Below are 55,444 nucleotides of genomic sequence, written 5' to 3' on the forward strand. Positions count from 1 at the left end.
CGTTCGGCGGTGTCGGGGCCTCCGGCAACCACCGTCCAAGTGCCTACTACGCAGCGGATTATTGTGCCTGGCCAATGGCGTCGCTGGAAAGCGAAAGCCTGACGTTGCCGGCGAGCCTGTCGCCAGGACTCTCATTTAACTAAGCACTCAGCGTTTTGTTGCGCAGGGCCGAGCCTGCTCGGCCCCAGGAGAACAGCATGTCAGGATATGAAGTCAATTTCGATGGTCTGGTGGGCCTGACGCATCACTATGCCGGATTGTCATTTGGTAATGAGGCATCGACACAGCATCAAAACAGCGTGTCGAACCCAAAGCTGGCGGCCAAGCAGGGGCTGTTGAAGATGAAAGCACTGGCAGATCTTGGCTTTCAGCAGGGCGTTTTGCCGCCACAGGAAAGACCTCACGTGCCAATGCTGCGCAAGTTAGGCTTCAGCGGTAGCGATGAGGCGGTGTTGGCACAGGCTATGCGACAGTCTCCACGTCTGTTGTCCGCATTAAGTTCGGCCTCTTGCATGTGGACCGCCAATGCGGCCACGGTATCACCGTCGGCTGACAGTGCCGATGGCAAGGTGCATTTCACTGCCGCCAACTTGAACAATAAATTCCACCGCGCGATTGAGGCTGAGACGACCTCTGGCGTGCTACGGGCGATTTTTAACGATCCACGCCATTTTGCGCACCACGAGGCTTTGCCGCAGGTGGCATTGTTTGGTGACGAAGGTGCAGCCAACCATAACCGATTGGGCGGCGACTACGGTAAACGTAGTGTGCAAATGTTTGTCTACGGCCGCCAGGAGTTTGGCGGTGAAACGGCTCCGACGCGTTATCCGGCACGCCAAACGCGTGAAGCAGGCGAGGCAATTGCGCGTCTCCATCAGTTGGATGAGCAGCATACGGTATTCGTACAACAGAACCCGGCCGTGATCGATCAGGGTGTGTTCCATAACGATGTCATTGCCGTCAGTAACCAGAATGTGTTGTTCCACCATCAACAGGCATTTTATCAACAGCAGCAAGCGCTGGATGACGTGCGGCGTAAGATGGCGACGTTGGACAGCGAGTTGGTGGCAATTGAAGTACCGACAGCACGCGTGTCTGTTGCCGATGCGGTCGCGACTTATCTGTTTAACAGCCAAATCCTGACTAAGCCCAATGGCAAAATGATGATCGTGGTGCCGGAAGAATCGCGTCAACATCGTGGTGTTTGGGGCTATTTGACGGAGATGGTTGCCGCCGGTGGGCCGATCGATGAAATCAAGGTGTTTGATCTGCGTGAAAGCATGCGTAACGGTGGTGGACCCGCCTGCTTACGGCTGCGTGTGGCGCTGAATGAGCAAGAGTTACGGGCGGTAAATCCGCGTGCAATGATGAACGATACGCTGTTCGTTACCTTGAATGAGTGGGTTGATCGCTACTACCGCGATCGCCTGACGCAAAATGATTTGGCCGATCCGCAACTGCTGCGTGAAGGGCGTGATGCACTGGATGCCCTGACGTCGATTCTCGGGTTGGGCTCGGTTTATCCATTCCAACAATAGGCGAAGCCACCATGTTTGATCTGTTGGCCCTGACGCTGGCGGGGCAGGTTCCCGCCGAGCAGCAGGGTGAGAACGAAAATTTGCACTGGCGTTGGCTGGGAGAAGGCCTGCTGGAAATCACGCCGCGGCAGGATTATCAGCACGCGGTGGTCGTTTCCGCGGGTATCCACGGCAATGAAACGGCGCCGATTGAATTGCTGAATCAGTTGGTCAAGGATGTGCTTTCCGGAGCCCGCCCGTTAGCCGTTCGCCTGCTGGTCGTGCTGGGTAATCCTGCGGCGATGCGGGCTGGCCAGCGCTACTTGCACAGTGACATGAACCGGATGTTCGGTGGCCGTTATCGCGATTTTGACCACAGTGGCGAAACCGCGCGGGCACAACAACTCGAGCAGGTTATCGCGACATTTTTCGATGCTGAGAAAGCGGCACGATTCCATTATGACCTGCATACGGCGATCCGCGACTCGCGGTTGCCACGATTCGGCATTCTACCTTTCCAGACAAGGCCTTACAGTGCGGACATGTTGGCATTGTTGGATGCTGCCGACCTGGATGCGTTAGTGATCCACAGTGCGCCCGGTGGCACCTTCAGCCATTTCACCAGTGAGCACGTGGGGGCTGCCAGTTGTACGCTGGAACTGGGTAAGGCACGGCCGTTTGGCAGTAACGACTTGCAGCAATTTGCCGCTATCAACCGCGCCTTGCAGGCTGCGGTGAGCAATGAGCCTTTACCGCAACGCCCTGGCGACGCACTGCGGGTATTCCGTGTGGAGCGATCGCTTATCAAGCGCAGTGAGGAGTTTAGGCTGCATCTCAGTGACGACACCGCCAACTTTACCGAACTGAAGCAGGGGACCCTGTTGTGTGAGCAACCCGGTGAAGAGTATCGGGTTCAGCATGCCCGCGAGTGGATCTTGTTCCCTAACCCTAAGGTCGCATTGGGGTTGCGTGCCGGCATGGTGTTGATTGAAGCACCGCGTAGCACGCTGTATTGAAGCGTTAGTACCGAATACCTTTTTATACTTATGAAATTTAAGGTTGTAGCGATGTTAGCTGCAACCTTAAATAACAACACTATATCATGCTGCAAATTCCTCTTATTTATCCCTCTTTATATCCCCTGGTTCATCATTGCCATTTTTTTCTTTAATCATTCCCTGCTGTCATTTTTGATGCGTTGGATCTAATTAATTATCCTAAGCGGTAAAAGATTCGATTAAAACGTGATTGAACGCCTTAAATTCACGTGGTGACTTTACTCAGATAAAAATGTGAAATAAGTAACGTTATTAATAACCATGCTAACTTTCATGATATTTACCGATCGAATGGAAAGCATACAAAAAGAAACCAATTTGCACCTAAATGGTGCACTGCACCAATATGGTTATAAGATATGTAGCAAATATCATTATTAATCAATGATTTGTTTTTTGCTTTAATGTAATATTTGGTTACAAATAAACATGCTTTATCCACGGTGTTTTATGAACTTTTTTATTTTAAGTTTGCATTCATGATGCTAATGTCACATGGCTCCTTAATTAGGGGCGCTCATAAAACACTAAATGATAAAGATCACAGCCCAAACCATAAATTGGGCGTGATGGGCAGGATTTTAAAAATTATAATATCTAGGAAAATAAATGATGAAACGCAGTGTATTAGCCTTAGCTATTGCCCTTGGGGCAATCACCTCATTTGCCAACGCGGCTGAAATTTATAATAAAGATGGCAATAAACTCGATCTGTACGGTCGCGTTGCTGCCAAACATGTTTTCAGCAAAGATAAAGGTGAAGATGGTGATATGACTTACGTTCGTCTGGGTTTTAAAGGCGAAACGCAAATCAATGACCAACTGACCGGTTACGGTCAATGGGAATACCAAGTCGCAGCCAACCACGATGAAGCGCAAGGCAGCAAAGGCACCAAAACCCGTCTGGGCTTTGCGGGCTTGAAATTTGCCGACTACGGTTCATTCGATTACGGCCGTAACTACGGTGTCGTATACGACGCAGAAGCTTACACCGACATGCTGCCGGAATTCGGCGGCGACTCCTACAGCTACACCGACAACTACATGACCGCGCGTTCTAACGGCCTGGCAACCTACCGTAACCGTGATTTCTTCGGTTTGGTAGAAGGCCTGAACCTGGCGTTGCAGTACCAGGGTAAAAACGACAGCGACAGCCGTGCAGTGAGCAAGCAAAACGGTGATGGCTACGGTATGTCCCTGGATTATCAGGACATCGGTGGCTCGGGTATCGGCGTGGCTGCGGCATTCTCTGACTCTAACCGTACTAGCGATCAGAAAAAATTGGCTTACGGTAAAGGCGACAGCGCAACGGCCTGGACCACGGCGATTAAATATGATGCCAACCAGGTTTATCTGGCAGCGATGTATGCCGATACGCGCAACATGACGCCAATCAGCGGTAACGGCGTCTCTGGTTTTGCCAACAAAACACAGAACTTTGAAGTTGTGGCCCAGTACCAATTTGAAAACGGTCTGCGTCCTTCTCTGGCCTACGTGCAATCTAAAGGCAAGGATATCGAAGGGATTGGTGACGTCGATCTGGTGAAATACGTGGAAGTGGGTGCGACTTACTACTTCAACAAAAATATGTACACCTACGTTGACTACAAAATCAACCAGTTGAACGACGATAACAAGCTGAAACTGAGCACCGACGATATTGTCGCAGTTAACCTGACCTATCGTTTCTAAGTTTCAACGCTATTACCTTCTTCTTCCTGTGTCGGGAAAAATTGGTAACCAGGCAGAGCGCAAGCTCTGCCTTATTTATTGGGGCTTTATCGTCCTTTCGGGGCCTGGCCCATGACTTCGATGGCGGAGCGCAAGGTAGCAAAGCGCTGCTGATTGGTTTCATGCTCAATTTCATTCACCAAATGCGCCAAAATATTATTGCCGGATACTTTTTTATTGAGATTGATCAGTTGAATAACGGCGCCACCAACAGCCAGGCTGACGTCGCGCAATAGGGCTTCATAATGTTCGTTTGAAAGGGTAGATACGGGCATGGTGCCGTCTCCATATCGTTCGGGTGAAGCAATTTATCAAAATCGTGGCATAAAGCATCGTTGGTATGCCGGCTTTCCAGTGAATTCAGAAATTCCTCAGAAGAAACTAGCAGAAAAGTCGACGGGTATTTTACATTGGCGCATATTCGTTGGCGGGGAGCCAGAAGCCGTCGATGAAGTCCTCAAACGGGAAACAGCCGGCGTGACGCAGATTTTGTTCTTTCATACTGATCAGGCACTGGCGCTCATCGCGCAGGACGTCCACCACGATATCAGCGCAGCCACCATCCAGATAACAGACAAACATCACCAGAGCGTACATTGCGTCTCATGTCCTTCGTCAAGCTTTCCATTCCCTTATTGTAGGTAAGATTGGCGATTGTTTCATGCCTGGCTCGGCCCGACGAGGCGGATTGGCAGCGAAAGGTGGCACTTTCGGATTACTCTAACCGCTTAATACCTCAGGGCCAATTGAATATCCCTCTTGCAGTGCTAAGCTTAACAAGCCTTAAGTCAACGCAACATTGTAACCATCGAAAGGAGTGAATATGGGTTTGTTTAACTTCGTCAAAGAAGCGGGCGAAAAACTGTGGGACACAGTGACCGGCAATGCAACTGCCGAAGACCAAAGCGCCAAACTGAAGGACCATCTCAATAAAACGGGTTTGCCTGGCACCGATAAGGTCGATGTACAGGTGGTGGACGGTAAAGCTGTGGTGACGGGCGATGCAGCCAGCCAAGAGCTGAAAGAGAAAATTCTGGTGGCACTCGGCAACGTGGCCGGCATCAGTGGTGTAGAAGACAAGGTGACGGTAGAGCAATCTGCCGCAGAGAGCCGTTTCTACACGGTGAAGAAGGGCGATACCCTGAGCGCTGTTTCGAAAGAAGTGTATGGTAACGCGAACCTCTACAACAAAATCTTCGAAGCGAATAAGCCAATGTTGTCTAGCCCAGATAAGATCTATCCGGGTCAAGTACTGCGTATTCCGCAATAATTCAGACGCGTTTGCTATAGCCCGATCGTTGGTCGGGCTTTTTAATCTCAATCGGTATAAGTTGGTCTAATTATTCTTTGTTTTCCATAAAACTTATGAATGTCCCACGCCGTTCATCCTTGTCATCTGGGGGGAGTGTTGACCCTGATGAGGAAAATTGATAGCGTCTCAGCCCAACTGAGGTCTGAGCGGTATCGAGCGCGGAATCTGACAAACCCGCCATGGCGGGCTTTTTATTTATCAGCCACCCCTCACAATAACGTTAACGCGTGATGAGTTAAGATAGATTCTGTGAAACAACAGCGTACTACCTCACAAGATAAAAAATACCGTGAAACTTTGGGAGATGCGCAATTTGCTATCATTGTGCTGGCAATAGCGTCTTGCTCCCTGATCATTTTTACGCTGTCAGTCACGTTGTGGCTGACATGACGTCGTTCATTACAGGGGATAAAATGGAGCACAATCTCCACGATGAAACCAAGCTGCTGGCCATTATTGGCCTTTTGGTTTCCGTGCTGCTGGTCGTATCAATACTTTTCGGTGTCACTTATTTTTCTGATCTAAAGCATGCGCGCGATGAAGTCGATATAAAAGGTTGCTATATAAGGGCGCCTTAGCGTTCTGCCTCCCAGGTTGCGTTCTGGTCGCTTGCTCATGCTAAGCTGGCGTCCAGCAACTTACTCAATCTGTGTGCCGTTCTGGAGGTGTTTTACGATGAGCAATTCCCGCCCAACTTACTCTTCATCTTCCCGTGATTGTCCCGTCGTCGACGGTGTGCGCCAGATCCAACGCATTGCCGTGCGCAATGCTGAAGTCGGCGGTATTGCGATTAATCGTGCATTACCCACACGTGAACGTCGCACCGTTGGCGCATGGTGTTTTCTTGACCACGCCGGCCCGTCGGTATTTAGCGGTTCGTCACAGGGTATGGACGTCGGGCCACATCCCCATATTGGGCTGCAAACCTTTACCTGGATGATTGAAGGCGAAGTGTTGCACCGTGACAGCCTGGGCAGTGAGCAGGTCATACGCCCTGGTCAGGTAAACCTGATGACCGCAGGCCGCGGTATTGCACATACGGAGCAATCTACAGGGGAGGACCGACGTTTACATGCCGCACAACTGTGGATTGCGTTGCCCGCCGAATATGCTGACATGTCGCCGCGCTTTGATCATTATTCAGACTTGCCGTCTTGGCTGAGCGCTGGGGTTAAGCAGACGTTGCTGGTGGGAGAATTTCAACAATACCGTTCTCCCGTTATAACGTTTTCACCGTTAATCGCCATTGATTTGGAATGGCAGGAAGACGGATATTTGCAGCTTCCTGTGCGAGAAGATTTTGAAATAGGCTTTTTGCCCCTTATTGGTGCATTTGAGGTTAATGATGAAAAATTTTCACCTGATGAATTTGCCTATTTAGGTAAGAATCTTAACCGTATCGAGTTACATGGCACGAAGGGTAGTCGTGCATTATTCATCGGTGGGTTGCCATTAAACGAGGAGATTCTCATTTGGTGGAATTTTGTTGGGCACAGCAAGGCAGAGATTACGCGTGCACAGCGTGACTGGGAGCAGGGGAATATACGTTTCCCCGATGTTGTTGGCTATTCAGGCCCTCGGATGGCCGCGCCACACCTGCCCTGGAGCGATGTTTGATATCTTCGAGCTATAACAGCGGGAGTGTTTTATTCATTTGGCTCTATTAACGTTAAATTAATGTGATCACAACTCCATGTTTTCGTACCGATATAGTTTATCTGGGAAATAGTGATCTGGCGCAAATAAATGGTCGGAGCAGTGGATTAAGATAACTTCCAAGAAGTGATGTTATCTACCGCTAGTCAGAAGTCTGTGAGGTTATTATGAGCCAAGTACTCTATCGTGCAAGATTGTCCCATGTTGTTATTGCAACGGCGGTGTTTTGGATCTCAATAGCAGCCATGCTGGTTGTTGCTCTGAACTAACTCTGAATGATTATGCAATAAACCCGCTGCGGCGGGTTTTTTTATGACTGGATATTCTCAATATTCTAAAAACGGTTAATACTTATTAAACCAATAGCTGATTAACCTTGTGAAGTGCAATGATAATTCTTTCTAACGTAGTCGTGTTGTTAATTGCCGCGATTCATCTGTATATCCTGATCCTGGAAATGTTTCTTTGGCAGAAGCCGACGGGCAGGCGCGTGTTCGCGACCACCGCAGAGTTTGCGGCGGCAACGCGGATATTGGCCGCCAATCAGGGGCTGTACAACGGATTTTTGGCGGCAGGCCTGGTATGGGGCGTCTGGCGTGCCGATCCCGCTGTGCAGGTGTTCTTCCTGGGCTGTGTGTTGGTGGCAGGGGTCTTCGGTGGGTTAACGGCAAGCCGTAAGATTCTCAGAGTACAAGCGCTGCCTGCATTGGTTGCCTTGTTGATAGTGATATGGGTGCATTAACCCGCCGTGAGGGGCGGCGGGAAAGCGAGTCAGGCGGTTTTCTGATGAATAACGTGCAGCGGCGGAGCGATGTGCAGATCCACGCTCAGATCCTGCCTAAAATCATAAGGCGTGATATTGAACCGTTTTCTGAACATATACGTGAAATGTGATTGTGAGCCAAAACCAAAATCGAGCGCGATGTCAAAAATAGAGGCGTCACTGCTGCGCAATTGGTAAACCGCACCGGCAAGCCTACGCTCACGGATGTACTTACCCAGCGAGGTCCCTGTCGCTTCTTTAAACAGCTTCTGCATGTGCCACAGAGAGTAACCGGAGTATTCGGCCAGCTCTTCGAGATGGATCACTCGTCCAAGGTGAGTTTCGACCCATTTACTGAGGGCGCAGACTAATGAGAGGTGATGTTCTTGTATCATCAGTGCGTCTGTGTGAGATCTACATAGCGCTGAAGTATACACAACTTGCCGCCACGGACAAAAAGCCGCCCGCACCAAGGTGAAATTATTCGGAAAAACCATCGTTAAGTGGCTTGTCAGTGAGAAGGGAAAACGGCTAATCTGAAGTTGCCCGCTACCGCTGATAAAGTGGTTCAGGTCGCAATAAATAATAGCCTAAGCAGAGTCAGCCGTGACAATTCAGCGTTGATGGGGTGATCGCATGTTAATGACAGTGATTATTACTCTGGTTGTAATTGTGGGTGTTGCCGCTTTCATGGTGACACCGGTGATGAGAATGAATAATGCGGAAGGTGTGGGAGGTGAAGAGCCGTGATATCAGGGAACAGCCTAACCCCAAATGGGGGTTGATAGACTTTCGAAAAAGCCTGGGCGCGTAAGTGACCCGGGCTTTTTATTGGTAAGTGCAATCCAATCAGACGTTCTTCCGCTCTACGGTTTCTTCTCCCCAGTACAGTTGGTCGGCACTGGTTTTGGCAAATGCGATTTGCAGCGCTTCATCACTGCCTTCTTCCCAGATTTTTTGTGCCAGAACTTCATCATTTTTTGCCAGTTCAAAAATAGCTTCGGCAATCTCAACCGAGGTTTCACGCACGGTAGCCCAGGATTTCACATTGTGGTTTGCCATAACTTTCTCCTGTTGGGTTGTGGCTGAGGGTTACGTCGATAGACGCAGCGTTCAAACCTTGAGTATAGGTCAATTTAGTCGCGTGTTTTGACGTGCAATGCGCAAGAACGTTGAAAATTCAGTGGCAAACGGACAGGAGGCGGCAAAGCGCCAGGCGGCATGCTATTCTGTGCGGCGTCTGAATTAAGAAGGAAAGTAATTATGTCTGACATGCTGAGCAACGATCAGGAATTGGCCTCCGACCTGGTTGCCTGTCAACTGGTGATCAAGCAGATTTTGGATGTTATCGACGTTATTGCACCAACCGAGGTGCGTGACAAGATGGCAAGCCAACTAAAAAGCATCGATTTTTCCACGCACCCTGCCGGTGCTGATCCCGTGACCCGGCGGGCGATCGAAAAAGCGATTGCTCTGATTGAAATGAAGTTTACCCGCAACTAAGTGCGGGAACCGCCGCGCAGCGGCGGTTCTGGACGGTGGTGATTAATCCACCACCGTTTCGATTTTCTTAAACAGTGGGCAGTCCGACACGCCAATCAGCCCGTTATCACCGTGCAGATATTGCGCTATCACCAGATTGCGCGCTGTCATGTACTTGCATTGTAATCCTAAGCCACCCACGTTTTTATTGCTGCCGACCAGCACGCCATACCCCGAAAATAAAAATACGCCGTACAGCACCGCCAGCGTTACCACCCACTTCATCAGTTTGCCCATTGGGACTCCTTGTTATGTTTTGTCGCTGCGATGATATAGCCATGCGCAGACATCGGGGGCAACGGTAACAATCTGAAAAATCGCCTTCAAGCGGGTTTCTAAACGACAGGTTAAACTTCGTTTAAGTTGTCTGTGATAGCATGTTCAATAGATTATCAAGATAACAATGAGGCTGCTAAATTTGTTGCGAAAAAAAATCTTCGTGATAATCGCCTTCCTCGCGGCCTGCGTATTTTTTTATCTGCTGGCGCTGGATAGCTATTGCGATGAAGGAGGCACTTTTGCGTTGGGGATTTGCTCCGTCACCCGCTTTGTTCCATGGTGAACTGCGCAGCGGTGCGTAACAATTTTCAATCACGATGTTCGCGCCCATATCCAGAGTGCTAAGATGTCCGCCTGTTTTTAGCAGTAGGTAGGGTTTCCATGTACGATTTAGGTTTTGGTCTTAATGGCCTGGTATCGCTGGCCATCGCCGGGTTGGCGCTGGTGGTGGGATTATGGGTCTGGTTCCTGGTGAATCGCGCCAGTGTGCGTGCCAATGAACAAATTCGTCTGCTGCAGGACATTGCCGAGCAGCAGCGTCAGCAAACGGCATTATTGAAAAGCCTGGCGCAGAGCGCGCGTGGCGATAGCGTAACTGACGATGATGATCTCAGTCCTGCGCTGGATTTCAAAGGTTTTATCCCTGAGCGTTAATCAATGAGTGGGCCGGGTGGTGGGGCGAGCCTTACGCCACCCGCCGTGCTCAGAAAAACTCCATCCCCTGATAGGGCTGTGCGCGGCATGCCGCAAGGCGGCTCGCCAAATCACCACTGTGTATTTCTAATTGATGCCCATCGGGGTCGAGAAAGTACAGCGATTCCCCCTCGCTGCGGTTGGTTTTCCACTCTTTAACGCCTGCCTGACGCAGCCGCAATGCAACCGCGGCGAAATCTGCCGCAGCAACGCTAAATGCATAATGGGTATAGTCGCTTGCTGCGTTTACTGCCCGTGCGGGGTCCAATGACAAACACATCCATAGCTCCCCAAGAGACAAATAGGCTCCGTTTTGCCAGCGAGCATGCGGCACAAAGCCCAACAGGTTGCTATAGAAATCGAAGCTACGATTGACGTCGCAAACCGCGAGTGTCAGGTGGTTAAGGCCGTTCAGCATGAGGGTCATTCCAGAGCAAGATAAACCAGGAAAAGTGTAATCAGCCGCGGTGAAAAGTTAAAGCCTGAAAAACATTAGTATGGATAATGTGAAAAGCCATCCTGTTGTCATAAATCTGTCGTATTGGCATCGTAATGTAGCGCCAACTCTACGAAAGATGGATAAAGCCGATGATTAAATGGTATGAAGAAAGCGACGCCGAGGTGAACCGCAGCATTGCGTTGATCACCGGAGAAAATCCGGATAAATGGTATCCCTATGGCGGCGTTAAAGGTAAAGATTATTGCAAGAATCCCTCCGATGCCTGGCCGATTATCTGCGCCAACAAAATCAGTCTGAATGCCGATAGCCAAAGTGATAACCCGCAGTGGCAGGCCCGTATGATTACCCAGCGTGGCGAGTGGCAGGCAGACAGCAACAGCCCACTGCGCGCCGCGATGATCTGCTTCCTGCTGAGTCAGCAAAACAGCGAAATGGTACGTTGAAACACCAGAATTACTGATGATTTTTCCCTTTTTATGACAACAGAACTGTCTCTGGCGGAGCCTGTTTATGAAGCGCATTATTAAAGGTGATAAAAACTTGTCTCATCTGGTGATTGCCCATGCGGCAATCGATCGTCATGCCGAAAGCTTCGGTCAGCGCCGACAGGGCTGGCCTTCAACCTACCTGATAAAATATCAAAACGATCGTGTGGCCGTAGAGGTGGTAACTCGCCGCCAATCCTACGTCGCAACGCTGATGATCGGCGCCCGGAATCTCACTAAACTGTGCGGTTTGTCGGGTTAAAAACGCCCCAACTTTGCCGTTATTCCCCGTATAAAATAGCGCCCTGGCCACCCTTGCCGGGGCGCTACTCCTTGATGCTCACGGGGTTAAGTGTTAAAAAGCCGCCCGCAGATACATTTATTAATTGGCGAAATCTTGCGCAGAAGCGACAGGATCCCACGCCAAATGAGGATAAGATGGGCGGTCAGCAGCAGGATACCCCGCTAAAACGCGGCTTGAAAAATAGACACATACAACTTATCGCCCTAGGGGGCGCCATTGGCACCGGGCTGTTTCTTGGCATCGCGCAAACCATTAAAATGGCGGGCCCTTCGGTGCTATTGGGCTATGCGATCGGCGGTTTTATCGCTTTTTTGATTATGCGCCAATTGGGTGAAATGGTGGTTGAGGAGCCGGTAGCCGGGTCATTTAGCCATTTTGCTTATAAATACTGGGGCGATTTCGCCGGCTTTCTGTCGGGTTGGAACTACTGGGCGATGTTCATTTTGGTCGGTATGGCCGAACTGACGGCCGTCGGCATTTATATTCAATATTGGTGGCCAGACATCCCGACCTGGGTTTCCGCCGCCGTGTTTTTTGTACTGATTAATGCGATCAATCTGGTGAATGTCCGGTTGTATGGTGAAACCGAATTTTGGTTTGCCATCATCAAAGTGGTGGCAATCGTCGGCATGATCGTTTTTGGCGCCTGGCTGTTAGCCAGTGGCAATGGCGGTCCGCAAGCCAGCATCAATAACCTGTGGGAACAGGGCGGTTTTATGCCGCATGGCGTCCAAGGGCTGGTGATGGCGATGGCCGTGATCATGTTCTCATTCGGTGGGCTGGAGATGGTCGGTATCACTGCCGCCGAAGCGGCAGACCCTCGTCGCAGCATTCCAAAGGCCACTAACCAGGTGGTGTATCGCATCCTGATTTTTTATATTGGTTCGTTGACGGTACTGCTTTCGCTCTATCCGTGGGACAAAGTCGTGGAAGGCGGTAGCCCGTTCGTCATGATTTTCCATGCGCTGGACAGCACCCTGGTGGCGACGCTCCTTAACGTGGTGGTACTGACGGCCGCGCTGTCGGTATACAACAGCGGGGTCTATGCCAACAGCCGCATGCTGTTTGGCTTGGCGACGCAGGGGAATGCCCCCAAGGCACTCACACGTGTAAACAAGCGCGGTGTGCCGATGCTGTCAATTGCGCTGTCGGCCCTGGTGACGTCGGTGGGTGTGCTGATCAACTATGTGATGCCCGGTAAGGCGTTTGAGTTGCTGATGGCGTTGGTGGTGTCCACCCTGGTGATTAACTGGGTGATGATTTGCCTGGCACACCTGCGGTTCCGTGCGGCGAAAAATCGCCAAGGCGTCATCCCGGTGTTCAAGGCGTTGTGGTACCCGTTTGGCAACTATCTGTGCCTGGTGTTCCTCAGCCTGATTCTGGTGATCATGTATTTCAGCGAAGGGATCCGTATATCGGTCTTGTTGATGCCGGTGTGGATCTTGCTGTTGTGGATAGGATTTATGCTGACGCGCCGTAAAAACGCGAAAGTACGTCGGTAGTCGTTAACGGAGGCGCTTGATGCGCCTCCGGTTCACGCTTTAGCTGCGTGGCATAAAGGCATTGCCTGGATCCGTGCGGCCCAACCCCAAGAGTTTCCTGCACAGCAGGAACAGGGTGGTGATGATATCGATAGCGACCACGCTAAGCATCAGCACGCCCAGCATGAAGAAACTGACCAGCGCACCCAATAACACCATCAGCGGTGCCGGCACACGTACCCGACGTAGCTTCATTGCGGCATACATTTTCCAATACTGCATCTGCGCCAGCATCGCGCTGCGGATACGGCCCATACGAACACGTGATTTGCGTGATGTAGAACGGCTCATAACTTCTCCTTTTCTGAATGTCCTATAAGTAAATCACAAGGATCTTAAGAGATGCTTAACAGGCTCTAGGCGGCCCTGGCATTCTCGCAAGGACTGTGACAACACAATACGCGAAAAGGTCCCCACGGTGAGCACGGTTCACAACACGTGATGTTCGCGAATCTTGTTATGCTGGCGAAGCTGCCCGTGCAGGGGTGTCCGCAGTGGTCAGGAGAGCAACTGGATGAAGATAACCAATCGTTACTATGATGCCGCCAAGTCGCACCATACCCCGCAGGGCTTTCGTAACCCGGAGCCTTCACTGCGTCGGGAGGGGGATTTAAAGCGCTGGCAGGATGAACGTAAGCAGCAGGGGTTACCCAAACCGCCGCAAATGGGGTATCAGCAGTTTACCGAGCGCTGGTGGCAGCGAGCCGACCTTAGCGGCAGCGATAATAGCATCTGGTGGCTGGGACATGCTTCAATGCTGCTGCGTCTTGATGGCCGCTATATCCTGATCGACCCGGTATTGTCGGAACGCGCATCGCCGCTGAGTTTCTATGGCCCGAAGCGTAAAACGCCACCGCCGTTGACGGTGAAGCAGTTACCCACCGTGGATGTGGTCTTAATCTCACACAATCATTATGACCATCTTGATCGACGTACGGTTCGGCAGTTGGCACGGCGTTTTCCACACGCGACCTTTGTTGTCCCGTTGGGGCTGAAAAATTGGTTCAGGCGTTATCGTCTGCAGCGTGTTGAAGAGCTCGATTGGTGGGATAGCCTGCAATTGGGCGATCTGACGTTCTACGCCACGCCTGCGCGCCACTGGAGTATGCGCACGCTCTGGGACCGTAACCGTTCCTTGTGGTGTGGTTGGGTGATACATCATCCGTCGCTGCGTTTTTATTTCTCGGGCGACAGCGGGTATTCGGAGCGCTTGGCGGATATTGGCACCCGTTTAGGGCCGTTTGACGTTGCGGCTTTGCCGATTGGCGCTTATGCACCACGCTGGTTCATGCAGGAACAGCATATGGATCCGCAGCAGTCGGTGACGCTGTATCAACAATTAAATGCGCCACGGGTCATTCCGATCCACTGGGGGGTTTTTGAGTTAGCTGACGAGTCTTTGGATGAACCGCCTCAGCAATTAAATCTGGCGTTGAGTGCGGCGGGAATCGAGCAGCATCAGTTCCGGCCAATCAAAATTGGTGAGCGCATCGCGTTTGAATCTAACTCTTAAGCGTTAACCCTTTGGTCTGCATGGCCGGTATGCTCAATGTGATTGCCCGCAGGCCAGCCTGGTTGCGGGTTGTAGCCGTAGGGGGCTGTTACGGGCGTTAATCCAGTACCGAGGGCGCGGTATCGTTATCAATAGAGACAATGCGTGCGAAAAGGTAAAATTAATACACCAAATGGACATTGTTATTGGCCGAGCAAATACCCATTCTGTTTTTAAGATTTAATTCCGCGGTACATTCCCACAAACCTCAATGTTATTGTCGTTATTTAATCTCCGTTATGAGTCCGCTATTTATCGCTGCTGCACGGTCATAGTGCGTAAATTCTGATTTTGCATGCTTATGCACCCTAAAGTGGCACGTTATTTGATTTTTTGGGCGATAACGTCGCTGCACAAATTATGTTCATGCTCCCTTGTGGCAATAATGAGCCTCTGTATTATTTCACTGCTGCGGGTAGGCGGAGTAGTGGACGGGCGGCGGTATTCGCGTTGGGCCATCCAGATGGCGGCCTAATGGTCGGATCATCCGATATCCAATGCGCCCGTTCATCGATATTCAAATGTTGTATAAGAAATTCCATAAAGATTCAAAATTTTTAACGTTCTAAGCGTTAAGCAGGGTTTATATGTTGCAACATGCGTGGGTCAATTGGATGAAAGAATTGTTAAAATTCAGTCAGGATGCGGAGTGTAGCGCGGCGTAAGTGTTAAGCAGAAAATAGCTATGGCTTCAACATCTTTTAGTCTATTTAAGCTTATGTTGCTCTCGACCGTTTCAAATATGTGCGACAGCTCCATCAGTGATTAAAAATGGCTTGCCATCGAATACAGAGTATGTGATAACGCATCTGGGTAAAACGAGGTACAGTTCTGTATATGTGTGGCATTTTCAGTAAAGAAGTTCTGAGTAAAAACGTTAGCGTTGAATACCGCTTCTCTGCCGATCCTTATCTTAGTGCCTCAAGCAGTAACGACTCTAGTTTGTCTATGTAACGCCTACGGGCGGTTTAAACAATCCAAAGGAAATACTCAAGATGGCAAAGATCAAAGGTCAAGTTAAGTGGTTCAACGAGTCTAAAGGTTTCGGTTTCATCACTCCAGCTGACGGCAGCAAAGACGTGTTCGTACACTTCTCTGCAATCCAGGGTAACGGCTTCAAAACCCTGGCTGAAGGCCAGAACGTTGAGTTCGAAATCCAAGATGGCCAGAAAGGCCCATCTGCAGTAAACGTTACTGCAATCTAATCAGCGTCAGCTGTACAAAAAACCCGCCTTGGTGCGGGTTTTTTCGTTTCTATTATCCGCCGGTAATAATAATACCTGCGTATTGATTACGTCCGGTAATACCCGGATGGCTCGGATCTTGCTCACGTCGGTGGCTGTTCCGCCGGTAGCTGGTGTATTTGAAGCGCTGCGGCTGCAGAGGATCCGTGTTTGGCGTGCAGATGGTACAGCTCCCGGCAAGGTCAACGCCGGCAAACCCTAACTCGCGGAGTTTGGATTCGGCAATGGCCGCCAAGTCCAAATGGCGATAGTGGGGGCTGATTAACGCCATGGGCAGTGGTAACTGTTGCTTGAAGCGCGCAACCAGCTCTTCGTTCACCTCGTAGCAGCATGGACCGGCAGCAGGGCCGATGGAAGCCACCCAGTTGGCCGTTGAGTCATCACGGCGGATACGTGCAGCCAGTTGCTCCAGAATACCGTCCAGCAGCCCACGCCAGCCAGCGTGCACGGCTGCAATCGCTGAACCATCATGACGACTGAAAATAACGGGCAGACAGTCCGCTGTTAACACGCTAAGCAAAATGCCAGGTTGGGTGGTATAGAACCCATCAGCTTCACCACAAGGTTGCGCTGCCTGTGTGACGTCAACGATGCGCGTGCCGTGAACCTGCTTTTTTTCCGGCAAGGTGGTGCAGTAGGGCTGTAAATGCCCAGGAAGCAGTGCGCTCTTGTTCCCGAAACCGTGTTGAATGGACGGAATGGTGTTGAGCAGTGGAGAGTAATCAGTCATATAACGTTTTTGCCTGCGTCAGAAAACTTAACGTCAGTGTAGCCATTTTTTTTCCTCCTTGGCTAGGCCCATACGGGATGTGCCTTGCATCGCATAGACGCCTTCTTTAGACTAGCCGCGCGTATCTCTCTGGAACCCAAACCATGTCTTATCAGTGCCCGTTGTGTCATCAGCCGCTTCATTTTTCTCATCAGCAATGGCGTTGTGACGCTAACCACCAGTTTGACTGTGCCAAAGAGGGCTACGTTAACCTGATGCCGGTGCAGCATAAGCGTTCGAAGCAGCCGGGTGACAGTGCAGAGATGATGCAGGCACGGCGTGCATTCCTTGATGCGGGTTTCTATCAACCTTTGCAGCAACGCGTGGCAGAGCTGTTGGATCACGCGTTGTCTTCTGACGCACAGGCTCTGCTGGATATCGGTTGTGGTGAAGGGTATTACACGGCGGAGGTCGCCGCGCGGTTGGCGCAACTGCGTGGTGTCAGGGTTTATGGGTTGGACGTCGCGAAGGTGGCAATCCGCTATGCGGCCAAGCGTTACCCGGCGGTGTCATTCTGTGTCGCATCAAGCCACCGTCTGCCGTTTGCCGACGGTTCTTTAGACGCCATACTGCGTATTTATGCCCCCTGCAAGGCGGAAGAACTGGCGCGGGTAGTCAAACCCGGCGGGGCAGTGGTGACGGTATCGCCTGGCCCACGCCATTTGTATCAGTTGAAAGAACAGGTCTATCAGCAGGTGCAACTGCATGACGAACAGGATGAGCAATTCGCGGGTTTTGACTGTGAACGGGTTGAGTCGCTGTCGTATCTGATGACGCTTCCGGGAGAACAGGCAGCCAACCTGTTGCAAATGACGCCGTTTGCCTGGCGGGCCTCCCCGGAGGTCCAGCAACGCCTGAGCGCCTGTGAGCGCTTTGCGTGCGAAACGGATTTCGTCATTGCGCTCTATCGCCGACGTGCTGATTAAGCCGGCGTGTAGGTTGTCGGTTTGCTGAATGCGTCCTTGCGTTTACCGTTGCCAGCCTCCCGCAGGCGCCGGATGGCAAGATGGATTGATCGGGGACAGAAACAAAAAAACCTGCCGTTGGCAGGTTTTCTCGCGTTTAGCGGTATCAGGCGAGGTAGCCCAAATGCTCCAGCAGGATATTGACGCCGATACCGATCAAGACCACACCGCCGAGGATCTCCGCACGTTTGCCGAGGAGTGGACCGATGAAGCGACCAATCATCATGCCTATTGTCGCCATAATCATGGTGGCCATGCCAATGGCCATGGCGGTATGCACAATGTTCACTTGCAAGAAGGCCAGGCCGACACCGATAGCCATGGCGTCAAGACTGGTGGCTATCGCGGTAGCGACCAATAACCAGAACCCGTGGCGCTTCACTTTTTCCACTTCATCTGGGCGGTTTCTGACGCCTTCTACAATCATGCGCGTGCCGAGAATAAACAGCAGCGAGAAAGCGACCCAGTGATCCCATTCCATAATGTATTGGCTTGCAAACAGGCCGATACCCCAACCAATGATTGGCGTAATAGCTTCGACCACACCGAAGATCAGTCCGGTGCGCAGTGCTTCACGGAAACGGGGTTGATGTAGGCTGGCACCTTTGCCGATCGATGCGGCAAACGCATCCATAGACATACCAAAAGCGAGAATGAGTGTAGCTGACAAGTTCATGTTAAATAGCCTCGGCCGGGCGGCTCCATATACACGTAACCCACCCCCAACCATACGACGGAGTTACGTGTCTATGGTCTCGCCAACCTTACCTGGCTGCCCGCACCACGTTTTAATGAAAAAACGAGTATGTTGATACGGGCGTTTCTGGCGTTTTATTGTCCAGAAACCGGCTACTCCCCAATGACGGCGCAACCATACCATATTATTTCCGCCGGCAACAACCTTTATTCCCAACGGATATTGGTTTGGAATTGATAATTGTTTTCATTAATGGAGTGTGCAAGAAGGAATATAATGTAGGCTAGTGCAACAATGTTGCGTAAATAATAATCAGGTAGCCTTGTGCGCTGGTGATTAATTATCCACATTCAGCGCGGGGTGGGCTGCTCGACGGGGTGAGGTTATTTTTTATTCACTGATTTTCAACAAAAAAGTGATAAATCTTCTCCAGGTCATCTAATTGAGTCACCTGAATCAGTAATCGGCGCTGCTCCAAATCTATGACCAGAATGCCATCTTCAGATAAATTCATGGCTTTAATACGGTTATATTCAATAAAGGCATTTGCATAAAAAAAGCCCTGCGCTTTAAACAACAATTTAGGCCAGCGGATATAAGAAATATAAATAGCGATCAGTGCTAAAGAAATAAGCAGATAGGTGGTTAATGCCGCACCTTGGGTGGTGACATTACGGTAAATAAGTATGGCGATGAGGCCAACAAAGATCAGACAATCAACCCGATTACGACGCTTCAACTGTACTTTCAGTAACGTTTTGCCTTTCAGCAAGTTCATGCCGAATTCATCGTAAATCGCATACACCAGCATCAGTGCGGTGAAAATCAGTAATACGCCATCGGTCAGCGACATCTTTCAACTCCACAAATAAAAAAAGCCGGGGGTTTCCCCCCGGCTGTTAACACCTTTACAGACCCAACAGACCAACCCAGTAACCGAAGATACCGATGGCAAAGAAGCCGATGATGATCCACAACGCATTCACTTTTTTGCGCAGTAGCCACATACACCCGAAGGTCAGCAGCAGAGGTACCAACCCCGGCATCAGCTGATCGAGGATGGTTTGCACGGTGGTGACCGTGGTATGCCCGGTCTGGTCTGTGATTTTCGAGACGACCAGCGGGATATTCACGTGCGTCCACTTGTTGACTAACGCCCCCATGACAAAGAGGCCGAGAATGGACGCTCCTTCCGTCAGTTTTTGCAGGAAGCCGCCACCCATATCATTGACGATATCCACCCCTTTGCGATAACCGTAAGCCACGCCGTAATAGCGGGTCAACAGGCGCACCAGGTTGAACAGGACAAAGAACAATATCGGGCCAAGCAGGCTGCCACTCATGGCAATACCGGCACCGAGCGCGGCAAATACCGGGCGTACGGTCCCCCAGAAGATCGGGTCACCCACACCGGCCAGTGGCCCCATCAAACCGACTTTGATACCGTTAATGGCCGCATCGTCGATAGGCGCACCGTTAGCGCGTTGTTCTTCCATTGCCATGGTTACGCCAAGCACCGGCGCTGCCACGTAAGGGTGGGTGTTAAAGAACTCCAGGTGGCGTTTGATCGCCTGTTTGCGGTCGTCGTTATTTTCCGGATACAGGCGACGGATCACCGGTACCATTGAGAAGCAAAAACCCAGCGCTTGCATACGTTCGAAGTTCCATGAACCCTGGAACAGATTCGAGCGCATAAACACACCGCGAATATCGGCTGGCATGAGTTTCTTTTGAGCTGTTGTATCAACCATGTCTCTCACCTATTCCTAGTCCAGTTCGTTATCGAGGTCATTATTCGCCGGGCCGGCTTGTACAACCTGAGACTTGTTGTATTTCGGGCTGAGCTGGATATAAAGCACGGCCATCACCACGCCGATGACGCCCAGCGCGACCAGGTTAAAGTTGGTGAAGGCAGCGGTCACGAAGCCGAGGTAGAAGAATGGCATCAAATAACCGGCACGCATCATGTTGATCACCATCGCGTAACCGACGACTACGATCATCCCACCGGCGATGTTCAGGCCGCTGGTGACAACTTCTGGGATCGAGTTAAGCAGTGCGTGAACGCCTGAAGTACCCACTGAAATAGCGACGATAACCGCCGGAATAGCGATACGCATCGCCTGCAGCAGCAGGGCAGAGATATGCAACCAGGTAATGGCGCGCAAACTGCCGCGTTCCGCCGCGCTGTCCGCGGCGTGCTGGAAGGCGACGGTCAGCGTACGTACGATGATGGTCAGAACTTGTCCGGCCGCCGCCAAGGGGATGGCCAGGGCGATACCGGCACCGACGCTTTGCCCGCCGGCAATAACCAGAATGGTAGAAATGATTGACGCTAACGCAGCATCTGGCGCAACTGCCGCACCGATGTTCATCCAGCCCAGGGCGATCATCTCCAGCGTACCGCCGATGATGATGCCGGTCTTCATATCACCGAGAATAAAACCGATCAGGGTACAAGCGACCAGCGGACGGTGGAACTGAAACTCGTCGAGGACGGAACCCATCCCGGCGATACAGGCAACGATAAATATCAGTACAATCTGAAGAGTGGTAATCTCCATTGCACTTCTCCTATGACCAAAGATCTCTGAGTAAAATAATTATTGGCTATACCCTTCCTACTTGAAGCCGCATCTTTGTTGGCTGAATCCGCTTACCCTCGTCACATCGTTCGCTATGCTTCGGGTGATTCGCAGACGTGCCTTTGCGATGCCACTCCAATTATCTTGGGGGATGTCGCCATTAATTGAGCTTGTTAATCAGGTCCATCATTTTTAACCGGCTGTCGGACGAGACTTTACGCACTTCCAATTCAATACCGCGCTCGTTTAATTTCTTAAACGCCTCGATATCTTTTTCGTCGACAGAAACGGCGTTATTTACCTGGGTTTTACCCTGGCGGAATGCCATACCACCGATATTCACCGATTTGATGTCCACACCGCCTTCCACCAAACGCCACACGTCAGTTGGGTTGGTAAATAGCAACATCACGCGTTCGCCCGCATACTTCGGGTTATTCCATACGCGGATGGCTTTCGCTACGTCAACCACGTGTGCGGTGACGCCGGGCGGGGCCACCTGAGTCAGTAAGGTTTTGCGAACGTGGTCGGCGGCGACTTCGTCACTGACAACGATAATGCGAGTGACGTCAGTTTCCTTGGTCCAACGGGTAGCGACCTGACCGTGGATCAAACGGTCATCGATGCGGGCCAGGCCGATCTTCATGTGGTCATTGGGGCCCAGAGGTGCCTGTGGTGCTGCGGGTTTTGCGACGGGAGAACTCTGTTGTGCCGCGGGCTTAACACTCTCTTCTGCTGGTTTCTTCAGGGCTTTCACACCCTCACGGCCAGTTTCCAACGCCAGCGCGACCAATTCGTCAAAGCCAGGGTTGTCGTCTCTTGCCATGAATGTTTCCACCAGCATGGGAATGTTAACCCCGGTGACGACCTCATAGTTTTCTTTATCGACGGCGATACGGCTCGCCGCATTGAAAGGGCTGCCGCCCCAGGTATCCACCAGGAACAGGACGCCACCGCTGGTGTCGAGTCCGCTGATTTTTCCGTTATATTTCTCGATTAACGTTTCGGCATTTTCACCGGGGACGAAATCTATAAAAGCGACGTTGTCCTGTTCGCCTAATAGCATTTCCGTCGTCTTCAGCAATTGTTCCGCTGCGGTCCCGTGTGTGCCGATGATAATAGCTATTGCCACTCGCTACCTCCTCATTGAACTTCATGCACGGATTGTGTCGTTCTTTAGTTCATTTGCTTCCTGGCAGTCACTTCCGCGGTTCAGATACATTATGGTAGATATTTGGAAACCCGCTCTTAACATTTCTCGCGCAGTTTCAAAAGCCTGTGCGCGCTGAACCACGTTAGCGTCATTTATTTTAGTGAGTGAAAAAATAAATTTTGTGACATTGCTCTGTTATTGAACGCTCGGATAAGTCTTAACGCGGTGTTTGCGGAATTAAACAACAGAGCTGTTACAAGACGATGCAGAACGTAAAAAAGCTTCTTTGCCGGCAAAAAAATTCCTGCTAGAGTATTTCTTCTTTCATATTTAGGAGTGAAGGGCCTCAGCCCACCCTATGGACTGTCACCGAAGTTACTGTTTTTCAAGGTTCCACCCGCCACCTGCTGGCGTAGCACAAATCACACGGCCGTTCGGCCATCTCCCGGTACTGCAATCCCGTTATCTTGCTGTTGTTTGCGCAAATCCTGCGTCGGCATCGTCACGCCTGAGCATCGCTCGGCCATCCTGTCTTTTTTTCGGAGTCTGATATGGAATTTTTAATGGACCCCTCAATTTGGGCTGGGTTACTGACACTGGTGGTGTTGGAAATTGTACTGGGTATCGACAACCTGGTGTTTATCGCCATTTTGGCCGACAAGCTACCACCGAAGCAGCGTGATAAAGCCCGTATACTCGGTCTGTCGCTGGCGCTGTTTATGCGTCTGGGCCTGTTGTCGGTCATTTCCTGGATGGTAACGCTCACCACGCCGCTGTTTAGCGTGGCGGACTTTAGCTTCTCTGGCCGTGATTTGATCCTGCTGTTCGGTGGTGTCTTCCTGTTGTTCAAGGCCACCATGGAGCTGCACGAACGGCTGGAAGGACAAACACATCAAGATGGCGCTAACCGGGGCTACGCCAAGTTCTGGGCTGTTGTGGTGCAGATTGTGATCCTTGATGCGGTGTTCTCGCTCGACGCGGTCATTACCGCGGTGGGGATGGTGAACGACCTGGCGGTAATGATGACGGCCGTGGTTATCGCGATGGTGGTGATGTTGGTGGCTTCCAAACCGCTGACTAACTTCGTGAATGCGCATCCGACTATCGTGGTGCTGTGTCTGAGCTTCCTGTTGATGATCGGCTTGAGCCTGATCGCCGAAGGCTTTGGCATGCATATTCCGAAAGGGTATCTGTACGCTGCGATTGGCTTCTCGATCCTGATTGAGCTGTTTAACCAAATCGCGCGCCGTAACTTTATCAAGCATCAGGCGCATCGTCCTATGCGTGAGCGTACCGCCGAAGCGATTATGCGTTTGATGGGGCAACAGCGAGCACAGCAGACAGATGAAGCAGTGCCGATGCCGGTAAACGAAACCTTCGCAGAAGAAGAACGCTATATGATCAGCGGTGTTTTGACGCTGGCCTCCCGTTCCCTGCGTAGCGTCATGACGCCGCGCACCGAAATTTCATGGGTGGATTGCGATCGTTCACGGGAAGAAGTCCGTGAACAATTGCTGGACACGCCACACAGCCTGTTCCCGGTGTGCCGTGACTCCCTGGATGAGATTATCGGTGTGGTTCGTGCCAAGGATCTGCTGGTGGCAGTAGAGCGGGGCGAAGATATCGCAGAATTCGCTGCGCGCACACCGCCGATCGTCGTGCCGGAGACCATGGACGTGATTAACCTGCTGGCAGTCTTGCGACGTGCCAAAGGGCGTTTGGTCGTCGTCACCAACGAATTTGGCGTAGTGCAGGGACTGGTTACGCCACTGGATGTGTTGGAGGCGATCGCAGGTGAATTCCCTGATGAGGATGAAACGCCGGATATCGTGGTGGAATCCAACAGTTGGCTGGTGAAAGGCGGTGCTGACATGCACTCGCTGGAGCAGGCGCTAAACTGTGAAGACTTGGTTAGCCCAACGGCGGATTACGCCACCTTGGCGGGGTTCCTGCTGGCACACTACGGCCAAATGCCGGTCGTGGGTGATGTGGTAGAACTTAATCGACTGCGTTTTGAAATCGTCGAGGTGTCTGAGTACCGTATCGAGCTGGTGCGTATCACAAAAGTGGAACCTCACGACGAGGAGCACCAGTAATATCACGGGCCGGGGGCATTATGCCTCCGGCTTGATTTCCTCTTCTCTTTGACGTTCTTCCCGCTTGTTCATTGCCCGTAACCGCGATTCATATTGCTGTAGCCACAACGGAAATACATTGATCGGCATGGGTTTGGCAAAATAGAAACCTTGCAAGGCGTTCACATCACGTGAGCGTAGATAATCCGCTTGTTCGGCCGTTTCTACTCCTTCAGCCACCAGTTTCAGCTTCAAACGCTGTGCCAGGGTAATAATGGTATCGGTGACCGTCGCGTTAATCGCATCGGTGCCGATTGCCGCAGTAAAACCGCGATCGATCTTCAATACGTCAGGGCTGAGTTTTTTCAGATAACTCAGAGAGCTATGCCCGGTTCCAAAATCGTCAATGGCCAGCATGACACCCATTTCTTTCAGCGTTTTAATCTGCTCATACTGAATTTCCGACAATGCGGTACGCTCGGTCAGTTCCAGCATCAGTGACGGCATCGGATGGGCTGGCAGCCACAGACGGCGGATGTCGTCGATGATAGTAACCCCGTTGAAATGCTCGGCGGCGACATTGATGCTGATATAAAACGAAGGGCGTGGCGGGAACAAATGCAGGTTCTCTACCACAGTGGTTATCAGGTAGCGTGTTAGGGAGATGATTAAGCCATGCTGTTCTGCCAGCGGGATAAATACATCAGGTGAAATCCAGCCCTGACGTTTGTTTTTCCAACGTAACAAGGTTTCAACACCAACACATCTGCCGGTTTCGGCATTGATGATAGGTTGACAGTAAACACGGAACTCGCGATGGGTAATGGCATGGCCAATATGGTATGACAAACTCATGCGGTTAGCCGTCAGCAGATACACCACATAGGCTGCCAGCAGACTGATCAACAGCGACAATGGGATATGACGCGGCAGTGCCGTCAGCGCCAGCACGTTAGCCTGTGGGCCAAATAATGAGATAGAGAAGGGATACTGCGCAGATTTTGCCGTATACCGTAGGTCTGCCGTCAGCGTATCGCTGCGCAAGATCTCTCGACGACCGTATTCCAGGCTGTAATTGCCGACGTTTAACACCACGCGCTGTGCAAAGGGTTCCTGAGGCTCCAGCAAAAAGTTTGCCAGCAATTCTATATTGAAAACGTGTAACACACCGTTGCGGTTATCACCTGGCGCAACGGGTGTCCACATGATCAGCGTAGGTACCCCTTTGGCGACGGTTAACGAGGGGCGCAGCACCAGTGTCGCGCCATCGTTTGCTACGGTGGGTAAAATAGCGCTGAAATCATACTTACGTGCGCCGAACAGACTGGAACAGTAAATAACACCATCTTTGACCAATAACATGGCACGTAAGGCCTGGTTTTGTGCGGCGCGGAAACGCAATGCTGACATTGCGGTTTCACAAGATTGGTCCAACATCGGCATGGATCGTTCGGCTTGTTGTCGGGCGGGCGTCAGTAAATCATTAATTTTGGCAACGGTGCGGGTAGCGAGAAACTGTCGGTTTTGTTCGATGGTACCAAGTTCTTGGTAATAACGGGTATAGAGTGAGAGTAGCAGAATAGCCAACCCAACCGCCCCGGCCAGTAGCCAACGGTAATAACGGTATTTGGTCACGGTAAGTTGGGTCATCAACATCACTAAATCCTTGTTCGGTAAGCCAGCCCAAAAATCACCGCCAGGCCAAACTGCCCTAAATGATACTTGGCTAATTCTAGCCTGTCGTTATACAAGAGTGATGGTAACCCAGTAAATTATTTAAATTTGGCGAAACAGAGGGCTAAATTGCGGGTTAACCGCAGGATCGGCGTGACAGTGTCGACATATTTTATCGTGACATTGTCACTTGGTGTGTGTTAGTGGTTTGATTATTCAGCGTTCATACCAAGAAAAACCCCGCCGTGAAGGCGGGGTGAGGACGTTAGTCGCACTGCACTTTGATCGCCAGACCACCGCGAGAGGTTTCGCGGTATTTAGCGTTCATATCTTTACCGGTTTCGTACATGGTCTCGATCACCTTATCCAGCGATACGCGAGGTTCACTGGTACGGCGCAAGGCCATGCGTGCGGAGTTGATCGCCTTCACGGAAGCAATGGCGTTACGTTCGATGCACGGCACCTGAACCTGGCCGGCAACCGGGTCACAGGTCAGCCCCAGGTTGTGTTCCATACCGATTTCTGCCGCGATGCACACCTGCTCCGGGCTACCGCCCAAGAGTTCAGCCAGACCGGCCGCAGCCATTGAACAGGCCACGCCCACTTCACCCTGACAGCCGACTTCGGCACCGGAGATAGAGGCGTTCATCTTGTACAGCGCACCGACGGCACCCGCAGCCATAAAGTAGCGGATGTAAATGTCTGGGCTAACGGACTCAATAAAGTGGTCATAGTACGCCAGCACGGCCGGTACGATGCCGCAAGCCCCGTTGGTCGGCGCCGTGACAACACGGCCGCCTGCCGCGTTCTCTTCGTTCACTGCCAGTGCAAACATATTGACCCAGTCAATCACGTTCATTGGGTCACTGGACAGTTTATCTGAGGAAACCAGCAGACGGCGCAAGGCGGATGCACGGCGTGGAACACGCAGCGGCCCCGGCAACACGCCTTCGGTATTCAGGCCACGATCAATACAGGCGCGCATGGTCTGCCAGATGTTGCCGAAATAGGTTTCGATGTCCTGTTTGCTGTGCAATGCCAGTTCGTTTTGCATCACCATGCCTGACAGGGACAACCCGGTTTCACGGCAGTGATCGAGCATTTCGCGAGCAAAACTGAACGGATATGGGACACTCAGTTCGTGCTCGTCGGCCTTGCCGAAGTTTTCTTCATCGACGATAAAACCACCGCCGATAGAATAGTAAGTCTTGCTGTAAACTTGTTTATCCCCGGCGAAGGCGTGGATTTGCATGCCGTTTTCATGCAGTGACAGGTTGTCGCTGCGGAAAACCATGCCGCCATCACGCGGGAAATCGACTTCATGCTGGCCATTGGCCAGCATCAGGCGTTGACGTTGTTCTACATCGCGAATAAAACCCGGGATGCTATCGATATCAACGGTATCCGGCATATTACCTGCCAGGCCGAGGATGATAGCGATATCGGTATGGTGACCTTTACCGGTCAATGAGAGTGAGCCGTAAACATCTACAGCAACACGCGTGATAGAAGGCATCAGGCCTTTATTTACCAGATCGTCGACAAACTGTTTGCCGGCTTTCATCGGTCCAACCGTATGAGAGCTGGACGGGCCGATGCCGATCTTAAACATGTCGAAAACGCTAATCACGCTAAAACTCCTTAGAGGCATATTGTTATGGCTGCAGCGGTTAAAAACCGCGCAGGGAACAGCGATATTGTAAAAGGACCGTACGGGTTCGGTTGTCTTTTTCGCATGAAATAAAATAATCCGTGGTGTTACTTCTGTTAGTGATTGCCTCAGACATTCGGCCGGCCCTGGAACCTTCCGTTGCCTAAACTCCGTTAATGGCAATCGCGCCTGCTTCCCGTGCTGAACGCGGCCAGTTTAAACCTTGCTAAAATAGTGGTTTATCCCGGATGGCAGTATTTTACAGGTATTTCGTAAGGTTGAAGAGAGGGTTTACAGTTTTTTTAAAACTCTGATAGCCAGAACGGTAGTTGAAAAAGCAAACAAATGAAGTGATGCCGATCGCTTTACCCGCGCCAACTGCGCAGGTAACCGTTTGGCTTGTGATCGCGGTCACGGAATTGACGCTAAATACTGACCTGCTGCGCCAGGCGCCGGATGATGGCGGCGGTTAATCCCCAGACAAATTGGCTCTGATACCAGGAAAGATAAATGCGGTGGGAATGACCGGCACGCTGAATATCGAGTGGGTAATAGCGCGATAGCGTCAGCGCTTCGTGTAATGGCATTTCAAAAACATCGGCAACTTCGTCTGCGTTGGCGACGAATCGTACATCTGGAGAAATAAGCCCCACAACAGGGGTGACCTGGAAGCCGGTACTGCTGTCGAGGGGTGCCAGTTGCCCCAGGATGGTCACCGCCTCCGGTGGGATCGCCACTTCTTCATAAGCTTCCCGCAGGGCGGTGATCACCGATGAACCGTCGTCGGCGTCGGTTTTGCCGCCAGGGAAGGCGACCTGTCCAGGATGTTTGCGCAGCGAGTCGGCGCGGCGGGTGAGCAACAACGTCGGCTTAGGGCGGCAGATGATAGGTATCAACACTGCCGCCGGGCGAACGTTATGTGAGATTTGCGACGCCTGTGGCAGCTGCAACTGAAAACGGCTGATAAAGGCTGCCAATGAGGTTGGATAAGTCGGCTGGTTCACGACGCGGTAAACTCCCCCAGTTGTGGCAAGATGCGGCCAACTTTATCAAAGGTTTCCTGATACTCCGCCTGTTCCTGGCTGTCGGCAACGATACCGCCACCGGCGGAACAGTAAATACGGTTGTTTTCGGTGATGAGTGTGCGAATGGTGATATTGGTGTCCATGGTACCGCAGACGCTGATGTACCCAATACTGCCGCAATACGCGTTGCGCCGTTGTGGCTCCAACTCTTCAATGATCTCCATCGCACGCACTTTGGGGGCACCGGTAATGGAACCGCCGGGGAAACACGCGCGCAGCAATTCCGTCGCAGGGGTGTGTTCCGGCAGGGTCGCCGTGATAGTGCTAACCAGATGATGCACCGCTGGGAAGGGCTCTACCACAAATAACTCGGGAACCTTCACGCTGCCAGGCTCGGCGACACGGCCAATATCATTACGCAGCAGATCGACAATCATCAGGTTTTCCGCGCGGTCTTTGGCGGAATTCGCCAACCGTTGCGCTTGCTGAGCATCCTGCTCAGGATCGGCAAGGCGCGGCAGGGTGCCTTTAATGGGACGCGTCTGGATATGGTGATCTTCCAGCCATAGAAAACGCTCGGGTGAAACGCTCATGACGGTGTTGTGTGGCAAGCGCAAGAAGGCAGAAAAGGGCGCACGATTACTGGCGCTTAATTGCTGAAATGCTTGCCATTCATCGCCCTGATACTCAGCAGAGAATCGCTGTGCCAGATTGATTTGATAACAGTCACCACTGCGCAGATAACGCTGAATGCGCTGAAATTTTTCACCGTACTGTTGCCGCGTCATATTGGCTTGCCAGCAACGGGTCAACGTGAATGCGCGTCGGGTTTCAGGTTGCTGGCCCTTGAGCCATTGCCAGCGCTGCTCTACATCGTCATAACTCAGCAGTGTCAGCGTTTGTCGGTGATGATCGGCAATCAAAGCCCAGTTATAAATGCCGATCGCCATATCCGGCAGTGTGATATCTGCCTGAGACAATTGCGGCAGTTTTTCCACGCGGCGGCCCAAATCATAACCGAACAACCCCAGTGCGCCGCCCTGAAAGGGCAGGCAGGTATCCATCGCCGGGTGCAGGTTCAGTTGATCCAGTTGCTGTTGCAACAGACTGAAAGGGTCTTCCGAAGATTGCCAATGCGCTTCACCGCAGTGGATCTCGGTGAGGGAACCCCGTGTGGTTAAGGTAGCGCAGGGGGCGGAGACCAGGATATCGAAACGGTTGTGTGGGTGTTCGGCAAAACCGGAATGCAACAGCATCGCCCAAGGCTGCTGTGCAAGCGGTGCAAACAGCTCTAACAGTGCAGTGCGGGTATAAGGTAAAGACTTAAGATTCGGTGCAGTTATGCTCATGGGCCTCAATAAACCTGACTAACAGACGGCTGTTTCTGTTGGCTATTCTGCCATATTCAACCGGCGGGTGCATGTCTTGGTCTCAGTGGCTGAAGCACACTTTACATAAACGGTGAGTAAACAATTTTGCAAATGAAGCATTTTTTGCGACTTTAGCTAAAGTTTACTATGTTAAAAATAATTACATCAGTCAATGCTCGATATATTTTTTTATCTAAAATCACAAACGGAAAATTAAATCATTAGTTTCACGCGGTTATTGTTTTTGGTTGTTATCATTGGCTGATGGTACAGGCGATTATTTTATTAACAATGCCAAGGTGTTCTGTAATTTGGGTAATGAATTACTGCCTGTGAGAGCGTACGTATAAAAATATAAATGGTAACAAGACGCATGTATGCCTTCGAGTAAATCGACTGGCAAGTGCTTCATTTTATTTAAATGCACCCTGATATTTTAAGAATATTCATTCGTTACTTTTTACGAAGAGCTGCCTATGCCCCTAATGCTGAGTGTTATTGTCCCGTTGCACAACGTGGGCGAGCTGTTTGAGCCTTTTCTGGCTTCATTGCTGGCCCAAAATGAACAGCGATTGGAAGTGATCATCGTCAATGACGGTTCCAGCGATGGCTCTGGCGATATCGCCCATCGTTATGCCCGACAGCACCCACACATTACTGTCATTGATCAGCGTAACGCGGGTGTGTCCTGCGCACGCAATGCCGGGTTGGCCGTTGCCAAAGGGAAATATGTCGCGTTTCCTGACGCGGATGATTTACTGGCGCCTGAGATGTATTCAACCTTGATTGAACTGGCCGAAAAAAATCAGCTGGATGTTATGCAGTGCAATGGTGAACGTTATTTTTCCCATGAGGGTGAGCTTCAACCGATTATTCCACTCAAACGATTGGGCGATACACAGGTTATAAGCGGTGTTCAATGGTTGGAGCGCGCGCTGAAATCAAGAAAATTTATTCATGTGGTGTGGTTAGCCGTTTATCGCCTTGATTTTATTAAACAGCATCAGTTGTATTTCGAGCCGGGTTTACATCACCAAGACATTCCCTGGACCACCGAAGTGATGTTTAATGCCAAGCGGGTGAAATATATCAGCAAAGCGCTGTATCGCCAGCGTGTTCATGACCAATCGATTAGCAATCGCCGCCGTATTGGTAAAGCCAACGTGGAATATCAGCGCCATTATATGAAAATCGTGGAGATGCTGAGGGTACTTAACCAGCGTTACGCGAGAAAAATCGACATCAGGCCGGCTTTCCATTGGCAAATCACGCGCGAAGCATTGGGTATTTGCCACAGTATCCGCCGTGAACCTGAACTGGCTGCACAGTGCCAAATCACCGATGAATTCTACCAACGCGGTATTGATCGCGCCATGTTCGCCAATGCGCGTGGTCTAAAACAAGGCTGGCACGTCATACTCTGGCTCCATCGTCTGAAACAGTGGCGGCACGGTGAGCATGTTTCGCAACCGGCTGCTGAATAACAAGCGTTGGGATCCGTCGGTTTAGGGGGTATACTCGCTCTCCATTTTGCCGGAGAGAATCACATGCTTGCAGGTATGCCGTCCCTGAGCCATCTAGAGCAGCAGGAAGCTGCTGATCGTATCCATTCGTTGATGGAACAAGGCATGAGCAGTGGTGAAGCCATTGCGCGCGTTGCACAGGAAATCCGCGAAAAACACCAGGGTGACCAGGTCAGCGTGCTGTTTGATGACGAAGACGATGAAGAGCATCAGGAACGGCCGGACGATCTGGCTGATGATGACTCGGAAGAAGACGAAAACTATTGATATTTCAGGGGCCGGCAAGCCGGCCCCGAAGAATTACCCTTCAACCACGACCGCAGCCGCAGCCTGTTTGGCTGATTCTACCGCCAGCGCTATGTTTTCTGCCGTAGCCAACGCGACACCCATCCGACGTTGACCGTCAATGTCCGGTTTACCGAATAAACGCAGTTGGTTGTGACCGACCAGCGCGTGGTCCAGACCGCTGAAACGCAGGTCACGGCTGGTCAACTGTGGCAGAATGACTGCGGATGCCGAAGGCCCGAACTGGCGGATCGCACCAATGGGCAGACCCAGGAAAGCGCGAACGTGCAGGGCGAACTCGGACAGATCTTGCGAAATCAAGGTCACCATGCCGGTATCATGCGGCCGTGGGGACACTTCGCTGAAAATAACCGCGTCCCCACACACAAACAGTTCTACACCGAACAGACCAAAACCCCCCAATGCTTTCACCACGTTTTCCGCAATCGCCTGCGCACGGCTCAACGCCAGATCGCTCATCTGTTGAGGTTGCCATGATTCGCGGTAATCCCCATCTTCCTGGCGATGGCCGATTGGCGCACAGAAATGCACGCCATCAATTGCACTGATGGTGAGCAGGGTGATTTCAAAGTCGAACTCCACCAGACCTTCGACAATCACTTTACCGCCCCCGGCACGGCCACCCTGTTGGGCATACTCCCAGGCTGCGTTTAGCTGTTCCGGACGGCGGATCAGGCTTTGGCCTTTGCCGGATGAACTCATGACCGGCTTGATGATGCAGGGATAGCCGATGTCATCGACAGCCTGCTGGAATGTCACTTTGTCATCAGCAAACCGATAAGGCGAGGTGGGCAGACCGAGCGTTTCTGCGGCCAAGCGGCGGATGCCTTCGCGGTTCATGGTCAGTCGCGTTGCCTCGGCGCAGGGCACCACATGGTGTCCTTGCTGTTCCAGCTCAACCAGCATGCTGGTGGCAATGGCTTCGATCTCTGGCACGATATAGTCAGGACGTTCCTGTTCAATCACGGCTTTCAGTGCGTTGCCGTCCAGCATGTTAATAACGTGGCTGCGGTGTGCCACGTGCATGGCGGGAGCATCGGCGTAGCGATCAACAGCGATCACTTCCAGTCCCAAACGCTGGCATTCGATGGCAACTTCTTTACCCAGCTCGCCGGAGCCGAGCAGCATAACGCGGGTGGCGGAGGGGCGCAGGGCGGTTCCAATAGTTAACATAGTCTCGTACCTGGATCTGTGGAGTGTAAAGCGGTCTGATAATGGGCGTGCAGTATATACGAAAACGTTTGCGTGTGCAGCCGAAGGCCAACCTATTGCTGCCACCGCCGTCAAAACCCGCAAGTGGCGGCTTTTTTTATGTGTGAAATCCGTAATCCCCCCTATCTCTGTTATCATCTGCGGTTAATTCGGTGCTGCCCATGGGCGCGCCGCCATTCCATTTGCCATATAAGAGTTATCGCCGTGAGCACAGTTTCTTTTTCTTCCCTGCCGCTGCCAGCCGAACAGTTGGCCAACCTCAACGAATTGGGGTATGCCGAAATGACACCGGTGCAGGCTGCTGCATTGCCCGCCATCCTGAAAGGGCAGGACGTACGTGCCAAAGCAAAAACCGGCAGCGGTAAAACGGCGGCATTCGGCATCGGCCTGCTGGATAAAATTAACGTTGCCCAAGTGGCTGCGCAGGCGCTAATCCTGTGCCCGACACGTGAACTGGCGGACCAGGTGAGCAAAGAGCTGCGCCGTCTTGCCCGCTTCACTCAAAACATCAAAATTTTGACCCTGTGTGGTGGCCAGCCTATGGGGCCACAGCTCGACTCCCTGGTGCATGCACCGCATATTGTCGTGGGGACTCCGGGGCGTATTCAGGAACACCTGCGTAAGAAAACGCTGGTGTTGGACGAACTGAAAGTGCTGGTCTTGGACGAAGCCGACCGCATGCTGGACATGGGTTTTGCCGATGACATCGACGATGTGATCAGCTATACGCCGCCGCAACGTCAGACGCTACTGTTCTCGGCAACCTATCCGAGCGGTATTGAACGCATCAGTGCCCGCGTACAGCGCAATCCGTTAAATGTGGAAGTGGACGACGGTGAAGAACAAACCACCATCGAACAACGTTTCTATGAAACCACCCGCGATCAGCGCCCAGCGGTGTTGGTGTCGGCCATTCGTCATTATCAACCGTCTTCCTGCGTGGTGTTCTGTAACACTAAACGTGATTGCCAGAGCGTATATGAAGCGCTGGAAGCGCGAGGCATAAGCGTATTGGCGCTGCATGGCGATCTGGAACAGCGCGATCGCGATCAGGTTCTGGTGCGCTTTGCCAACCGTAGCTGCCGTGTACTGGTGGCGACCGACGTTGCTGCACGCGGTCTGGACATTAAAGAGCTGGAACTGGTTGTCAATTATGAACTGGCATTTGATCCCGAAGTGCATGTACACCGTATAGGTCGTACCGGCCGCGCTGGTCTGAGCGGCCTGGCAATTAGCCTGTGCACACCGCAGGAAATGGCGCGTGCGCATGCGATTGAAGAGTATTTGCAGATACGAGTTAACTGGGCACCGGTGTCTGAACTGAGTGGCGCGAGCCATACGACACTTGAAGCCGAGATGGTCACCTTGTGTATCGACGGTGGGCGTAAGGCCAAAATCCGTCCTGGTGACATTCTTGGTGCCTTGACCGGCGACGCCGGGTTAACGGCAGCAGAAGTGGGCAAGATAGACATGTTCCCCGTGCATGCTTATGTGGCGATCCGCAAGGCGAGCGCCCGTAAGGCACTGCAACAGCTCACACAGGGTAAAATCAAGGGTAAGAACTGCAAGGTGCGGTTGTTGAAATAAATCACGTCAGGGGTGCACTTGCATCCCTGCGTAAAATCACCTTATACTGTATAAAATTACAGTATTCTAACCTTTGAGGAATGCGCATATGGCAGTTGAAGTTCACTATGTGGTGGTGAGAAACGGTGAGGAAAAGATGACTTTCGCAACCAAGAAAGAAGCCGATGCTTACGACAAAATGCTGGATCTGGCCGACAGCCTTGGTGAATGGTTGCAACAGGCGCCATTGAGCCTGGATGACGAGCAACGTGAAGGGCTGAGTTTCTTCCTGGCGGAGAATAAAGACGTGCTGGGGCAAATCCTGCGCGGCGCCGCGCCGGTGGAAACACCGAAGAAACCGGCCAAAGTTAAAGCGGAAAAACCTGTCGCTACCACAAAAGAGGGATCTGCGTCAGAAAAGCAGGCAGCATAATGACTTATGTTGCGGCAATGTGATGAAAAAGGATCTAGAATGAGCCGTGAAATAACTTTCTTCAGTCGCTTTGAACAAGACATCTTGGCCGGTCTCAAGACCATCACCATTCGGGATGCCAGTGAATCTCACTTTGAACCCGGTGAGGTCTTACGTGTTAGCCGTAATGAAGACAACGTATTCTTTTGCATGATTGAAGTCCTGTCAGTCACGCCGGTACGGCTGGATGCGTTAACCGAGCTGCATGCTCGGCAGGAAAACATGTCGCTCAGCGAGCTGAAGCAGGTGATCAAGGAAATCTATCCGGGGCTGGATGAGCTGTTTGTCATCACCTTCGCGAAGCGCTGATCTTTCGCCAGACCAGTTGTGAGCCAAGGGCAAATGCCTGCGGATAGCGTAAATCACAACTGGAGGGAATATGAGAACAACAGGTCTGAGTTTAGCCGTAGCACTGTTGGCCATGGCAGGTTTAACCACGACGGTGCAGGCGCAAGAGCAACGTAGCGCCAAAGTGGCGCAATGCGCGGGTCTGCAACCGGCAGACGTTGCTGCACAGGTGAAACGCGATTATCTACAAAACCGCATTACACGCTGGGAATCGGATAAAAAGCTGCTGGGTACCGCTACCCCGATCGCATGGGTAAGCCCGGACGCTATTTCCGGCAAAGATGCCGTCTGGCAGGTGCCGTTGACAGTGCGCGGCACTAAGCAGGATAAAACCTACAACGTCACCCTCGACTGCAATGCGGGCAAAATCACCTACAGTGAACCACAGTAATACCCGATTTCTGGCGGTGTCGTTTACGTTTGCCTGCCTGAAAATATTAAGCCCGCCTTATTCAGCGGGCTGTTTGTTCCAGGCTAGTGTTAGTCAGTAAATGGGATGACCAATTCACCCGGTTTTACTTCCAATCCTTTGGCCAGTTTCTTGGCCATTGCCTCTGTTTTACTGTTGTTCGGGTTCAGAACGTAGGCCGGTTTTTGATCAAAATAGGATTTTAGCGACTGATTCAGATACGGCGTCAGCGCTTTCATCACTGTCTGCATTTTCTCCGGCTGCACGCTATAGTCAGTCAATTCCATGTCCTTCAGGAATACCGCGCCTTGCTCACGATCATAGACCGGTTGTGCTTTCAGCGTTAGCTTCAAATCTGCCGTCTGCGGGCCGAGAATCGAGGTAATATTCACTTTCGCATCGCCAGAAAGGGTAACCTTGCCGGGTTCACTGCGGCCAATTTGGCTCTGCAATTGAGTCAGTACGATATTGGCGTCCAGCAACCCCGGCACACCGATCTGCTTTTGGTAATCGTTATGTTTTTGCAGGTAGTCGTTCACTTCTTGCTCGCTGAGCGTGTACTGGGTCAGCTGATTGCAACCGACCAATGCGCCGACGAACGCCAGGGCAGCAACACCCATTAAAATCTTCTTCATAAGTACTCACATGTAAGGGGCGACTAAAGCGCCCTGATTGCTATGGGCGCAGTATACAGCGCTCATTCCGGAACCTGGGATAATATTGATAGTGCGCGGGAAATCTGACATGACCTATCGGATAACGCTGAAATTGTTTAGCGTCGCAGACGCAGCACCAACAACAACACGCCACCAAGACAGGCCAGTGCACCCAGTGCAGGAAACAGCGGGATGCCCCATAGGTGCACCGATGATTGCATCAGGAAAGGTGCCAGGCCGAGAGCGAAGGCGGCGGTGACGATGGCTATGGCCAGCGTGACGGCGGCCCGTTCCAATGCTTTGCTCAGCTGATCAATGTTCTTGAGGTTGATGTCGGCGCTGAGCTGACCGCGTTTCAGCCGACGCATTAACAGGCGTAGCGTCTGCGGGAGTTCTTCACCTGCGTCGAGTGCCTCACCGCCCAGTGCCAGCATGCGTCGTCGCACCGCTTCTGGGGCGTAACGTTGCAACATGACCTGTTGCAGCATGGGTTTTAGGGTCGCGATGATATCGAAGTTGGGATCTAAGCGGTGCAGTACACCATCTGCGGTGATTAAGGCCTTGAACAACAGCACCAGATCCGGCGGTAGCGCCAGCTGATGTTCGCGTGCCATTACCAGCAAATCAGCCAGCGCCTTGCCCAACGTTAAGGTGGCAGAGGCTTGCTTATCGAGAAAGTTTTGGGCCGCCAACTCCAGATCCAGAAGATCCAAAGGATCGCTGTCTGACCAGGCGATCAAGGTATTGACGATCCCTCCGGATTCCCTTTCAGCAATGGCTTGCAGCAACAGCAATAGCTGATTGCGTCGCCGTTCGGAAAGCTGGCCGACCATGCCAAAGTCGATAAAGCCGACACGGTTATCCGCTAGGGCCATAACGTTGCCCGGATGCGGATCGGCGTGATAGAGACGGTGCTCCAGCACCATTTTCATAAAGGCCTGAGCGCCGCGTCGTGCGAGCAGCGGGCCATCGAAGCCTGCCGCTGCCAGTTGTTGCGGATTTTCCGGTGCTATACCGGGCAAAAATTGCTGCACTAGCAGGCGCTTTGACGACAGCGGCCAATAAATTTTCGGGATGACGACATCGGGTTGCTGTGCAAACTGTTGGGCGACCCGCTCACAGTTATTGCCTTCGTGAGTCAGATCCAGTTCATGATTAAGTGCGGTTGCCAGCGCTCGTACCATCTGACGTGGTCGATAACGAGCCAATGCCGGACTTTGCTGCTCTACGGTTTCCGCCAAATAGGCCAGAAGGCGCAAATCGGCATGAATGGTTTTCGCCAGGCCGGGGCGCAGCACTTTGATCACCACGGCTTCACCACTGTGCAGCCGGGCACGGTAAATTTGCGCCATTGATGCAGCCGCCAGAGGCACGTCGTCAAACTCAGCAAACAGGTTGTGAGGATCCCCACCCAAGTCCGCTGTAATTTGTGGCGCCAGTTCGCCCCAGGGTAAGGTGGCGGCTTGACTGTGCAGACGATCAAGTTCGTCAGTCCAACTTGAATCCAGCAAGTCTGAGCGAGTTGCCAGAATTTGGCCAAATTTGACAAAGGTGGGTCCGAGCGCTTCCAGTGCGGCGCGCAAACGCTGCGGCAATGTTTGGCTGTCTTGTGGCTGATTGCCCACGTCATTGCTGCCCAGCAGGGTGCTCAGGCCGAGCAGGCGAATGACATCTTGTAATCCGTAGCGGATGAGTACCGCAGAAATCTCTTTCAGCCTTGCCCGATCGCGGGCAGTGACGAGCACCATTTTTAACATTTGCGCGCTATATCCTTATTGCATGGGATTACTGTTCCATATCGAACAACAGCGGTATATCGCTACGCTGTGCCATACGGTTGCGATAGGCTTCCACGTTTTCCGGAAGTGTCAGCCCGGCGACGATCGACAACGAACGCAGCAGTGGGAACAGGTGAATATCGTCTTCAGACAGCGTACCCTTTACTGCTTCAGGGGAGACAATCAGCCTGGAAAGTGCCTGGAGGTCCGTTTCCAATTGGGCAATCAAATCGGCACTGTCACCGAGGTGCTTCGCAAAACTGCCGATTGATGCCTGCTTTTTATCGGTGAAGTATTGGCGTGCACCGTCAGTGGCGAATTCTTCGAAGTCAGCATTGGCAAAACGGGGCAGCAATAAGTAAAGGCTATAGCTGCCGACGCGCTGCAACCAGTCGGCGATCGCTGGGTTGGTTTTCCCCGTCAACAGCGGTTTGCCATCAAGATTATCGACGTAGTGCACGATATCCATGCTTTCAGGCAGATAGCTGCCGTCATCTTTTTGCAAGATAGGGGCCATTTTCTTGCCAATCATACTGACAGGCGTCGCTTCATCATCGCTGAGTAAGGTGACCAGGCGAACGGGCAGGTTTTTCAGGCCGAAAATCATGCGGGCTTTAACGCAGAATGGGCAATGATCGTAGATAAACAGTTTCATGCTTGCTCCGGTTGTCAGGTTTTAATAGCAATAGTTATCACAGCATACTGAGGCTGTCGCGAAGAGTTCTTGCGGGAAGGTGCGTTATTGTTGTTTGATCCGCGCATTTAGCGCGGATCAATGCGGGGATTATTTTTTTGTCGGGACGGAATTAATCACTTCTATCAGATGCATTCGCGCCTCTTCCAAATCGATTTTATCACGCTCGGTGGTGGCATTGACGATCTGCAGTTGTTTGACAATGTCATTTTTCAGGCCGGCATTCTCGGCAATAATGTGGGCCAGCGCCTTTTCTACCAATGTTGAGCGCGCGTAAAGCATACGCAGATTCAGCACCATGTGTTCCAGCAACTGCGGTAATTTGTTTTCATCACTCATCGCCAACGTCTCCCGTTTGTGTTTTTACTATCAGGATAGCAGCTGTGAGAAATTCGGCTGATTTTCTGGCAACTTAGAGAAAAAACTCAGCCTCCGCGCACAATCGCAGTGGTGGCACCCCGTGGGCTGAACTGCCAATAAAGCGCAAACAGGGTAATAAAACCGACAATGCCAAGCAGGATCCACGGCAGTTCTGGCATGTTCATCGCGTGACCGGTGTCATACATCCAACCACCGCCGGTGTAACCCAACGCGCCACCCAGCGCCAACCCGAGGCGACTGAACCCCATATAGCTCCCGCGTGCCCGCGGATCTGCCAGCGAGGCACTCAGGGTTTCACGTGCCGGTTCGGCGATGATTGAGCCGAGATAGAAACAGCAAATCAACGTAAAGACGCCCTGCAGACTGGTTGCCAACCCCACTGGCAGCAGGCTGAGCGTCATCAGCAGGAGGCCAGCCATCAGCCGTTGTTCCAGGCGGAAACGTTTCTCGCTCCAGCGTGCCAATGGATAAAGCAGTGACAGCGACAGCGCAGCTTCAATGGCATACATCCACTTTACCGCGGTCGGTGAACCGGCGATTTCATTAACGACGATGGGCAGCATCAGCATGACCTGTACCGACAGCATGTAATACCCGGTAAGTGTCAATACGTAGGTAAGGAAACGGCGATCGCGCAACACGCGCATCATGCCTTCCTTCATCGGCGTGCGTACGGTGGAAATGCGGTACGCAGGCAATAACCAGGCGTTCCAGCCCGCTGCCAGTACAAAAATGGCTGCGCCGACCCAGCAGACAAAATGGAAATCGTATTGCAGCAGCCAACTGCCGATCAAGGCACCAATCACCGCGCCAGCGCTGTCTTGCATCATCAAGAGGGAGTAAAAGCGGCCGCGCTCATGTGGACGGGTGAGCTTAATGACCAACGCAGTGCGTGGTGGGTCAAACAGCGTGCCGCCGAGGGCGGAAAGGGCGCAAGAAAACCAGAGCAACCAGGGCTGATCGGCCATTGCCATCGTCGCGAAGCCTGCGGCGCGCATCAGCATACCGGTGACAATCATCGGTTTGGCGCCAAATCGGTCGGCGATCGCACCACCGAAGATCCCCAAACCTTGTTGGATTAACTGCCGTAAACCTAGCGCAGCGCCGACCACGACGGCCGCCCAGCCAAGCTGATCGACAAAGCGGATCGAAATAAGTGGAAAGACCACAAAGAAGCCTAAAACCACCAACAGGTTATCGAGTAATAGAAAATATTTACCCAAGCTCCGAGCTTGCGATACCAGAGACATGCTTCACCACGAGCAATTAAGAGGGAGAGGAGTGCGACCGCTCTAGTTTGTACCCAATCCAGGATTGCCGATAGGGGCGGGGTAGATAATATTTTTTTATCGTCAATACGTTACCTGCGCGGCAAAACCGCACAAAAATAGCCGTAAAATGGCCAATCGCTTATTTACTGAGCTGTCTGGGTTTTACCTCCTGGGCTGGCTGCGGTTATATTAAATGAGGGTATATGCGGTTCTGCGCTGGTCGTTAAGACATAATGATTCAGGATAAGTCTGCCGCAGGATTATTATCCGGACATGCGCCCAATAAATACTTCTTATCGAACCGTTCTGACTGCGGGGGAAATGATGTTTGGCTACCGCTCTGCATCACCAAAAGTACGCCTCACCACCGATCGGATGGTCGTCCGTTTAGTTCATGAACGCGACGCTTACCGGTTAGCGGAATACTATGCCGAAAATCGTGCATTTCTCAAACCCTGGGAGCCCGTGCGTGATGAAAGCCACTGTTATCCATCCGGATGGCAGGCGCGGCTGGGAATGATCACCGAAATGCAAAAGCAGGGCAGCGCCTACTATTTTATCCTGCTTGATCCCGACGAACATGAAGTGCAAGGCGTGGCGAACTTCAGCAACGTGCTGCGCGGTTCGTTTCATGCTTGTTTCCTCGGCTATTCATTAGCTGAGAAATGGCAGGGACAAGGACTGATGTACGAGGCGTTGCAGTCCGCTATCCGTTATATGCTGCGTCAGCAACGCATGCACCGCATCATGGCTAACTATATGCCGCATAATCAGCGCAGCGGTGCATTGTTGACCCGGTTAGGGTTTGAACGTGAAGGTTATGCCAAGGATTATCTGCTGATTGACGGGCAGTGGCGGGATCACGTATTGACCGCATTAACCAATAAAGAATGGCTACCGCCACGCTGAGGCCAAACAATGAAATATGAATTAAGCGCTAAAGAAGCCAGAGTGATCGGCTGCCTGTTGGAAAAGCAGGTCACGACGCCAGATCAGTATCCCCTTTCCCTTAACGGCATTACGTTGGCCTGTAACCAGAAAACCAACCGTGAACCTGTGATGGATCTGGCGGAAAATGACGTGCAGCAACTCCTTGATCTGCTCCTGAAGAAGCATTTCTTACGGACATTAAGTGGGTTCGGTAATCGGGTCGTTAAATATGAACACCGTTTCTGCAATTCAGAGTTCGGTCAGTTAAAGCTGTCTGCGGCAGAATTGGCGATAATCACGACGTTATTGCTGCGTGGCGCCCAAACGCCCGGTGAGCTCCGCACCCGTACCAATCGCATGCATGAATTTAATGACGTCACTGAAGTGGAACAGGTGCTGGCCAATTTGAGCGCCCGTGAGGATGGCCCCTTTGTGGTGCGTCTGGCGCGGGAGCCGGGCAAACGTGAAAGCCGGTTCATGCATTTGTTCTGCGGCCAAATCGATGAGGCACCTGCTGAGGTGTTACCGTCTGAAGAGACAGAATTGCACGAACGCGTAACTGCGCTGGAACACGAAGTGGCGCAGCTCAAACAACAATTGCAGGCGTTATTGGCTCGGGGTGCAGATGAGTAAATTGCGTGTTGGTGTTGTGGGGTTGGGAGGGATTGCTCAAAAAGCCTATTTACCGCTCCTCAGCCAGGCGGTGGACTGGGTTTTGGTGGGCGGTTTCTCTCCCAATCAACAAAAAGCACAGCCAATATGTGACAGCTACCGTATGGCCTGTTTCTCGGGGTTAGACAGTCTGGCACAGCAATGCGATGCGGTGTTTGTTCACAGCAGTACCGCCAGCCATTTTCAGGTGATCGGTGAATTGTTGCGTCATGGCGTTCACGTTTATGTCGATAAACCGTTGGCCGAAACCGTGGAACAGGGGGAGCAACTGATTGCCCTGGCAGAAAAACAGGGTAAAGCGCTGATGGTGGGGTTTAACCGCCGTTTTGCACCCTTGTATCAACAACTGAAACAAGACATGTGTCAACCTGCGTCGATCCGCATGGAAAAACACCGTGCGGACAGCGTTGGGCCCAATAATATGCGGTTTACCTTGCTGGATGACTATCTGCATGTGGTGGATACCGCATTATGGTTGGGCGGCGGCGCTGTGCAGTTGCTCAGCGGTTGCCTGCGTGGCACAGAGCGCGGTGAGCTGTTATATGCCGAGCATCATTTTGAATGTGGTGAAACACAGATAACTACCAGTATGCATCGCCGTGCTGGTAGCCAACGCGAAAGCGTGCAGGCAGTGTCGGATGGCGCGGTATATCAGTTGAACGATATGCGTCAGTGGTGGCGTGAAGACGCCCAGGGCGTTTTGGAACAACCGGCCCCGGGGTGGCAAACCACGCTGGCGCAACGGGGTTTTGACGGTGCGGTTCGCCATTTTATCGCTTCTGTGAGTAATCACACTGCACCAGAAACGGCTGGAGAGCAGGCCATTGCCGCCCAACGGGTGATTGAAACGCTGCTGCGTGATGCCGGTTTGTAAGATAACTCTATGTAACATATGGCGGTAGCTATTCTGCTGCGGATGGGTAAACTGAGCCGATAGTTTTACTGACGCCTGCTGATGCAGGCGTCAACATTTACAGGGCGTATCAGAAAAACCACATGAACCTACTAAAATCACTGGCAGCCGTCAGCTCTATGACGATGTTCTCACGGGTGCTGGGCTTTGCCCGTGACGCGATCGTGGCGCGGGTGTTTGGTGCCGGTATGGCAACAGATGCCTTCTTCGTGGCATTCAAGCTTCCCAACCTATTGCGGCGTATTTTTGCCGAGGGGGCGTTTTCCCAAGCTTTTGTACCTATCCTGGCCGAATATAAAAGTCAGCAGGGGGAAGAGGCTACACGTACTTTCATTGCCTACGTTTCAGGTCTGTTAACGTTGGTGTTGGCGCTGGTGACGGTGCTTGGTATGTTGGCGGCCCCTTGGGTGATTTACATTACCGCGCCGGGCTTTGTCGACTCACCGGACAAGTTCGCCCTGACGTCATCGCTGTTGCGCGTCACCTTTCCGTATATTCTGCTGATCTCGCTGGCTTCATTGGTCGGTTCGATACTCAATACCTGGAACCGCTTTTCGATCCCCGCTTTTGCGCCGACGCTGCTGAACGTGAGCATGATAGGCTTTGCGCTATTTGCCGCGCCTTACTTCAATCCTCCGGTCATGGCACTGGCCTGGGCGGTGGTGGTCGGCGGGGTACTGCAACTGGGTTACCAGCTCCCACATCTGAAGAAGATTGGCATGTTGGTGCTGCCGCGTCTCAAGCTCGGCGATGCCGGCGTGTGGCGGGTAATGCGTCAGATGGGGCCCGCAATTTTTGGCGTCTCCGTGAGCCAAATCTCGCTGATAATCAACACCATTTTCGCCTCATTTCTGGTCTCTGGTTCGGTATCCTGGATGTATTATGCGGACCGTCTGATGGAATTTCCTTCTGGCGTGTTGGGCGTGGCACTGGGCACGATTTTGCTGCCGTCGTTGGCAAAAAGTTTCTCTAGCGGTAATCACGACGAGTATTCCCGATTAATGGACTGGGGGCTGCGTCTGTGCTTCCTGTTGGCGTTGCCGAGTGCCATTGCACTGGGTATTTTGGCCAAACCGTTGACGGTATCGCTGTTCCAGTACGGCAAGTTCAGCGCCTTCGATGCTGCGATGACGCAACGCGCATTGGTCGCCTATTCGGTAGGCTTGATGGGGTTAATTGTGGTGAAGGTATTGGCCCCCGGTTTTTATTCGCGTCAGGACATCAAAACGCCGGTTAAAATCGCCATTATCACGTTGATTTTGACCCAGGTGATGAACCTGATGTTTATTGGCCCGTTGAAACATGCAGGCCTTTCACTGTCGATCGGTTTGGGCGCCTGCCTTAATGCCTCACTGCTCTACTGGCAATTGCGTAAGCAGAAGATTTTCCACCCGCAGCCGGGCTGGGCAATGTTCTTGACCAAGTTGGTGATTGCGGTGATTGTGATGTCAGCGGTATTGGTTTGTGTGATGTGGCTGATGCCTGCCTGGGATCAAGGCAATATGCTTGAGCGTTTATTGCGTCTGTCGCTGGTGGTTGTCGCCGGTGTCGTGGCCTACTTTGGTGTATTGGGGGGATTGGGTTTCCGTCCACGCGACTTTGCCCGCCGAGTGGCATAAGCAGAGATTCCCCGTTTTCAACGCGTAAAAAAGGGTCGCCTCGGCGACCCTTTTGCGTATTCAGCGCGGATGGCTTACATACGCTCGACGGTTTCGATACCCAGTGTATCCAACCCGGCTTTCAGCGTCTTCGCGGTCAGTAAGGCCAGTTTCAGGCGGCTTTGACGAGCTTCTTCGCTGTCTGCGTTCAGGATCTGACAGTGTTCATAGAAGCTGGAGAACAGGCCCGCCAAGTCGTACAGGTAGCTACACATCACGTGTGGTGTGCCGTCACGTGCTACGGTGGTGATGACTTCTTCAAACTGCAGAAGGCGTGTCGCCAATGCAATCTCGCGTTCTTCCGTCATGACCAACGGCAGGGTCAGATTGCTTTCGTCGACGCCGGCACGTTTAAATACGGAAGAGACACGGGTATAGGCATACTGCATATAAGGCGCGGTATTACCTTCGAACGCCAGCATGTTGTCCCAGTCGAAGATATAATCGGTGGTACGGCTTTTTGACAGGTCGGCATACTTCACCGCACCGATGCCAACGGCATTGGCCAGGTTTTGCATTTCTTCTGCGGGCATGTCCGGGTTTTTCTCGGCGATCAGCTTAGCGGCACGATCGACGGCTTCATCCAGCAGATCAGACAGTTTTACCGTGCCCCCTGAACGGGTTTTGAACGGCTTGCCGTCTTTACCCAACATCATGCCGAACATGTGGTGTTCGAGCGAGAGAGAGTCCGGGATATAACCGGCTTTACGCACGATGGTCCAGGCCTGCATCAAATGCTGGTGCTGACGCGAGTCGATGTAATACAGCACCCGATCGGCGCCCAGCGTCTCATAGCGGTATTTAGCACAGGCAATATCGGTAGTGGTGTACAGGTAGCCGCCATCTTTCTTCTGGATGATGACGCCCATAGGCTCGCCGTCTTTATTTTTGTATTCATCGAGGAATACCACGGTTGCGCCTTCGCTTTCTACTGCCAGCCCCTTAGCCTTGAGATCGGCGACGATGCCAGGCAGCATCGCGTTATACAGGCTTTCGCCCATGACATCGTCTTCGGTCAGGGTCACGTTCAGCCGGTTATAGGTCAGCTGATTTTGCGCCATGGTGATGTCGACCAATTTACGCCACATTTTCAGGCAGTATTGATCGCCACCTTGCAATTTAACGACGTAGGCGCGCGCGCGCTCGGCGAACTCTGCGTCTTCGTCATAGTGCTTTTTCGCTTCACGATAGAACTGTTCCAGGTCAGACAGATCCATATCGCTGGCGTTTTCGTTCTGCATTTTTTCCAGATAGGCAATCAACATACCGAACTGGGTGCCCCAGTCGCCGACGTGGTTGGCGCGGATCACTTTATGGCCCAAAAACTCCTGCGTACGTGCAGCAGCGTCACCGATAATGGTGGAACGCAGATGGCCGACGTGCATTTCTTTCGCCACGTTAGGGGCTGAGTAGTCGATAACGATGGTTTGCTGTTCGACAGGGGCAATATCCAGTTTTGGCGCACTCAATACGCGGTCGGTTTGCTGTGCGACCCAAGCGCTGTTCAGGAAGATATTGATAAAGCCTGGACCGGCGATTTCCACTTTGCTGGCGATGTCGCCGAGCTCAAGGAGCTGCACCACTTTTTCTGCCAATTGGCGGGGTGGCATGCCAAGTTTCTTGGCAACGGACATCACACCATTGGCCTGATAGTCACCAAACTGTGCTTTTGCTGACTGACGGACCTGCGCTTCGCAATCGGCTGGCGCGCCTGCGGCAATCAGCGCCTGGCTGACTTTATCTGAAAGAAGAACCTGAATATTCACCGGGTTACCTTAATGACGAACGAGGGGCCGTGTGCCATGCCCCTACGGGATTCAAAGGTGGTTTTCTGGCTGCACGTCAAGACGGCGGCCCACCACAAAACAGCCTGTAATTGTAACCGATTTGAGGGAGGACGTCAGCAGTTGGCGAGGGATAAGCTGAAAGTCGCGGAGCGCTAAATGAGAGGAGTAAACGGATAAAAAAAGAGAGGGAATGAAGAGACCAAAATAGGCAAAGCTAGTGCCTTTTTTTCCGACGACCACCGTCTAACGTGTTATTGCGGCGTGATTTGAAATGACGGAATATCGCGTATGCGGCAATAACTATCAATAGCAGGGACATTATTAAAAGTATCATAACTAATTATCTCAAACTCAATTTTCACTAAAGTAGCTTAATTGATATTTTCACGCAATTGCACAAATCTTGTTTAGGATGATTCTCATGTTGTTTTTATTTTAATTTATTATAAAACAATGAGTTATAATAAAAATCTTATTGTTTTTTCATTTCTATTGTGCCAGTGGGTGCTGTCTTCTTAATCATATGTATCTCTTGTTAATGCGATTTTATAACTTAATAAGTTAGTAGTATTCTTAAGTCTTACGTCATGATTAAACGTTATAAACTTATGCAACAATGAGTTTTCGGAATTAAAAACTGGGAAAAACGAAACACGGCTGTAATAAAATCTAAATAAATTGTTATTTTGTGCTTTTTATAACCAGCTGCATTCCTGGTTTAGTTGATGGCCGCACTCTGCACCAAAAAAGTCCGCTTGCCGAAGGTTTCCGTATGGATAGCTGAGCCTTCGGCGTGTAAATTACACCACCTGAAAATCGCTTTCCGTTGTTTCGAGGATTCTATGACGACTTTTACGGCCATTGCCGAGCTTAACGATTTGGTGCTGGATCTGCCGCGCTTTGAACAGGCACTGAACCGCTTTGCCGAGAAGTTGCACCTGGATTTAACACAGTTCAGTGCGGATCACATATCGGTACGCTGCCATCAAAACACAACGGCCGATCGCTGGCGCGAAGGGCTACAACAGTGTGGCTCACTGTTGTCTGAGGCGATAATCAAGGGGCGTCCTATTTACCTGTTTGATCTTCAACAACCCCTTAACGTGGGACCTTGGCAGATTGACTGTATTGAGTTGCCTTATCCCGGAGATAAACGTTATCCGCATGAAGGCTGGGAACATGTGGAACTGGTACTGGGTGGCGATCCTGCCACGCTTTACGCGCGCGCGCTGGCTCAGTTGCCTGATGAAGCGCTATTGGCTCAAGGGATAAAACTGAAACAGAGTTCGCCACAGACTGATGGGGAGCGTTTGCCGAACCCGACGTTGGCGATCACCGACGGCAGCGTGACGATCAAGTTTCATCCCTACTCGATTAGAGACGTTGTCGCCAGCGAACAACGTTAGCCTGACATTAGTGAGTGGGTGGCCATCAGCATACGATCCAACGCTTGGGTGAGTAGCTCGCGCCGACAACCAAAATTCAAGCGGACAAAATGCCGGTTACCAAAATCCAGGCCCGGGCTTAATCCAACGCCCGCCCGTTCAAAAAAGGCGTGCGGATTGTCGACGGCCAGTTGACGGCAGTCTATCCACGCCAGGTAGGTTGCCTCAATCGGTTGTAGCTGCAGGCCGGGCATGGCATTAATACGCTCGGTCACCAAATCACGGTTGGCACGCAGATAAACCAACAGTTCGTCCAACCACTCTTGCCCATGCTGGTAGGCTGCCTGTGCGGCAACCAGCGCCAGTATATCCACTTCAGGTACGATGCCACTGCGTGTGCGGATCAGCTTTTGCCGCAAAGCAGGGTTGGGCACAATCGCCATCGAGGCACCCAGTCCGGCAATATTAAAGGTTTTCGACGGCGACATCAGCGTAATGCTGCGCTGTGCGGCATCCTCATTTAACGTGGCAAAGGGGATGTGCTGACACCCTGGTTCAAGCAGGAGATCACAATGGATTTCATCGGAACAGACGATCAGATCGTGGTTTTGAGCGAACGAATGTTGCTGTAACAGCTCTTGCCTGCGATAGACAGTGCCGCCCGGATTTTGCGGGTTACACAACAGCAGTAATTTTTCTTTGCCATTGAGCTGTTCCGGGATGGAGGTGAAATCTAATCCCCATCGCTTCTCCTTCAGTGCCAGCGGTACCTGCAACTGCGAGCGTCCAGCGAATTTCGCGGCTTTGCGAAACGGGGGATAGATCGGTGATGGTGCCAGCGTGCCTTCGTTTTCAGCCGTAAAAGCCCGCACGCATAAATTTAGACCACAAACCAATCCAGGCAGGAAAATCAGCCATTCAGGATTGATACGCCAGCTATAGCGTTCTAGCATACGCTGGCTAAAAACCTCAATGAGTTCAGGGGATGGATGCCCATAGCCGAACACGGCATGGGCCACTCGTTGCTGTAATGCATCGATGATAGCGGGTGGTGAAGGGAAGTCGGTGTCAGCAACCCAGAGCGGAATAATGTCGCGGTCACGATATTTATCCCACTTAACGCTGTCACTGTGACTACGGTCTACCCATTGATCAAAATTGAATGCCATAGTTACTACCCTGAGCTGGTTTATACCTATGTCCGTCATATTGACGTTGCATTTTTGTTACGTGATGCAGCTCCAATTATTTAGGGGCTCTGTATGAGCCTACGTGAGAAATGGAAGAATTAACAATTACTGTCACATGTTAGCCGTCATCTGGGGGTGACAATGATTAAACTGGAAGTTTGTTGCTATAGCGTCGATTGCGCGCTGACGGCTGAGCGGGCAGGTGCCGATCGTATAGAACTGTGCGCCAGTCAGAGTGAGGGGGGGCTGACACCCAGCTACGGTTCATTACGCCTGGCGCGGGAGCGGGTCAGCGTACCTGTGCATCCGATCGTTCGCCCGCGGGGCGGCGATTTTTGTTATAGCGCCGTAGATTTTGACGTAATAAAGCACGATATTGCGCAAATCCGCGACATGGGTTTTGCCGGTGTGGTGGTTGGAATGCTGGATGAAGAAGGGCATATCGATCTGCCGCGTATGCGCGAAGTGATGCGCTTAAGCGGCAATATGGCGGTGACTTTCCATCGTGCTTTTGACATGTGCCAAAACCCGATGGCCGCGCTTGATCAGCTCACACAATTGGGCGTCGCGCGGATACTGACATCCGGTCAGCAGCAAAATGCAGAGCTGGGTTTACCCTTGCTGCGTGATCTGGTGCAGGCTAGCCAGGGGCCAGTGATTATGGCCGGGGCAGGAGTTCGGCTCAGTAACTTGCACAAGTTCGTTGATATTGGCATTCAGGAAGTGCATAGCTCATCCGGCCATGAAGTGCCTTCGACCATGCGCTATCGCAAGGCTGGCGTGACCATGTGTTCAGACAGCGAGGTTGATGAATTTAGCCACTATTGCGTCGATGGCGAAATGGTAGAGGCGATGAAAAACGCGTTGGCACTGGTTGATCCGTTGGCGCAGAGTGCATAAGTACCCAGCTATCGTTGTTTAGACGGAAAGAAGCCATGGTACGCGCATAAACTTATAGCAGGCCCCGATTATATCGGGGCCTTTTTAATGTCATTCAGAATAGAGACAGGGAACTAAAATCGAAAATTTGTCCTGGACTGATACCACAAGCAAGAATTCTCACTGTGTTACCGTTTGAACCCGGGTTGACCAGGATATCGTGGATTGTCCGGGTGTTACTCATATAAAACTGTGCATAAAACAGGTTGCCTATCTGTACCCAAGGTACCGTGTCACTTTCGATAAGATCGGTATAGTTATCGTTAAAACTCCGTGCCCATATTCCTGTTGAAACACTTGGCTCAGGCGTGCCAGGTGGCACACTCGCATTTGGGTCACCAATGGATGAGGCGACTGCCCAAAAGGTTCTATTACCGATACTCCGATGAATGCGCTGCAGAATGCCCTTGTATCTTGGGTTAGCACCGGTTGATGTGATTTGATTGCTGTTTGCCGTCAAATTACCATCTATTGACCAGTTGACTGGCTGACTAGTGGTATCGACATCAACCAGGCTGGCATTATCAAGGTAGTTCTGCGGTGCAGAGGTCAACTGATATACACGCTGGGCAATAGTGATTTCCCCTCTGAGCAGGTTATATCCGCTGGCGTTATTAAGTGCGCCATTCGTCCATAGCGGCATAACGCTGTTACTGAAAGCCAACTGATAGCCACTGTCAGCCGCAAAATATATAGCCTGCGGTGAAAGGGTACCTTTAGGATTATTGGCTGTAGAAAATGTCACATTGGTGATGTGAACCGGCGTAATATTTTGGCGAGATACCGATTTTTTTAACACCAGGAACCCCCCGTCGAGGTCACCATAATCATTAATGTAAGAGCCGTTGGCGATCTGAATATTTGCTGCAGAGTCAGAGTCGATCTCAAAACAGGTGCCGTTACGGTCGGCCATAAAGTTGGTCAGACTGACGCCACCTAAGTAGCTGGTTCCTAACGTCGTGGATCTCAGGAAGACTTTTTTGCCATAGGCGAAAACGTTGGTCAAAAAGGTATTGTCATGGCGATCCAGGTTAAAAGCGCATGAACCTTCCACTGTTAGTGAGGCTGTGACTGCTTTTTCTGTCGGGCGAACGACGTTAGGATTAACATGAACATTAGTAAATCTGTTTATTTCTCGGCTCCCGGAGATCTTGTAATCACAACGGATAGCCCAGCCGTAAATACTATCGAAGTAGTTGGCTTCGCCACTAGCATTAACGAAGTCATAAGCACCTACATAGCGACAATGTGATACCGACAACGTGCCTGTTGAAGTGATCGTTGCCCCGTACTGTCTGAATTGCGCACTACTTTCCGCGGTATAGATCTGATCTGGATACAAGAATGACCAGCCATCAAAAACCACGTCTCGAGCACAGCTGAAGCATGTCACCCCCACCGGCTTACGGATAATAAATGCACTGTCGTCCGTAAGCCCCGCGCGGGCAGGGCCGTTGGTCGTATTGCTGGAAGGCCCTTGTGCCATGGCTGTGCGATTCCCTTTTAGGGTGACTCCCGCAGGAACGGTAATCGCAGTGGCTCTGTTAAGCAGATATTGTGCATTATTGCTGGTAAAGACGATTTTGTTCTTCAGTGAAGAGACTGCTTTGATGGCGGCTTCTACAGCATCATCTGAAGAGGTTAAACCCGTTGGGTCTGCACCAAAATCGTCGAAGGTGATCCTATTGCCGAACCTTTTCCAACGCGCGCCTGAGGCGGTGACAATCACTGTGCCATTGTTGTCGACGCTGGTGCTATCCGTTGTGTCATAGTAGAACTTACCGGATCCTTGATGACTACCCGCCTGATGGGAAATCAGAAATACGACTTGACCATTCTCAGTAGGTGCATAGGCTCGGAGTGCATTGATACTATCGATATATTGTAATGTCGTCATGGCGTTATCCTCTATTGGGGTCATCGCCATTGTAGGAGAAGGTAACATTTTTAATGCAACGTTCCCGTGTCGGTGAGACATGACACAACACGTTGAGACGAAAGTGTTAGGAGTGGGGTTTTTACCATGTGTTAAGGGCCCAACATGTGCTGAGCCCTTAAAGCAGGAAGGGGTTAAGGCTTTTTCGCCACTAACACGGCACGCAGTGGGGCGGGATAGCCTTCGATGGTCTTGCTCGAATCGTTTGGATCGAGGAACTCGGCCAGTGACTCGCTGGTCATCCAATCGGTGCGACGCTGTTCATCGGTACTGGTTACGCACATGTCGGCGATCCTTACATCGACGAAACCGCATTTCTCCAGCCAGCACTTCAGGGCTTCAGCCGACGGAATAAAGTACACGTTGCGCATTTGCGCATAACGGTCACCCGGGACCAGCACTTGATTGCGATCGCCTTCTATCACCAGCGTTTCCAGTACCAGCTCGCCTTCGTTGACCAATTGGTTTTTCAACTGGTACAGGTGATCCAGTGGCGAACGACGGTGATAGAGCACCCCCATCGAAAAGACGGTATCAAAGGCAGCCAACTCTGGCAGTTGTTCGATACCGAGGGGCAACAGATGAGCACGCTGATCGCCGCCCAACAGCTTACGCACCGCTTCGAACTGACACAGGAACAGTTGCATCGGATCAATACCTACCGCCAATTGGGCACCGGCACCCAGCATACGCCACAGGTGATAACCGCTGCCGCAGCCGACATCGAGAATGGTACGACCGGCCAGTGGTGAAATGTGCGGTAATACGCGATCCCATTTCCAGTCAGAGTGCCATTCGGTATCGATATCAATGCCGTACAAGGAGAACGGGCCTTTACGCCACGGCATCATGGTGCGCAGCATTTTCTCGATGCCTTCCAACTGGCCCGGTGACAGCGGTGAGTCCATATCGGCACGCACACCATTCAATAAATCGAGGCGGGTTGGTGTCAGTGCAGGCAGATGGTCAACGGAGTTAAACCACTGCTTGAACTTGCCATGGAGCGATTCACGCTGCCAGGCGCTGAGCTGGGCAGGGAGAGTATCCAGCCAGTGGCTGAGGTTGCTTTTCGCGATACGCTGGTAAAAATCACCAAACTCAATCATGCCGTGGCCCCCGATTTCAAGGCGATCAGTGAACCAAAGTTAAAGCACTGGAACCAAACTTCCGCATGTTCAAAACCGGCCTGTTTCAGGCGGGCTTTGTGGGCATCTACCGAGTCTGTCAGCATGACGTTTTCCAGCATGCTGCGCTTCTGGCTGATTTCCAGTTCGCTGTAGCCGTTGGCGCGTTTGAAATCGTGATGCATGTTGAACAGCAATTCGCCGACGTCGGCATCTTCAAAGCTGAACTTCTCTGACAATACCAACGCACCACCCGGACGTAGCCCAAGGTAGACCTTTTCCAGCAGGCGCAGACGGTCTGCGGGCTCGAGGAATTGCAGGGTAAAGTTCAACACGACCATCGAGGCGTTTTCGATTTTGATATCGAGGATATCCGCTTCGATAACCTCTACCGGCGTGTCGGCACGGAAGGCATCAATATGGCGGCGGCAACGTTCAACCATGGCCGGAGAGTTGTCGACGGCGATGATGTTGCAACCCGCCACCTTGATATTCCGTCGCATCGACAGCGTTGCTGCGCCCAGAGAGCATCCAAGATCATACACCTGGCTGTCGGGTTGAACGAAACGTTCGGCCAACATGCCAATCATTGAAATGATATTGGAATAGCCGGGGACGGAACGCTGAATCATGTCGGGGAACACTTCAGCAACGCGTTCGTCGAAGGTCCAGTCGCCTAATTTGGCGATCGGTGCAGAAAAAAGAGTATCGCGGTTTGGCATAGCGGCAAATCAGTTCAGAATTCGAAGGGGCATATTCTAACAGATAACGGCAAGAAAGCGCAGCGGAAGCAGGCGGCGTAGCCGCCTGAGGAGCAACAGGGGATCAATGCAGGCTGAAAATAAGATCCCATGGCAGATAGAAAATGTTGGCTAATACCATTAGCACCAACGAAATGTAGGTTGCCGCCATGCCTGAACGACGCCAGCGAACTTCACGATTACGTAAGCCGTAGTAATGCACCAGGCGACCGGCCATCAGCATCAGGCCGCAAATATGGATCATCCATATTTCAGCGCCGTTCATTTCCATGAGCACCAGCAGTACGGCTGCAATAGGAATGTATTCTACGGCATTACCGTGAACGCGGATGGCGGTCTGTAGCTCATAAAAGCCCCCGTCGCCGTAAGCAACCCGGTATTGCATCCTTAGCCTAACCACGTCATAAGAGAGTTTGATCAACAACAATGCGCCGAGCACTACATAAAGCGCGCTTACCATTTTTAACTCCATTCCCTAACCAAAACTGGCAGCGAGCATCATAGCTGCCATTGCAATCACTGTCGCGAGGAAAAATCTGATGTAATCAGTCAGATTAATCGGTTAAAACAGTGCATCCTGCTCCGGCCAGTCCGGTGGCGAGGGTAAATTCGGAATTGCCTGATACAGCTGCTGCCAGATTTTCTGCGCTTGTTGGGGAGAGTCGCCGTTATCCGGCGTATGGATAAACAGAAATGGCTGATGTTTTTGTTGCCAAAGGGGCAGTTTCTGCTGCCAGGCATCGAACCAGCGCAGGTTGTCCTGCAAGACGTCGCCACCGATAAAACGCACCAGCGGGTTGTTGGCCGTGACCAAGGCGTGCACCGGCAGCTTAGGCTTTTTCTGTTGTGCGTCACGTACGGCAGCGCTGTTGGGGATGGCATGATGTACGGGCCGGCTATCAAGGATGACCCGATTGATACCGCGCTGATGCAACCCCTGATTTAACAGCCGCTCTTCTTCCCCCTTGCCGAAGAACGCGGGGTGTCTAACCTCCACGCCGTAAGTAAATTCTTTCGGCAATGCATCAAAGAATTGCCACATCGCCGGCAATTCAGCCGGGCTAAAAGCCGCAGGCAATTGAAGCCAAAGCTGGCCAATGCGTTGATGAACGGGGCTCAGACACTGATAAAAGGCCTGCAGTTCAGCGGCGCAGTTGCGCAGCGCGGCCTGATGGCTGATGGTGGCGGGAAACTTGAAACAAAAGCGAAAATCGTCGTTGGTCATATCGCGCCAGCGCTGGACAATGTCCAGTTTAGGCAACGCGTAGAAGGTGGTATTGCCTTCCACGCAATTAAAATAGCGGCTGTAATCCGCCAGATCGCGCAGCCCGATACGGTGCCAGGCCGGGTGTTGCCACTGTGGGAGTCCGATATACATCAGGCTTGCTTCTTCCTTAATTATTCCCGTCAGTCTACACGTTAACGTTACTCG

General features: G+C 51.8%; 62 protein-coding genes and 1 riboswitch (2 of these 63 running past the window's edge). Of the genes, 31 read left to right on the plus strand and 31 right to left on the minus strand.

The window, feature by feature from the left end; genetic code table 11:
* The 4 genes from astD to AC2FCQ_RS00785 form a co-directional block, all read left to right on the plus strand.
* On the plus strand, positions 1–143 hold the 3' end of the coding sequence (astD, locus tag AC2FCQ_RS00770; protein ID WP_490308187.1) for a succinylglutamate-semialdehyde dehydrogenase. Its footprint begins 1,330 nt before the window's first position; 143 of the gene's 1,473 nt are visible here — the last part of the coding sequence; the start codon falls outside the window, past its left edge; its stop codon occupies positions 141–143.
* Positions 144–197: 54 nt separating this feature from the next.
* A complete protein-coding gene (gene astB, locus AC2FCQ_RS00775; protein ID WP_209635306.1) occupies positions 198–1,538 on the plus strand; it encodes an N-succinylarginine dihydrolase in 1,341 nt (446 codons plus the stop codon).
* An 11-nt stretch (positions 1,539–1,549) separates the two neighbouring features.
* Entirely contained in the window at positions 1,550–2,533 is a 984-nt protein-coding gene (gene astE, locus AC2FCQ_RS00780) for a succinylglutamate desuccinylase (RefSeq protein WP_490308188.1), read from the plus strand.
* A 651-nt stretch (positions 2,534–3,184) separates the two neighbouring features.
* A complete protein-coding gene (locus AC2FCQ_RS00785; protein WP_322740270.1) occupies positions 3,185–4,267 on the plus strand; it encodes a porin in 1,083 nt (360 codons plus the stop codon).
* Between the two features lie 86 nt (positions 4,268–4,353).
* Here the strand turns inward: AC2FCQ_RS00785 and AC2FCQ_RS00790 are convergent, their stop codons facing one another.
* Both AC2FCQ_RS00790 and AC2FCQ_RS00795 read right to left on the minus strand, forming a co-directional pair.
* Positions 4,354–4,581 (minus strand): biofilm development regulator YmgB/AriR family protein, encoded by a 228-nt coding sequence (locus AC2FCQ_RS00790; RefSeq protein WP_209635304.1) that lies wholly within the window; start codon positions 4,579–4,581, stop codon positions 4,354–4,356.
* 130 nt (positions 4,582–4,711) lie between these two features.
* On the minus strand, positions 4,712–4,903 hold the full coding sequence (locus tag AC2FCQ_RS00795) for a YdfD/YebW family protein (RefSeq protein ID WP_012145560.1): 192 nt from the start codon (positions 4,901–4,903) through the stop codon (positions 4,712–4,714).
* Between the two features lie 226 nt (positions 4,904–5,129).
* Between AC2FCQ_RS00795 and lysM the strand changes: the two genes are divergently transcribed.
* The 4 genes from lysM (at position 5,130) to AC2FCQ_RS00815 (ending at position 8,016) form a co-directional block, all read left to right on the plus strand.
* Positions 5,130–5,576, plus strand: coding sequence for a peptidoglycan-binding protein LysM (gene lysM / locus AC2FCQ_RS00800; RefSeq protein ID WP_037419951.1), 447 nt, complete (start codon positions 5,130–5,132; stop codon positions 5,574–5,576).
* Positions 5,577–6,031: 455 nt separating this feature from the next.
* The gene (locus AC2FCQ_RS00805; protein WP_209635303.1) at positions 6,032–6,196 is read left to right on the plus strand and encodes a hypothetical protein; all 165 of its coding nucleotides are present in this window, start codon (positions 6,032–6,034) and stop codon (positions 6,194–6,196) included.
* Between the two features lie 97 nt (positions 6,197–6,293).
* Complete coding sequence (locus AC2FCQ_RS00810) at positions 6,294–7,235, plus strand: pirin family protein (RefSeq protein ID WP_314588193.1); 942 nt, start codon at positions 6,294–6,296, stop codon at positions 7,233–7,235.
* A 427-nt stretch (positions 7,236–7,662) separates the two neighbouring features.
* Positions 7,663–8,016, plus strand: coding sequence for a DUF1304 domain-containing protein (locus AC2FCQ_RS00815; RefSeq protein ID WP_209634076.1), 354 nt, complete (start codon positions 7,663–7,665; stop codon positions 8,014–8,016).
* A gap of 29 nt (positions 8,017–8,045) precedes the next feature.
* Here the strand turns inward: AC2FCQ_RS00815 and AC2FCQ_RS00820 are convergent, their stop codons facing one another.
* Both AC2FCQ_RS00820 and AC2FCQ_RS00825 read right to left on the minus strand, forming a co-directional pair.
* Positions 8,046–8,432, minus strand: a complete 387-nt coding sequence (locus tag AC2FCQ_RS00820; RefSeq protein WP_209634074.1) for a helix-turn-helix domain-containing protein — start codon at positions 8,430–8,432, stop codon at positions 8,046–8,048.
* A gap of 454 nt (positions 8,433–8,886) precedes the next feature.
* Positions 8,887–9,099, minus strand: coding sequence for a YccJ family protein (locus tag AC2FCQ_RS00825; protein WP_037419942.1), 213 nt, complete (start codon positions 9,097–9,099; stop codon positions 8,887–8,889).
* Positions 9,100–9,300: 201 nt separating this feature from the next.
* Between AC2FCQ_RS00825 and AC2FCQ_RS00830 the strand changes: the two genes are divergently transcribed.
* The gene (locus tag AC2FCQ_RS00830) at positions 9,301–9,540 is read left to right on the plus strand and encodes a DUF2766 family protein (RefSeq protein WP_004945684.1); all 240 of its coding nucleotides are present in this window, start codon (positions 9,301–9,303) and stop codon (positions 9,538–9,540) included.
* Positions 9,541–9,582: 42 nt separating this feature from the next.
* Here the strand turns inward: AC2FCQ_RS00830 and AC2FCQ_RS00835 are convergent, their stop codons facing one another.
* The gene (locus AC2FCQ_RS00835; RefSeq protein ID WP_209634072.1) at positions 9,583–9,816 is read right to left on the minus strand and encodes a YobH family protein; all 234 of its coding nucleotides are present in this window, start codon (positions 9,814–9,816) and stop codon (positions 9,583–9,585) included.
* A gap of 181 nt (positions 9,817–9,997) precedes the next feature.
* On the opposite strand from AC2FCQ_RS00835, the gene mgrB reads away from it, so the two are divergent.
* Together mgrB and AC2FCQ_RS00845 are read left to right on the plus strand one after the other, a co-directional pair.
* Positions 9,998–10,141 carry a PhoP/PhoQ regulatory lipoprotein MgrB gene (mgrB, locus tag AC2FCQ_RS00840; RefSeq protein ID WP_461531917.1) on the plus strand — a complete coding sequence of 48 codons (144 nt, stop codon included), beginning with the start codon at positions 9,998–10,000 and terminating at the stop codon, positions 10,139–10,141.
* 98 nt (positions 10,142–10,239) lie between these two features.
* Positions 10,240–10,512, plus strand: coding sequence for a YebO family protein (locus AC2FCQ_RS00845; protein ID WP_490308189.1), 273 nt, complete (start codon positions 10,240–10,242; stop codon positions 10,510–10,512).
* Positions 10,513–10,561: 49 nt separating this feature from the next.
* On the opposite strand, the gene fos is transcribed toward AC2FCQ_RS00845, so the two are convergent.
* On the minus strand, positions 10,562–10,969 hold the full coding sequence (gene fos, locus AC2FCQ_RS00850) for a fosfomycin resistance glutathione transferase (RefSeq protein WP_265553695.1): 408 nt from the start codon (positions 10,967–10,969) through the stop codon (positions 10,562–10,564).
* Between the two features lie 170 nt (positions 10,970–11,139).
* On the opposite strand from fos, the gene AC2FCQ_RS00855 reads away from it, so the two are divergent.
* From AC2FCQ_RS00855 to AC2FCQ_RS00865, 3 genes are all read left to right on the plus strand, one after another.
* Positions 11,140–11,454, plus strand: coding sequence for a phage protein NinX family protein (locus tag AC2FCQ_RS00855; RefSeq protein WP_265553694.1), 315 nt, complete (start codon positions 11,140–11,142; stop codon positions 11,452–11,454).
* A gap of 67 nt (positions 11,455–11,521) precedes the next feature.
* Complete coding sequence (locus tag AC2FCQ_RS00860; RefSeq protein ID WP_037419924.1) at positions 11,522–11,758, plus strand: DUF4060 family protein; 237 nt, start codon at positions 11,522–11,524, stop codon at positions 11,756–11,758.
* 176 nt (positions 11,759–11,934) lie between these two features.
* Positions 11,935–13,302 carry an amino acid permease gene (locus tag AC2FCQ_RS00865; protein WP_490308190.1) on the plus strand — a complete coding sequence of 456 codons (1,368 nt, stop codon included), beginning with the start codon at positions 11,935–11,937 and terminating at the stop codon, positions 13,300–13,302.
* 39 nt (positions 13,303–13,341) lie between these two features.
* Here the strand turns inward: AC2FCQ_RS00865 and AC2FCQ_RS00870 are convergent, their stop codons facing one another.
* Positions 13,342–13,632: a hypothetical protein gene (locus AC2FCQ_RS00870; protein WP_209634062.1), complete on the minus strand. Its 291-nt coding sequence runs from the start codon at positions 13,630–13,632 to the stop codon at positions 13,342–13,344.
* A 223-nt stretch (positions 13,633–13,855) separates the two neighbouring features.
* Here AC2FCQ_RS00870 and AC2FCQ_RS00875 point away from each other — a divergent pair, with 223 nt between their 5' ends.
* From AC2FCQ_RS00875 to cspE, 3 genes are all read left to right on the plus strand, one after another.
* Positions 13,856–14,854: an MBL fold metallo-hydrolase gene (locus AC2FCQ_RS00875; protein ID WP_490308191.1), complete on the plus strand. Its 999-nt coding sequence runs from the start codon at positions 13,856–13,858 to the stop codon at positions 14,852–14,854.
* Positions 14,855–15,730: 876 nt separating this feature from the next.
* Entirely contained in the window at positions 15,731–15,847 is a 117-nt protein-coding gene (locus AC2FCQ_RS00880; protein WP_071593021.1) for a DUF2627 domain-containing protein, read from the plus strand.
* 41 nt (positions 15,848–15,888) lie between these two features.
* The gene (gene cspE, locus AC2FCQ_RS00885; RefSeq protein WP_002221949.1) at positions 15,889–16,098 is read left to right on the plus strand and encodes a transcription antiterminator/RNA stability regulator CspE; all 210 of its coding nucleotides are present in this window, start codon (positions 15,889–15,891) and stop codon (positions 16,096–16,098) included.
* Between the two features lie 52 nt (positions 16,099–16,150).
* On the opposite strand, the gene pgeF is transcribed toward cspE, so the two are convergent.
* A complete protein-coding gene (gene pgeF, locus AC2FCQ_RS00890; RefSeq protein ID WP_209634058.1) occupies positions 16,151–16,867 on the minus strand; it encodes a peptidoglycan editing factor PgeF in 717 nt (238 codons plus the stop codon).
* A 143-nt stretch (positions 16,868–17,010) separates the two neighbouring features.
* Here pgeF and rlmA point away from each other — a divergent pair, with 143 nt between their 5' ends.
* On the plus strand, positions 17,011–17,832 hold the full coding sequence (gene rlmA, locus AC2FCQ_RS00895; RefSeq protein ID WP_490308193.1) for a 23S rRNA (guanine(745)-N(1))-methyltransferase: 822 nt from the start codon (positions 17,011–17,013) through the stop codon (positions 17,830–17,832).
* Between the two features lie 145 nt (positions 17,833–17,977).
* Here rlmA and mntP read toward each other — a convergent pair whose 3' ends face one another.
* The 5 genes from mntP to manX all read right to left on the minus strand — a co-directional run bounded on the left by mntP (position 17,978) and on the right by manX (position 22,285).
* Positions 17,978–18,547, minus strand: a complete 570-nt coding sequence (gene mntP, locus AC2FCQ_RS00900) for a manganese efflux pump MntP (RefSeq protein ID WP_209634054.1) — start codon at positions 18,545–18,547, stop codon at positions 17,978–17,980.
* Positions 18,548–18,558: 11 nt separating this feature from the next.
* Positions 18,559–18,741: riboswitch (yybP-ykoY riboswitch) on the minus strand.
* A gap of 221 nt (positions 18,742–18,962) precedes the next feature.
* Positions 18,963–19,421 (minus strand): DUF986 family protein, encoded by a 459-nt coding sequence (locus AC2FCQ_RS00905; RefSeq protein ID WP_265553684.1) that lies wholly within the window; start codon positions 19,419–19,421, stop codon positions 18,963–18,965.
* A 55-nt stretch (positions 19,422–19,476) separates the two neighbouring features.
* A complete protein-coding gene (locus AC2FCQ_RS00910; protein ID WP_490308194.1) occupies positions 19,477–20,319 on the minus strand; it encodes a PTS mannose transporter subunit IID in 843 nt (280 codons plus the stop codon).
* Positions 20,320–20,334: 15 nt separating this feature from the next.
* Complete coding sequence (locus AC2FCQ_RS00915; RefSeq protein WP_037419902.1) at positions 20,335–21,132, minus strand: PTS mannose/fructose/sorbose transporter subunit IIC; 798 nt, start codon at positions 21,130–21,132, stop codon at positions 20,335–20,337.
* Between the two features lie 181 nt (positions 21,133–21,313).
* Positions 21,314–22,285, minus strand: coding sequence for a PTS mannose transporter subunit IIAB (gene manX, locus AC2FCQ_RS00920; RefSeq protein WP_209634048.1), 972 nt, complete (start codon positions 22,283–22,285; stop codon positions 21,314–21,316).
* A 572-nt stretch (positions 22,286–22,857) separates the two neighbouring features.
* Between manX and AC2FCQ_RS00925 the strand changes: the two genes are divergently transcribed.
* Entirely contained in the window at positions 22,858–24,402 is a 1,545-nt protein-coding gene (locus AC2FCQ_RS00925; RefSeq protein ID WP_209634046.1) for a TerC family protein, read from the plus strand.
* Positions 24,403–24,420: 18 nt separating this feature from the next.
* Here the strand turns inward: AC2FCQ_RS00925 and AC2FCQ_RS00930 are convergent, their stop codons facing one another.
* The 4 genes from AC2FCQ_RS00930 to pabB form a co-directional block, all read right to left on the minus strand.
* Positions 24,421–26,037, minus strand: coding sequence for an EAL domain-containing protein (locus tag AC2FCQ_RS00930; protein WP_490308195.1), 1,617 nt, complete (start codon positions 26,035–26,037; stop codon positions 24,421–24,423).
* 283 nt (positions 26,038–26,320) lie between these two features.
* Positions 26,321–27,685, minus strand: coding sequence for an L-serine ammonia-lyase (gene sdaA / locus AC2FCQ_RS00935; protein WP_209634042.1), 1,365 nt, complete (start codon positions 27,683–27,685; stop codon positions 26,321–26,323).
* 446 nt (positions 27,686–28,131) lie between these two features.
* Positions 28,132–28,710: a CoA pyrophosphatase gene (locus AC2FCQ_RS00940; RefSeq protein ID WP_490308197.1), complete on the minus strand. Its 579-nt coding sequence runs from the start codon at positions 28,708–28,710 to the stop codon at positions 28,132–28,134.
* Positions 28,707–30,080: an aminodeoxychorismate synthase component 1 gene (gene pabB, locus AC2FCQ_RS00945; RefSeq protein ID WP_209634038.1), complete on the minus strand. Its 1,374-nt coding sequence runs from the start codon at positions 30,078–30,080 to the stop codon at positions 28,707–28,709. Before pabB ends, AC2FCQ_RS00940 begins: the two co-directional genes overlap by 4 nt.
* 497 nt (positions 30,081–30,577) lie before the next feature.
* Here pabB and AC2FCQ_RS00950 point away from each other — a divergent pair, with 497 nt between their 5' ends.
* The gene (locus tag AC2FCQ_RS00950; protein WP_209634036.1) at positions 30,578–31,585 is read left to right on the plus strand and encodes a glycosyltransferase; all 1,008 of its coding nucleotides are present in this window, start codon (positions 30,578–30,580) and stop codon (positions 31,583–31,585) included.
* A 63-nt stretch (positions 31,586–31,648) separates the two neighbouring features.
* Positions 31,649–31,891 carry a YoaH family protein gene (locus AC2FCQ_RS00955; RefSeq protein WP_209634034.1) on the plus strand — a complete coding sequence of 81 codons (243 nt, stop codon included), beginning with the start codon at positions 31,649–31,651 and terminating at the stop codon, positions 31,889–31,891.
* A 33-nt stretch (positions 31,892–31,924) separates the two neighbouring features.
* On the opposite strand, the gene purT is transcribed toward AC2FCQ_RS00955, so the two are convergent.
* On the minus strand, positions 31,925–33,103 hold the full coding sequence (gene purT, locus AC2FCQ_RS00960; RefSeq protein ID WP_490308198.1) for a formate-dependent phosphoribosylglycinamide formyltransferase: 1,179 nt from the start codon (positions 33,101–33,103) through the stop codon (positions 31,925–31,927).
* A 243-nt stretch (positions 33,104–33,346) separates the two neighbouring features.
* Here purT and dbpA point away from each other — a divergent pair, with 243 nt between their 5' ends.
* From dbpA to yebF, 4 genes are all read left to right on the plus strand, one after another.
* On the plus strand, positions 33,347–34,729 hold the full coding sequence (dbpA, locus tag AC2FCQ_RS00965) for an ATP-dependent RNA helicase DbpA (RefSeq protein WP_265553676.1): 1,383 nt from the start codon (positions 33,347–33,349) through the stop codon (positions 34,727–34,729).
* Between the two features lie 88 nt (positions 34,730–34,817).
* Complete coding sequence (locus tag AC2FCQ_RS00970) at positions 34,818–35,141, plus strand: YebG family protein (protein WP_209634028.1); 324 nt, start codon at positions 34,818–34,820, stop codon at positions 35,139–35,141.
* Between the two features lie 39 nt (positions 35,142–35,180).
* Positions 35,181–35,489, plus strand: coding sequence for a N(4)-acetylcytidine aminohydrolase (gene yqfB, locus AC2FCQ_RS00975; RefSeq protein WP_209634026.1), 309 nt, complete (start codon positions 35,181–35,183; stop codon positions 35,487–35,489).
* A 70-nt stretch (positions 35,490–35,559) separates the two neighbouring features.
* Positions 35,560–35,919, plus strand: coding sequence for a protein YebF (gene yebF, locus AC2FCQ_RS00980; RefSeq protein ID WP_209634024.1), 360 nt, complete (start codon positions 35,560–35,562; stop codon positions 35,917–35,919).
* Positions 35,920–36,008: 89 nt separating this feature from the next.
* Here yebF and AC2FCQ_RS00985 read toward each other — a convergent pair whose 3' ends face one another.
* From AC2FCQ_RS00985 to mdtH, 5 genes are all read right to left on the minus strand, one after another.
* A complete protein-coding gene (locus AC2FCQ_RS00985) occupies positions 36,009–36,572 on the minus strand; it encodes a lipoprotein (protein WP_490308199.1) in 564 nt (187 codons plus the stop codon).
* A 137-nt stretch (positions 36,573–36,709) separates the two neighbouring features.
* Positions 36,710–38,350 (minus strand): ABC1 kinase family protein, encoded by a 1,641-nt coding sequence (locus AC2FCQ_RS00990; protein WP_209634022.1) that lies wholly within the window; start codon positions 38,348–38,350, stop codon positions 36,710–36,712.
* Between the two features lie 28 nt (positions 38,351–38,378).
* Complete coding sequence (grxB, locus tag AC2FCQ_RS00995; protein ID WP_404759412.1) at positions 38,379–39,026, minus strand: glutaredoxin 2; 648 nt, start codon at positions 39,024–39,026, stop codon at positions 38,379–38,381.
* A 129-nt stretch (positions 39,027–39,155) separates the two neighbouring features.
* Positions 39,156–39,404 carry a hypothetical protein gene (locus AC2FCQ_RS01000; protein WP_209634017.1) on the minus strand — a complete coding sequence of 83 codons (249 nt, stop codon included), beginning with the start codon at positions 39,402–39,404 and terminating at the stop codon, positions 39,156–39,158.
* 86 nt (positions 39,405–39,490) lie between these two features.
* A complete protein-coding gene (gene mdtH, locus AC2FCQ_RS01005; protein WP_265553664.1) occupies positions 39,491–40,696 on the minus strand; it encodes a multidrug efflux MFS transporter MdtH in 1,206 nt (401 codons plus the stop codon).
* 345 nt (positions 40,697–41,041) lie between these two features.
* Between mdtH and rimJ the strand changes: the two genes are divergently transcribed.
* The 4 genes from rimJ to murJ all read left to right on the plus strand — a co-directional run bounded on the left by rimJ (position 41,042) and on the right by murJ (position 44,851).
* On the plus strand, positions 41,042–41,626 hold the full coding sequence (rimJ, locus tag AC2FCQ_RS01010) for a ribosomal protein S5-alanine N-acetyltransferase (RefSeq protein WP_037419996.1): 585 nt from the start codon (positions 41,042–41,044) through the stop codon (positions 41,624–41,626).
* Between the two features lie 9 nt (positions 41,627–41,635).
* Entirely contained in the window at positions 41,636–42,280 is a 645-nt protein-coding gene (locus AC2FCQ_RS01015) for a DUF480 domain-containing protein (protein WP_490308200.1), read from the plus strand.
* Positions 42,273–43,193, plus strand: a complete 921-nt coding sequence (locus AC2FCQ_RS01020) for a Gfo/Idh/MocA family protein (RefSeq protein ID WP_209634011.1) — start codon at positions 42,273–42,275, stop codon at positions 43,191–43,193. Before AC2FCQ_RS01015 ends, AC2FCQ_RS01020 begins: the two co-directional genes overlap by 8 nt.
* Positions 43,194–43,315: 122 nt before the next feature.
* Positions 43,316–44,851: a murein biosynthesis integral membrane protein MurJ gene (murJ, locus tag AC2FCQ_RS01025; RefSeq protein WP_037419854.1), complete on the plus strand. Its 1,536-nt coding sequence runs from the start codon at positions 43,316–43,318 to the stop codon at positions 44,849–44,851.
* Between the two features lie 74 nt (positions 44,852–44,925).
* Here murJ and argS read toward each other — a convergent pair whose 3' ends face one another.
* On the minus strand, positions 44,926–46,656 hold the full coding sequence (gene argS, locus AC2FCQ_RS01030) for an arginine--tRNA ligase (protein ID WP_209634009.1): 1,731 nt from the start codon (positions 46,654–46,656) through the stop codon (positions 44,926–44,928).
* An 863-nt stretch (positions 46,657–47,519) separates the two neighbouring features.
* Here argS and AC2FCQ_RS01035 point away from each other — a divergent pair.
* Positions 47,520–48,083 (plus strand): VOC family protein, encoded by a 564-nt coding sequence (locus tag AC2FCQ_RS01035; protein WP_209634007.1) that lies wholly within the window; start codon positions 47,520–47,522, stop codon positions 48,081–48,083.
* Here AC2FCQ_RS01035 and AC2FCQ_RS01040 read toward each other — a convergent pair.
* Positions 48,080–49,231, minus strand: coding sequence for a MalY/PatB family protein (locus AC2FCQ_RS01040; protein WP_490308201.1), 1,152 nt, complete (start codon positions 49,229–49,231; stop codon positions 48,080–48,082). The two genes, AC2FCQ_RS01035 and AC2FCQ_RS01040, sit on opposite strands and share 4 nt — an antisense overlap.
* 162 nt (positions 49,232–49,393) lie before the next feature.
* Between AC2FCQ_RS01040 and cutC the strand changes: the two genes are divergently transcribed.
* Positions 49,394–50,152, plus strand: coding sequence for a copper homeostasis protein CutC (gene cutC, locus AC2FCQ_RS01045; protein WP_265553658.1), 759 nt, complete (start codon positions 49,394–49,396; stop codon positions 50,150–50,152).
* A gap of 94 nt (positions 50,153–50,246) precedes the next feature.
* On the opposite strand, the gene AC2FCQ_RS01050 is transcribed toward cutC, so the two are convergent.
* The 6 genes from AC2FCQ_RS01050 to AC2FCQ_RS01075 form a co-directional block, all read right to left on the minus strand.
* Positions 50,247–52,088, minus strand: coding sequence for a putative phage tail protein (locus tag AC2FCQ_RS01050; protein WP_265553656.1), 1,842 nt, complete (start codon positions 52,086–52,088; stop codon positions 50,247–50,249).
* Positions 52,089–52,261: 173 nt separating this feature from the next.
* Positions 52,262–53,233 carry a tRNA 5-methoxyuridine(34)/uridine 5-oxyacetic acid(34) synthase CmoB gene (cmoB, locus tag AC2FCQ_RS01055; protein WP_490308202.1) on the minus strand — a complete coding sequence of 324 codons (972 nt, stop codon included), beginning with the start codon at positions 53,231–53,233 and terminating at the stop codon, positions 52,262–52,264.
* Positions 53,230–53,973, minus strand: coding sequence for a carboxy-S-adenosyl-L-methionine synthase CmoA (gene cmoA, locus AC2FCQ_RS01060; RefSeq protein ID WP_209634000.1), 744 nt, complete (start codon positions 53,971–53,973; stop codon positions 53,230–53,232). The genes cmoB and cmoA overlap by 4 nt, the downstream gene beginning before the upstream one ends.
* A 103-nt stretch (positions 53,974–54,076) precedes the next feature.
* A complete protein-coding gene (locus AC2FCQ_RS01065; RefSeq protein ID WP_061806450.1) occupies positions 54,077–54,472 on the minus strand; it encodes an MAPEG family protein in 396 nt (131 codons plus the stop codon).
* Positions 54,473–54,574: 102 nt separating this feature from the next.
* Positions 54,575–55,390 carry a DUF72 domain-containing protein gene (locus AC2FCQ_RS01070; protein WP_490308203.1) on the minus strand — a complete coding sequence of 272 codons (816 nt, stop codon included), beginning with the start codon at positions 55,388–55,390 and terminating at the stop codon, positions 54,575–54,577.
* Positions 55,391–55,437: 47 nt separating this feature from the next.
* Positions 55,438–55,444, minus strand: partial view of a hydrolase gene (locus AC2FCQ_RS01075; RefSeq protein WP_490308204.1) — the end only. It continues 572 nt past the right edge of the window; 7 of the gene's 579 nt are visible here — the last part of the coding sequence; its start codon lies off the right edge, out of view; it ends in the stop codon at positions 55,438–55,440.

This window comes from Serratia sp. CoH_134_PS_4 (genome assembly GCF_058190535.1).

Excerpts from the sequence above, each read along its gene's own strand:
- AC2FCQ_RS00990 (WP_209634022.1), bottom strand. The coding sequence starts at position 38,350 with ATGTTAAAAATGGTGCTCGTCACTGCCCGCGATCGGGCAAGGCTGAAA.
- AC2FCQ_RS01065 (WP_061806450.1), bottom strand. The coding sequence starts at position 54,472 with ATGGTAAGCGCGCTTTATGTAGTGCTCGGCGCATTGTTGTTGATCAAA.
- AC2FCQ_RS01040 (WP_490308201.1), bottom strand. The coding sequence starts at position 49,231 with ATGGCATTCAATTTTGATCAATGGGTAGACCGTAGTCACAGTGACAGC.
- mntP (WP_209634054.1), bottom strand. The coding sequence starts at position 18,547 with ATGAACTTGTCAGCTACACTCATTCTCGCTTTTGGTATGTCTATGGAT.
- AC2FCQ_RS00970 (WP_209634028.1), top strand. The coding sequence starts at position 34,818 with ATGGCAGTTGAAGTTCACTATGTGGTGGTGAGAAACGGTGAGGAAAAG.
- lysM (WP_037419951.1), top strand. The coding sequence starts at position 5,130 with ATGGGTTTGTTTAACTTCGTCAAAGAAGCGGGCGAAAAACTGTGGGAC.
- AC2FCQ_RS00875 (WP_490308191.1), top strand. The coding sequence starts at position 13,856 with ATGAAGATAACCAATCGTTACTATGATGCCGCCAAGTCGCACCATACC.
- AC2FCQ_RS01035 (WP_209634007.1), top strand. The coding sequence starts at position 47,520 with ATGACGACTTTTACGGCCATTGCCGAGCTTAACGATTTGGTGCTGGAT.
- purT (WP_490308198.1), bottom strand. The coding sequence starts at position 33,103 with ATGTTAACTATTGGAACCGCCCTGCGCCCCTCCGCCACCCGCGTTATG.
- AC2FCQ_RS01050 (WP_265553656.1), bottom strand. The coding sequence starts at position 52,088 with ATGACGACATTACAATATATCGATAGTATCAATGCACTCCGAGCCTAT.
- AC2FCQ_RS01000 (WP_209634017.1), bottom strand. The coding sequence starts at position 39,404 with ATGAGTGATGAAAACAAATTACCGCAGTTGCTGGAACACATGGTGCTG.
- AC2FCQ_RS00880 (WP_071593021.1), top strand. The coding sequence starts at position 15,731 with ATGTGTGGCATTTTCAGTAAAGAAGTTCTGAGTAAAAACGTTAGCGTT.
- AC2FCQ_RS00795 (WP_012145560.1), bottom strand. The coding sequence starts at position 4,903 with ATGTACGCTCTGGTGATGTTTGTCTGTTATCTGGATGGTGGCTGCGCT.
- AC2FCQ_RS00985 (WP_490308199.1), bottom strand. The coding sequence starts at position 36,572 with ATGAAGAAGATTTTAATGGGTGTTGCTGCCCTGGCGTTCGTCGGCGCA.
- AC2FCQ_RS00930 (WP_490308195.1), bottom strand. The coding sequence starts at position 26,037 with ATGTTGATGACCCAACTTACCGTGACCAAATACCGTTATTACCGTTGG.
- AC2FCQ_RS00825 (WP_037419942.1), bottom strand. The coding sequence starts at position 9,099 with ATGGCAAACCACAATGTGAAATCCTGGGCTACCGTGCGTGAAACCTCG.
- cutC (WP_265553658.1), top strand. The coding sequence starts at position 49,394 with ATGATTAAACTGGAAGTTTGTTGCTATAGCGTCGATTGCGCGCTGACG.
- AC2FCQ_RS01020 (WP_209634011.1), top strand. The coding sequence starts at position 42,273 with ATGAGTAAATTGCGTGTTGGTGTTGTGGGGTTGGGAGGGATTGCTCAA.
- AC2FCQ_RS00785 (WP_322740270.1), top strand. The coding sequence starts at position 3,185 with ATGATGAAACGCAGTGTATTAGCCTTAGCTATTGCCCTTGGGGCAATC.
- AC2FCQ_RS00815 (WP_209634076.1), top strand. The coding sequence starts at position 7,663 with ATGATAATTCTTTCTAACGTAGTCGTGTTGTTAATTGCCGCGATTCAT.
- pgeF (WP_209634058.1), bottom strand. The coding sequence starts at position 16,867 with ATGACTGATTACTCTCCACTGCTCAACACCATTCCGTCCATTCAACAC.
- AC2FCQ_RS00870 (WP_209634062.1), bottom strand. The coding sequence starts at position 13,632 with ATGAGCCGTTCTACATCACGCAAATCACGTGTTCGTATGGGCCGTATC.
- AC2FCQ_RS00835 (WP_209634072.1), bottom strand. The coding sequence starts at position 9,816 with ATGGGCAAACTGATGAAGTGGGTGGTAACGCTGGCGGTGCTGTACGGC.
- mdtH (WP_265553664.1), bottom strand. The coding sequence starts at position 40,696 with ATGTCTCTGGTATCGCAAGCTCGGAGCTTGGGTAAATATTTTCTATTA.
- AC2FCQ_RS00830 (WP_004945684.1), top strand. The coding sequence starts at position 9,301 with ATGTCTGACATGCTGAGCAACGATCAGGAATTGGCCTCCGACCTGGTT.
- AC2FCQ_RS00805 (WP_209635303.1), top strand. The coding sequence starts at position 6,032 with ATGGAGCACAATCTCCACGATGAAACCAAGCTGCTGGCCATTATTGGC.
- fos (WP_265553695.1), bottom strand. The coding sequence starts at position 10,969 with ATGCTGAACGGCCTTAACCACCTGACACTCGCGGTTTGCGACGTCAAT.
- AC2FCQ_RS00865 (WP_490308190.1), top strand. The coding sequence starts at position 11,935 with ATGGGCGGTCAGCAGCAGGATACCCCGCTAAAACGCGGCTTGAAAAAT.
- AC2FCQ_RS00855 (WP_265553694.1), top strand. The coding sequence starts at position 11,140 with ATGATTAAATGGTATGAAGAAAGCGACGCCGAGGTGAACCGCAGCATT.
- grxB (WP_404759412.1), bottom strand. The coding sequence starts at position 39,026 with ATGAAACTGTTTATCTACGATCATTGCCCATTCTGCGTTAAAGCCCGC.
- rimJ (WP_037419996.1), top strand. The coding sequence starts at position 41,042 with ATGTTTGGCTACCGCTCTGCATCACCAAAAGTACGCCTCACCACCGAT.
- cmoB (WP_490308202.1), bottom strand. The coding sequence starts at position 53,233 with ATGATTGAGTTTGGTGATTTTTACCAGCGTATCGCGAAAAGCAACCTC.
- AC2FCQ_RS00915 (WP_037419902.1), bottom strand. The coding sequence starts at position 21,132 with ATGGAGATTACCACTCTTCAGATTGTACTGATATTTATCGTTGCCTGT.
- AC2FCQ_RS00925 (WP_209634046.1), top strand. The coding sequence starts at position 22,858 with ATGGAATTTTTAATGGACCCCTCAATTTGGGCTGGGTTACTGACACTG.
- AC2FCQ_RS00955 (WP_209634034.1), top strand. The coding sequence starts at position 31,649 with ATGCTTGCAGGTATGCCGTCCCTGAGCCATCTAGAGCAGCAGGAAGCT.
- murJ (WP_037419854.1), top strand. The coding sequence starts at position 43,316 with ATGAACCTACTAAAATCACTGGCAGCCGTCAGCTCTATGACGATGTTC.
- AC2FCQ_RS01015 (WP_490308200.1), top strand. The coding sequence starts at position 41,636 with ATGAAATATGAATTAAGCGCTAAAGAAGCCAGAGTGATCGGCTGCCTG.
- astE (WP_490308188.1), top strand. The coding sequence starts at position 1,550 with ATGTTTGATCTGTTGGCCCTGACGCTGGCGGGGCAGGTTCCCGCCGAG.
- AC2FCQ_RS01070 (WP_490308203.1), bottom strand. The coding sequence starts at position 55,390 with ATGTATATCGGACTCCCACAGTGGCAACACCCGGCCTGGCACCGTATC.
- cmoA (WP_209634000.1), bottom strand. The coding sequence starts at position 53,973 with ATGCCAAACCGCGATACTCTTTTTTCTGCACCGATCGCCAAATTAGGC.
- pabB (WP_209634038.1), bottom strand. The coding sequence starts at position 30,080 with ATGAGCATAACTGCACCGAATCTTAAGTCTTTACCTTATACCCGCACT.
- AC2FCQ_RS00910 (WP_490308194.1), bottom strand. The coding sequence starts at position 20,319 with ATGGTTGATACAACAGCTCAAAAGAAACTCATGCCAGCCGATATTCGC.
- cspE (WP_002221949.1), top strand. The coding sequence starts at position 15,889 with ATGGCAAAGATCAAAGGTCAAGTTAAGTGGTTCAACGAGTCTAAAGGT.
- AC2FCQ_RS00790 (WP_209635304.1), bottom strand. The coding sequence starts at position 4,581 with ATGCCCGTATCTACCCTTTCAAACGAACATTATGAAGCCCTATTGCGC.
- AC2FCQ_RS00860 (WP_037419924.1), top strand. The coding sequence starts at position 11,522 with ATGAAGCGCATTATTAAAGGTGATAAAAACTTGTCTCATCTGGTGATT.
- AC2FCQ_RS00810 (WP_314588193.1), top strand. The coding sequence starts at position 6,294 with ATGAGCAATTCCCGCCCAACTTACTCTTCATCTTCCCGTGATTGTCCC.
- astB (WP_209635306.1), top strand. The coding sequence starts at position 198 with ATGTCAGGATATGAAGTCAATTTCGATGGTCTGGTGGGCCTGACGCAT.
- AC2FCQ_RS00905 (WP_265553684.1), bottom strand. The coding sequence starts at position 19,421 with ATGTCGCTGACCGATGGCGTATTACTGATTTTCACCGCACTGATGCTG.
- AC2FCQ_RS00820 (WP_209634074.1), bottom strand. The coding sequence starts at position 8,432 with ATGATACAAGAACATCACCTCTCATTAGTCTGCGCCCTCAGTAAATGG.
- AC2FCQ_RS00845 (WP_490308189.1), top strand. The coding sequence starts at position 10,240 with ATGTACGATTTAGGTTTTGGTCTTAATGGCCTGGTATCGCTGGCCATC.
- yqfB (WP_209634026.1), top strand. The coding sequence starts at position 35,181 with ATGAGCCGTGAAATAACTTTCTTCAGTCGCTTTGAACAAGACATCTTG.
- rlmA (WP_490308193.1), top strand. The coding sequence starts at position 17,011 with ATGTCTTATCAGTGCCCGTTGTGTCATCAGCCGCTTCATTTTTCTCAT.
- yebF (WP_209634024.1), top strand. The coding sequence starts at position 35,560 with ATGAGAACAACAGGTCTGAGTTTAGCCGTAGCACTGTTGGCCATGGCA.
- AC2FCQ_RS00950 (WP_209634036.1), top strand. The coding sequence starts at position 30,578 with ATGCCCCTAATGCTGAGTGTTATTGTCCCGTTGCACAACGTGGGCGAG.